Annotated in this window: 64 protein-coding genes and 2 tRNA genes (1 of these 66 only partly in view); 24 read left to right on the forward strand and 42 right to left on the reverse strand. The window is 72.5% G+C overall.

Features of this window, described 5'->3' with window-relative positions; translation table 11 throughout:
• Positions 1-359: 359 nt before the first annotated feature.
• From IMZ35_RS17925 to IMZ35_RS17940, 4 genes are all read right to left on the reverse strand, one after another.
• Positions 360-1,436: an LppP/LprE family lipoprotein gene (locus tag IMZ35_RS17925; protein ID WP_199442273.1), complete on the reverse strand. Its 1,077-nt coding sequence runs from the start codon at positions 1,434-1,436 to the stop codon at positions 360-362.
• Positions 1,437-1,616: 180 nt separating this feature from the next.
• The gene (locus tag IMZ35_RS17930; RefSeq protein ID WP_199442274.1) at positions 1,617-1,901 is read right to left on the reverse strand and encodes a DUF8836 family protein; all 285 of its coding nucleotides are present in this window, start codon (positions 1,899-1,901) and stop codon (positions 1,617-1,619) included.
• A gap of 137 nt (positions 1,902-2,038) precedes the next feature.
• A tRNA-Ile gene (locus IMZ35_RS17935) sits at positions 2,039-2,113 on the reverse strand.
• Positions 2,114-2,367: 254 nt separating this feature from the next.
• Positions 2,368-2,439, reverse strand: a tRNA-Asn gene (locus IMZ35_RS17940).
• 144 nt (positions 2,440-2,583) lie between these two features.
• Here IMZ35_RS17940 and IMZ35_RS17945 point away from each other — a divergent pair.
• Positions 2,584-2,823 (forward strand): hypothetical protein, encoded by a 240-nt coding sequence (locus IMZ35_RS17945; RefSeq protein ID WP_199442275.1) that lies wholly within the window; start codon positions 2,584-2,586, stop codon positions 2,821-2,823.
• Positions 2,824-2,869: 46 nt separating this feature from the next.
• Here IMZ35_RS17945 and IMZ35_RS17950 read toward each other — a convergent pair whose 3' ends face one another.
• The gene (locus IMZ35_RS17950; RefSeq protein ID WP_199442276.1) at positions 2,870-3,301 is read right to left on the reverse strand and encodes a MarR family winged helix-turn-helix transcriptional regulator; all 432 of its coding nucleotides are present in this window, start codon (positions 3,299-3,301) and stop codon (positions 2,870-2,872) included.
• A gap of 62 nt (positions 3,302-3,363) precedes the next feature.
• Here IMZ35_RS17950 and IMZ35_RS17955 point away from each other — a divergent pair, with 62 nt between their 5' ends.
• On the forward strand, positions 3,364-4,176 hold the full coding sequence (locus IMZ35_RS17955; RefSeq protein WP_307868323.1) for an SDR family NAD(P)-dependent oxidoreductase: 813 nt from the start codon (positions 3,364-3,366) through the stop codon (positions 4,174-4,176).
• 25 nt (positions 4,177-4,201) lie between these two features.
• Here the strand turns inward: IMZ35_RS17955 and IMZ35_RS17960 are convergent, their stop codons facing one another.
• From IMZ35_RS17960 to dnaG, 3 genes are read right to left on the reverse strand one after another with little or no spacing between them, the layout of a single operon-like run.
• Entirely contained in the window at positions 4,202-4,969 is a 768-nt protein-coding gene (locus tag IMZ35_RS17960) for a trans-aconitate 2-methyltransferase (protein ID WP_199442277.1), read from the reverse strand.
• A gap of 43 nt (positions 4,970-5,012) precedes the next feature.
• The gene (locus IMZ35_RS17965; protein ID WP_199442278.1) at positions 5,013-5,537 is read right to left on the reverse strand and encodes a hypothetical protein; all 525 of its coding nucleotides are present in this window, start codon (positions 5,535-5,537) and stop codon (positions 5,013-5,015) included.
• Positions 5,538-7,430, reverse strand: a complete 1,893-nt coding sequence (gene dnaG / locus IMZ35_RS17970) for a DNA primase (protein WP_199442279.1) — start codon at positions 7,428-7,430, stop codon at positions 5,538-5,540.
• A gap of 25 nt (positions 7,431-7,455) precedes the next feature.
• Here dnaG and IMZ35_RS17975 point away from each other — a divergent pair, with 25 nt between their 5' ends.
• Together IMZ35_RS17975 and IMZ35_RS17980 are read left to right on the forward strand one after the other, a co-directional pair.
• On the forward strand, positions 7,456-8,373 hold the full coding sequence (locus tag IMZ35_RS17975) for a sigma-70 family RNA polymerase sigma factor (RefSeq protein ID WP_229372546.1): 918 nt from the start codon (positions 7,456-7,458) through the stop codon (positions 8,371-8,373).
• A 63-nt stretch (positions 8,374-8,436) separates the two neighbouring features.
• On the forward strand, positions 8,437-8,625 hold the full coding sequence (locus tag IMZ35_RS17980; RefSeq protein ID WP_199442281.1) for a hypothetical protein: 189 nt from the start codon (positions 8,437-8,439) through the stop codon (positions 8,623-8,625).
• 4 nt (positions 8,626-8,629) lie between these two features.
• Here the strand turns inward: IMZ35_RS17980 and IMZ35_RS17985 are convergent, their stop codons facing one another.
• The 5 genes from IMZ35_RS17985 to IMZ35_RS18005 all read right to left on the reverse strand — a co-directional run bounded on the left by IMZ35_RS17985 (position 8,630) and on the right by IMZ35_RS18005 (position 12,831).
• Positions 8,630-9,481, reverse strand: a complete 852-nt coding sequence (locus IMZ35_RS17985; protein WP_199442282.1) for a helix-turn-helix domain-containing protein — start codon at positions 9,479-9,481, stop codon at positions 8,630-8,632.
• A gap of 119 nt (positions 9,482-9,600) precedes the next feature.
• Positions 9,601-10,671 (reverse strand): serpin family protein, encoded by a 1,071-nt coding sequence (locus tag IMZ35_RS17990; protein ID WP_199442283.1) that lies wholly within the window; start codon positions 10,669-10,671, stop codon positions 9,601-9,603.
• Positions 10,672-10,699: 28 nt separating this feature from the next.
• Complete coding sequence (locus IMZ35_RS17995) at positions 10,700-10,942, reverse strand: hypothetical protein (protein WP_199442284.1); 243 nt, start codon at positions 10,940-10,942, stop codon at positions 10,700-10,702.
• 52 nt (positions 10,943-10,994) lie between these two features.
• Positions 10,995-12,230, reverse strand: coding sequence for a deoxyguanosinetriphosphate triphosphohydrolase (locus IMZ35_RS18000; protein ID WP_199442285.1), 1,236 nt, complete (start codon positions 12,228-12,230; stop codon positions 10,995-10,997).
• Between the two features lie 22 nt (positions 12,231-12,252).
• A complete protein-coding gene (locus tag IMZ35_RS18005; protein WP_229372550.1) occupies positions 12,253-12,831 on the reverse strand; it encodes a YdcF family protein in 579 nt (192 codons plus the stop codon).
• Between the two features lie 183 nt (positions 12,832-13,014).
• On the opposite strand from IMZ35_RS18005, the gene IMZ35_RS18010 reads away from it, so the two are divergent.
• Entirely contained in the window at positions 13,015-13,752 is a 738-nt protein-coding gene (locus IMZ35_RS18010) for a Type 1 glutamine amidotransferase-like domain-containing protein (protein WP_307868325.1), read from the forward strand.
• A 112-nt stretch (positions 13,753-13,864) separates the two neighbouring features.
• On the opposite strand, the gene IMZ35_RS18015 is transcribed toward IMZ35_RS18010, so the two are convergent.
• Together IMZ35_RS18015 and IMZ35_RS18020 are read right to left on the reverse strand one after the other, a co-directional pair.
• A complete protein-coding gene (locus tag IMZ35_RS18015; protein ID WP_199442287.1) occupies positions 13,865-15,250 on the reverse strand; it encodes a glycine--tRNA ligase in 1,386 nt (461 codons plus the stop codon).
• A gap of 79 nt (positions 15,251-15,329) precedes the next feature.
• Complete coding sequence (locus tag IMZ35_RS18020; RefSeq protein WP_199442288.1) at positions 15,330-15,710, reverse strand: antibiotic biosynthesis monooxygenase family protein; 381 nt, start codon at positions 15,708-15,710, stop codon at positions 15,330-15,332.
• Positions 15,711-15,858: 148 nt separating this feature from the next.
• On the opposite strand from IMZ35_RS18020, the gene IMZ35_RS18025 reads away from it, so the two are divergent.
• Complete coding sequence (locus IMZ35_RS18025; RefSeq protein ID WP_438816882.1) at positions 15,859-16,308, forward strand: ArsR/SmtB family transcription factor; 450 nt, start codon at positions 15,859-15,861, stop codon at positions 16,306-16,308.
• Complete coding sequence (locus IMZ35_RS18030) at positions 16,305-16,733, forward strand: Fur family transcriptional regulator (protein WP_199442289.1); 429 nt, start codon at positions 16,305-16,307, stop codon at positions 16,731-16,733. The genes IMZ35_RS18025 and IMZ35_RS18030 overlap by 4 nt, the downstream gene beginning before the upstream one ends.
• Here IMZ35_RS18030 and IMZ35_RS18035 read toward each other — a convergent pair.
• From IMZ35_RS18035 to hemW, 17 genes are all read right to left on the reverse strand, one after another.
• Positions 16,730-17,470, reverse strand: a complete 741-nt coding sequence (locus IMZ35_RS18035) for a TIGR03943 family putative permease subunit (protein ID WP_199442290.1) — start codon at positions 17,468-17,470, stop codon at positions 16,730-16,732. The two genes, IMZ35_RS18030 and IMZ35_RS18035, sit on opposite strands and share 4 nt — an antisense overlap.
• Positions 17,467-18,495: a permease gene (locus tag IMZ35_RS18040; protein ID WP_199442291.1), complete on the reverse strand. Its 1,029-nt coding sequence runs from the start codon at positions 18,493-18,495 to the stop codon at positions 17,467-17,469. The genes IMZ35_RS18035 and IMZ35_RS18040 overlap by 4 nt, the downstream gene beginning before the upstream one ends.
• 73 nt (positions 18,496-18,568) lie before the next feature.
• On the reverse strand, positions 18,569-18,988 hold the full coding sequence (locus IMZ35_RS18045) for a hypothetical protein (protein ID WP_199442292.1): 420 nt from the start codon (positions 18,986-18,988) through the stop codon (positions 18,569-18,571).
• A gap of 15 nt (positions 18,989-19,003) precedes the next feature.
• Positions 19,004-19,432 (reverse strand): hypothetical protein, encoded by a 429-nt coding sequence (locus IMZ35_RS18050; RefSeq protein WP_199442293.1) that lies wholly within the window; start codon positions 19,430-19,432, stop codon positions 19,004-19,006.
• A complete protein-coding gene (locus IMZ35_RS18055) occupies positions 19,429-20,250 on the reverse strand; it encodes an isoprenyl transferase (protein WP_199442294.1) in 822 nt (273 codons plus the stop codon). The genes IMZ35_RS18050 and IMZ35_RS18055 overlap by 4 nt, the downstream gene beginning before the upstream one ends.
• A gap of 42 nt (positions 20,251-20,292) precedes the next feature.
• A complete protein-coding gene (recO, locus tag IMZ35_RS18060; RefSeq protein WP_199442295.1) occupies positions 20,293-21,045 on the reverse strand; it encodes a DNA repair protein RecO in 753 nt (250 codons plus the stop codon).
• 9 nt (positions 21,046-21,054) lie between these two features.
• Positions 21,055-21,951 carry a GTPase Era gene (gene era, locus IMZ35_RS18065; RefSeq protein ID WP_199442296.1) on the reverse strand — a complete coding sequence of 299 codons (897 nt, stop codon included), beginning with the start codon at positions 21,949-21,951 and terminating at the stop codon, positions 21,055-21,057.
• Positions 21,952-22,037: 86 nt separating this feature from the next.
• Positions 22,038-22,388: a cytidine deaminase-like protein gene (locus IMZ35_RS18070; protein WP_307868329.1), complete on the reverse strand. Its 351-nt coding sequence runs from the start codon at positions 22,386-22,388 to the stop codon at positions 22,038-22,040.
• On the reverse strand, positions 22,381-23,709 hold the full coding sequence (locus IMZ35_RS18075) for a hemolysin family protein (protein ID WP_199442297.1): 1,329 nt from the start codon (positions 23,707-23,709) through the stop codon (positions 22,381-22,383). Before IMZ35_RS18075 ends, IMZ35_RS18070 begins: the two co-directional genes overlap by 8 nt.
• A 10-nt stretch (positions 23,710-23,719) precedes the next feature.
• On the reverse strand, positions 23,720-24,289 hold the full coding sequence (gene ybeY, locus IMZ35_RS18080) for an rRNA maturation RNase YbeY (protein ID WP_199442298.1): 570 nt from the start codon (positions 24,287-24,289) through the stop codon (positions 23,720-23,722).
• A 4-nt stretch (positions 24,290-24,293) separates the two neighbouring features.
• Positions 24,294-25,322 carry a PhoH family protein gene (locus IMZ35_RS18085; protein WP_229372563.1) on the reverse strand — a complete coding sequence of 343 codons (1,029 nt, stop codon included), beginning with the start codon at positions 25,320-25,322 and terminating at the stop codon, positions 24,294-24,296.
• A 213-nt stretch (positions 25,323-25,535) separates the two neighbouring features.
• Positions 25,536-25,904, reverse strand: coding sequence for an HIT domain-containing protein (locus tag IMZ35_RS18090; protein WP_199442299.1), 369 nt, complete (start codon positions 25,902-25,904; stop codon positions 25,536-25,538).
• 10 nt (positions 25,905-25,914) lie between these two features.
• A complete protein-coding gene (locus IMZ35_RS18095; RefSeq protein ID WP_307868330.1) occupies positions 25,915-26,643 on the reverse strand; it encodes an alpha/beta hydrolase family protein in 729 nt (242 codons plus the stop codon).
• Positions 26,644-27,013: 370 nt separating this feature from the next.
• On the reverse strand, positions 27,014-27,748 hold the full coding sequence (locus tag IMZ35_RS18100) for a 16S rRNA (uracil(1498)-N(3))-methyltransferase (RefSeq protein WP_199442301.1): 735 nt from the start codon (positions 27,746-27,748) through the stop codon (positions 27,014-27,016).
• The gene (gene dnaJ / locus IMZ35_RS18105) at positions 27,745-28,902 is read right to left on the reverse strand and encodes a molecular chaperone DnaJ (RefSeq protein ID WP_199442302.1); all 1,158 of its coding nucleotides are present in this window, start codon (positions 28,900-28,902) and stop codon (positions 27,745-27,747) included. The genes IMZ35_RS18100 and dnaJ overlap by 4 nt, the downstream gene beginning before the upstream one ends.
• 99 nt (positions 28,903-29,001) lie before the next feature.
• A complete protein-coding gene (hrcA, locus tag IMZ35_RS18110) occupies positions 29,002-30,024 on the reverse strand; it encodes a heat-inducible transcriptional repressor HrcA (protein ID WP_199442303.1) in 1,023 nt (340 codons plus the stop codon).
• Positions 30,025-30,064: 40 nt separating this feature from the next.
• Positions 30,065-31,282 (reverse strand): radical SAM family heme chaperone HemW, encoded by a 1,218-nt coding sequence (gene hemW / locus IMZ35_RS18115; protein WP_199442304.1) that lies wholly within the window; start codon positions 31,280-31,282, stop codon positions 30,065-30,067.
• Positions 31,283-31,418: 136 nt separating this feature from the next.
• On the opposite strand from hemW, the gene IMZ35_RS32105 reads away from it, so the two are divergent.
• From IMZ35_RS32105 to IMZ35_RS18165, 11 genes are all read left to right on the forward strand, one after another.
• Entirely contained in the window at positions 31,419-31,505 is an 87-nt protein-coding gene (locus tag IMZ35_RS32105) for a putative leader peptide (protein WP_368857019.1), read from the forward strand.
• Positions 31,506-31,623: 118 nt separating this feature from the next.
• Positions 31,624-33,306 (forward strand): nitrite/sulfite reductase, encoded by a 1,683-nt coding sequence (locus tag IMZ35_RS18120; RefSeq protein WP_199442305.1) that lies wholly within the window; start codon positions 31,624-31,626, stop codon positions 33,304-33,306.
• Positions 33,303-33,464: an Insertion element protein gene (locus tag IMZ35_RS18125; RefSeq protein ID WP_199442306.1), complete on the forward strand. Its 162-nt coding sequence runs from the start codon at positions 33,303-33,305 to the stop codon at positions 33,462-33,464. Before IMZ35_RS18120 ends, IMZ35_RS18125 begins: the two co-directional genes overlap by 4 nt.
• Positions 33,461-34,162: a phosphoadenylyl-sulfate reductase gene (locus tag IMZ35_RS18130; protein ID WP_199442307.1), complete on the forward strand. Its 702-nt coding sequence runs from the start codon at positions 33,461-33,463 to the stop codon at positions 34,160-34,162. Before IMZ35_RS18125 ends, IMZ35_RS18130 begins: the two co-directional genes overlap by 4 nt.
• A gap of 5 nt (positions 34,163-34,167) precedes the next feature.
• Positions 34,168-35,067, forward strand: coding sequence for a sulfate adenylyltransferase subunit CysD (gene cysD / locus IMZ35_RS18135; RefSeq protein WP_199442308.1), 900 nt, complete (start codon positions 34,168-34,170; stop codon positions 35,065-35,067).
• Positions 35,068-36,435 carry a sulfate adenylyltransferase subunit 1 gene (locus IMZ35_RS18140; protein ID WP_199442309.1) on the forward strand — a complete coding sequence of 456 codons (1,368 nt, stop codon included), beginning with the start codon at positions 35,068-35,070 and terminating at the stop codon, positions 36,433-36,435.
• A gap of 19 nt (positions 36,436-36,454) precedes the next feature.
• The gene (locus IMZ35_RS18145; protein ID WP_199442310.1) at positions 36,455-37,528 is read left to right on the forward strand and encodes an ABC transporter substrate-binding protein; all 1,074 of its coding nucleotides are present in this window, start codon (positions 36,455-36,457) and stop codon (positions 37,526-37,528) included.
• Positions 37,529-37,559: 31 nt separating this feature from the next.
• Positions 37,560-38,354 (forward strand): ABC transporter ATP-binding protein, encoded by a 795-nt coding sequence (locus IMZ35_RS18150; RefSeq protein ID WP_199442311.1) that lies wholly within the window; start codon positions 37,560-37,562, stop codon positions 38,352-38,354.
• Entirely contained in the window at positions 38,341-39,240 is a 900-nt protein-coding gene (locus IMZ35_RS18155) for an ABC transporter permease (protein ID WP_199442312.1), read from the forward strand. Before IMZ35_RS18150 ends, IMZ35_RS18155 begins: the two co-directional genes overlap by 14 nt.
• Complete coding sequence (locus IMZ35_RS18160; RefSeq protein WP_307868334.1) at positions 39,237-39,995, forward strand: sirohydrochlorin chelatase; 759 nt, start codon at positions 39,237-39,239, stop codon at positions 39,993-39,995. The genes IMZ35_RS18155 and IMZ35_RS18160 overlap by 4 nt, the downstream gene beginning before the upstream one ends.
• A 10-nt stretch (positions 39,996-40,005) precedes the next feature.
• Entirely contained in the window at positions 40,006-40,779 is a 774-nt protein-coding gene (locus IMZ35_RS18165; protein ID WP_199442313.1) for an enoyl-CoA hydratase-related protein, read from the forward strand.
• Here the strand turns inward: IMZ35_RS18165 and IMZ35_RS18170 are convergent.
• The 3 genes from IMZ35_RS18170 to IMZ35_RS18180 are packed head-to-tail and all read right to left on the reverse strand — an operon-like array spanning position 40,770 to position 41,809.
• On the reverse strand, positions 40,770-41,111 hold the full coding sequence (locus tag IMZ35_RS18170) for a barstar family protein (RefSeq protein WP_199442314.1): 342 nt from the start codon (positions 41,109-41,111) through the stop codon (positions 40,770-40,772). The genes IMZ35_RS18165 and IMZ35_RS18170 overlap by 10 nt on opposite strands.
• On the reverse strand, positions 41,108-41,557 hold the full coding sequence (locus IMZ35_RS18175) for a guanyl-specific ribonuclease (RefSeq protein ID WP_199442315.1): 450 nt from the start codon (positions 41,555-41,557) through the stop codon (positions 41,108-41,110). Before IMZ35_RS18175 ends, IMZ35_RS18170 begins: the two co-directional genes overlap by 4 nt.
• A gap of 9 nt (positions 41,558-41,566) precedes the next feature.
• Positions 41,567-41,809 carry a hypothetical protein gene (locus IMZ35_RS18180; RefSeq protein ID WP_199442316.1) on the reverse strand — a complete coding sequence of 81 codons (243 nt, stop codon included), beginning with the start codon at positions 41,807-41,809 and terminating at the stop codon, positions 41,567-41,569.
• 67 nt (positions 41,810-41,876) lie between these two features.
• Here IMZ35_RS18180 and IMZ35_RS18185 point away from each other — a divergent pair, with 67 nt between their 5' ends.
• Positions 41,877-42,842 (forward strand): quinone oxidoreductase family protein, encoded by a 966-nt coding sequence (locus IMZ35_RS18185; RefSeq protein ID WP_199442317.1) that lies wholly within the window; start codon positions 41,877-41,879, stop codon positions 42,840-42,842.
• Between the two features lie 7 nt (positions 42,843-42,849).
• Here IMZ35_RS18185 and IMZ35_RS18190 read toward each other — a convergent pair whose 3' ends face one another.
• From IMZ35_RS18190 to IMZ35_RS18205, 4 genes are all read right to left on the reverse strand, one after another.
• Complete coding sequence (locus IMZ35_RS18190) at positions 42,850-43,455, reverse strand: DsbA family oxidoreductase (RefSeq protein WP_199442318.1); 606 nt, start codon at positions 43,453-43,455, stop codon at positions 42,850-42,852.
• A 50-nt stretch (positions 43,456-43,505) separates the two neighbouring features.
• Positions 43,506-45,152: a DUF885 domain-containing protein gene (locus IMZ35_RS18195; protein WP_199442319.1), complete on the reverse strand. Its 1,647-nt coding sequence runs from the start codon at positions 45,150-45,152 to the stop codon at positions 43,506-43,508.
• A 9-nt stretch (positions 45,153-45,161) separates the two neighbouring features.
• Positions 45,162-46,208 carry an NAD(P)H-dependent flavin oxidoreductase gene (locus tag IMZ35_RS18200; RefSeq protein WP_199442320.1) on the reverse strand — a complete coding sequence of 349 codons (1,047 nt, stop codon included), beginning with the start codon at positions 46,206-46,208 and terminating at the stop codon, positions 45,162-45,164.
• A 160-nt stretch (positions 46,209-46,368) separates the two neighbouring features.
• On the reverse strand, positions 46,369-47,859 hold the full coding sequence (locus tag IMZ35_RS18205; RefSeq protein ID WP_307868337.1) for a chitinase: 1,491 nt from the start codon (positions 47,857-47,859) through the stop codon (positions 46,369-46,371).
• Positions 47,860-48,115: 256 nt separating this feature from the next.
• On the opposite strand from IMZ35_RS18205, the gene IMZ35_RS18210 reads away from it, so the two are divergent.
• Both IMZ35_RS18210 and IMZ35_RS18215 read left to right on the forward strand, forming a co-directional pair.
• Positions 48,116-48,559 carry an HD domain-containing protein gene (locus IMZ35_RS18210; protein WP_199442321.1) on the forward strand — a complete coding sequence of 148 codons (444 nt, stop codon included), beginning with the start codon at positions 48,116-48,118 and terminating at the stop codon, positions 48,557-48,559.
• A 130-nt stretch (positions 48,560-48,689) separates the two neighbouring features.
• Positions 48,690-48,920 (forward strand): hypothetical protein, encoded by a 231-nt coding sequence (locus IMZ35_RS18215; protein WP_199442322.1) that lies wholly within the window; start codon positions 48,690-48,692, stop codon positions 48,918-48,920.
• A gap of 114 nt (positions 48,921-49,034) precedes the next feature.
• Here the strand turns inward: IMZ35_RS18215 and lepA are convergent, their stop codons facing one another.
• A complete protein-coding gene (gene lepA / locus IMZ35_RS18220; protein WP_199442323.1) occupies positions 49,035-50,882 on the reverse strand; it encodes a translation elongation factor 4 in 1,848 nt (615 codons plus the stop codon).
• An 84-nt stretch (positions 50,883-50,966) separates the two neighbouring features.
• Between lepA and IMZ35_RS18225 the strand changes: the two genes are divergently transcribed.
• Positions 50,967-51,404, forward strand: coding sequence for a type II toxin-antitoxin system PemK/MazF family toxin (locus IMZ35_RS18225; protein WP_199442324.1), 438 nt, complete (start codon positions 50,967-50,969; stop codon positions 51,402-51,404).
• A gap of 28 nt (positions 51,405-51,432) precedes the next feature.
• Here IMZ35_RS18225 and IMZ35_RS18230 read toward each other — a convergent pair whose 3' ends face one another.
• Positions 51,433-51,681: a hypothetical protein gene (locus tag IMZ35_RS18230; protein WP_199442325.1), complete on the reverse strand. Its 249-nt coding sequence runs from the start codon at positions 51,679-51,681 to the stop codon at positions 51,433-51,435.
• The gene (locus tag IMZ35_RS31785; RefSeq protein ID WP_199442326.1) at positions 51,681-52,325 is read right to left on the reverse strand and encodes a TNT domain-containing protein; all 645 of its coding nucleotides are present in this window, start codon (positions 52,323-52,325) and stop codon (positions 51,681-51,683) included. Before IMZ35_RS31785 ends, IMZ35_RS18230 begins: the two co-directional genes overlap by 1 nt.
• A 280-nt stretch (positions 52,326-52,605) precedes the next feature.
• On the opposite strand from IMZ35_RS31785, the gene IMZ35_RS18240 reads away from it, so the two are divergent.
• Positions 52,606-53,178, forward strand: coding sequence for a YdeI/OmpD-associated family protein (locus tag IMZ35_RS18240; RefSeq protein ID WP_199442327.1), 573 nt, complete (start codon positions 52,606-52,608; stop codon positions 53,176-53,178).
• A 15-nt stretch (positions 53,179-53,193) separates the two neighbouring features.
• On the forward strand, positions 53,194-54,339 hold the 5' end (the start) of the coding sequence (locus IMZ35_RS18245; RefSeq protein ID WP_199442328.1) for a P-loop NTPase fold protein. The gene runs 1,899 nt beyond the window's last position; the window shows 1,146 of its 3,045 coding nt (coding positions 1-1,146); its start codon is at positions 53,194-53,196; its stop codon lies off the right edge, out of view.

Raw genomic sequence — 54,339 nt, forward strand, 5'->3', positions numbered from 1 at the left:
CAGTTTTTGTTCGTTCCAGACGCTATCCGAACCGCTTTTTCCCTGTCAAATCGGCGTCGTTTCCGACTCCGGGCAGCAAGGAACGCTGTTCATGTAGTTCTGGAGGTTGTTGCGACCACGAACTCTAGCACCCTTTTAGGAGTGAACTAGCGAGGGGGTCTGCCGCACTCCGTTCCCTTCCGGGCCCGTTCCGCGCTGGCTCGAAGAAAGTTACACCCCGCTCCCGGCAGAGGCAAATCCGGGGTCGCGCTCTCGCCGAAGTCGGTGAAACCGCAGGTCGTCGGGCCCGCCGGGGTGCTCGACGGCTCCGGCTCGCCGCGCGCAGTGATCGGGACCACACGTCACGGGGCGCACCGCGACTACCTCCGACTGCCGTCCGCCGACGGGTCGTCCGTCGGGATCGGGTCCAGCGGGGCGAGTGCCGTCCCGGTCCAGCGGTAGCGCACGGTCGCCGATCCCCGCGTCGGGCAGCAGACCGGATCGGCGGCGGCGTAGAGCTGGTAGGACAGCACGATCGTGTCGCGCTCCGCCCGCACCAGGTCGATGCGCGCGCTCGTGGTCGCCGTGTCGGTTCCCAGGTAGTCGCCGTCGTGGAAGAAGAAGGCGAGCTGCGACGCCGAGTCCGCCGCTCCCGCGCGACCGGCCAGCACGACGTTGAGCGCGGACGGGTCGGACCAGGTCCCCGGAGCGGGGGTGAAGCCCTTCGACCGGACGAGGTCCTCGGCGGCCGTGCGACTCGGGCCGGTGCCGGCGGACGACGGCCGAGCGGAGACGGTGGTCGTGGACGGCACGACCACGCCGGTCGTCGCGGACGGCACGGCGGCGGCCGCGGTGAAGGCGGGCGCGGGCGCCCCCGCCAAGGGCCGCTGCGACGGTGCCTCCTCCGCCAGCCCGGCGGCACCCGCGCCGATCACGACGAGAGCGACGGTGGCCCCGGCGATCCCCCGGTGGAGTCGCTCCTGCGAGGTGCTCGGCCCCGGCCAGAACGGCACGGCCGCGGCCACGAGGAGCGTGAGCGCTCCGGCGAGTCCGACCCACGGACCGGCGCCGACGGACAGGGACTCCACGTCCCGCACGCTCAGCAGGAGGCGCACGACCAGGACGCAGGTCAGCAGGGCCAGCACCCCGGTCGCGATCCGAGCCGTCGTCCGGGGAGCGCCCACGACGGCGACCACGACCGCGGCGACGGCGATCACGGCGAAGATCAACGGGAACGCCGCTCCCCGCTGGGCGGTGTAGAGCTGGTGCAGGTCGAGGTCGCCGATCGGCCCGACCCGTGCCCAGGGCAGCAGCGGAGCGAGTCCGACGACGGCGCCGGCGATCAGCACGACGACGGGCCCCAGCGCGTCGTGGTGCGCACCGGCGTCGTCGGCGCACCACTGGCGGTGCTCCACGGCGTCCTGGACCGGCTCGCCGCAGAACTGGCAGCTCGTCATCGTCGCGCCCCTGAATCTCGTACCGGCGGTTCCGCTGCGCCGACTGTCCCACCCCGGCGACGATCGGGGCGGTTCCGCCGTCGGCGTGGCACGAACGAGCCGCGGACAAAACCGCGGCACGTCACAACCGGCGGCCGGTGTCCCGGCCGCCGGTGCCGTGCGACTGCCGGGAGCAGGCGCTCACCGGGAAACGGACATCGCTTCGAGCGGGCGCGGCGCGTCGGCGGCCTCGCGCTCCTCGTCGAGCACCGGCCGGGGCGCGGGGTGCTCCACCAGTGCGAGCACCCGGCTGGCCATGAACCGCGCGGTCCGCACGACCGTGCCGGAGCGGGTCACCTCGACCACTTCCGCCACGCCTCGCCCGATCCGCGTCTCGACGCGCCGCCCGGCCCGCGACGCGACGATCTCGTAGGTACGCGTGCTGTCGCCCGCGTCGACCACAACCTCGACCCTGTCACCCTTCATACAAGCATCAACGCAGGTCAGGCCGCTTTTACTCCCCGATCTGGGACAAATCGGGCAGGCGAACCGAGCACGTTCACCAGCCGCTGAGCGGGTGCGGGAGACGCGGCGGGGCGCTCGCGCCGCGCCCGGCTGAACCGTGGGGCGGGTGGGGCTCGAACCCACGACCTGACGGATTATGAGTCCGCTGCTCTGACCAGCTGAGCTACCGCCCCTCACGTGGCGCAGCCCACGACCCCGTGGGTTGCGCCGTCGCGGCACAGAGAGTACCGATCATCGTTCCCGGCGTCCGAAGAACCCTGCATCTGTCCAGCGCGGTGGGAGAAGGCACCCGACGACGATCCCGAGAGGGCTCGGCGGTGAGCCGGAGTCCTCACACCGAGCTTCACCTGATGGTGTGAAGAAAGCAGGACGCGGCCCAACAGAAGAGGCCCGGTCCTCAATGGACCGGGCCTCACCTGCGGCAACGCTCCCCCAACTGGATTCGAACCAGTAACCCTTCGATTAACAGTCGAATGCTCTGCCGTTGAGCTATGGGGGAATGTTCTGTTGTGCTCGCCGTCGGGCGGACACGCTCTCCGTCCGACGTGGAGAACTCTAGCGCATCGGGACCAGCACTCGCACACACCCCCCCGTTGTGCGGCAGTATGGGCCGTGAGCAGCCACGACACGAGAGGGGACGACCTTGAAGGGCATCGTGTTCGGAGTGGCCGTCGGCTACGTCCTCGGCGCACGCGCGGGCCGGGGGAGGTACGACCAGATCGTGCGGACGTACCGCGCGCTGGCCGATCACCCGGCGGTTCAGGGCGCGGCGGGGATCGCGCGGGCCAAGATCGGCGAGAGGACCGGGTTCGGCCACCGGCCGCGGTCCTCCACCAACGGTCAGCACCGGTCTCCGGAGCCGTCCACCCCGCGCACCAACTAGTGGTGCTCCCGCGCGCGCCGTCACCGCCGCCGGTGCGCGCGGGTGCTCATTCCGCCCGGATCGCCTTCACGCAGCGTCCCAGCAGCGCGCGCAGCGCCTCCCGCTCCTCGGGGGCGAACTCGTCGGCGATCCGCTGTTCGATCCGCGCCACCTCGGCGTCGGCCGCGCGCAGGGCGCGCAGACCGGAGTCGGTCAGCCTGGCCTCCACGACGTTGCGGTGCCACTCGTGCGGAGTCCGCTCGACCAGCCCCCGTTCGTCGAGGTTGCGCAGCACGACGGCCATGTTCTGCGGGGTGACCTGGCACAGCCTCGCCAGCGCGGCCCCCGAGATGCCGGGGTTGTCCGCCAGCCCGAGCAGCGCGGCGTACTGGGGGACGGTCAGCTTCGCACTGCGCACGGCCGCGCTCTTCGCCGTCATCAGCGCCTGCTCGGCGCGCTTGACGTCCAGGCCGAGACGTTCCTGAGCTGGGATGACCACGTTCAGAGGATACTCGCGATCAACGCTGGATCGATCGTCAAAGCTTTGATACACATCAATGCGTGGACAACATCGTGATGATCACCGGAGCGACCGGTGGCCTGGGTCGCGCACTCGCCCTCGACCTCGCCGCGCACGGCGCGACGCTGCTGCTGCACGGCCGCGACCACGAGCGGCTGGAGGCCGTCGCCGAGGAGGCTCGCCGGGCGTCGGAGGCGTGCACCGTGCGCACCCACGTCGCCGACCTGGCCGACCTGCGGGAGGTGGTCGACCTGGCGGAGCGGGTCAGGGCGGACGAGTCGCGGCTGGACGTGCTGGTGAACAACGCCGCGGTGGGCGGCGGCGAGGACCCGAGCCAGCGGCAGCTCAGCGCGCAGGGGCACGAGCTGAGACTCGCGGTGAACCACCTGGCCCCGCACCTGCTGACCAGACGCCTGACACCGCTGCTGACCGGGGCGGCACCGGCCAGGGTGGTGAACGTGACCTCGGCCGGGCAGGCGCCGATCGACTTCGACGACCCGATGATGGAGAGCGCCTACGAGGGCGTGCGGGCCTACTGCCGCAGCAAGCTCGCACTGGTCATGTCGACGTTCGACCTGGCCGAGGAGCTGGACGGATCGGGGGTCGCGGTCAACGCGGTGCACCCCGCGCACCTGATGGACACGCCGATGACGCAGCAGGGCGGGTTCCACCCGCTGGCCGCGGTCGACGAGGGTGTCGGCCCGGTGATGCGGTTGATCGCCGCGCCGGGGGTCGAGGGGGTGACGGGACGGTACTTCGACCGGTTCGCGGATCGGCGGGCGCACGAGCAGGCGTACGACGAGGAAGCACGCCTGCGGCTGCGCAAGCTCACGGAAGAACTCGTCGGGTCCTGAGGGGCGGCGGGGCCCGCTCTGCGGTTCAGGCGGACGGAGCGGTCCTGGCCACCACGAAGACGCGACGGAAGGGGAACCACGTGGTGCCGTCGGCGCGCTCCGGGTAGGCCTCGCGCAGCAGGGGCGCGAGGTCGGCGCGGAAGGCCGCCCAGCGGTCGTCGTCCAGGGCCGCGCGGATCGGCCGCAGGGCCGTGCCGCTGATCCACTCCAGCACGGCGTCCGGCCCCTCCAGGCGCTGCACGTAGGTGGTCTCCCAGGCGTCGACCTCGCACCCGGCGCCCGCGAGCAGTTCGGCGTAGCCGACGGGGTCGAGCACGGGCGCCGGGTCGCGCAGGACGTGGGCGAGTTCGTCGCGCCAGGCCGAGGCGACCAGGTCCCGCACGAGGGAGTGCGACGGTCCGGCGAAGTTGCCGGGGACCTGCACGGCGAGCCACGCCCCCGCGGGCAGTTCGCCGCACCAGCGGACCAGCAGTTCGGGGTGGCCGGGCACCCAGTGCAGGACGGCGTTGCTGATCACGACGTCGGTGTCGGGTGCCGGGGCCCAGGTGGCGACGTCGGCCAGCGACGCGTCCAGGCCGCGCTCACGGGCCGCGGCGACCATCTCGGGAGAGGAGTCGAAGGCTTCCAGCTCGGTGCCGGGCCAGCGCTCGGCCAGCGTCGCGGTCAGGTTTCCCGGCCCGCAGCCCAGGTCGGCGACCCGGCGCGGCGCGTCGGCGCCGATGCGGGCGACGAGGTCGTGGAACGGCCTGGACCTGTGGTCGGCGAAGGACAGGTACTTCACGGGGTCCCACATGACACACCTCCAAGCAGTACGTACGTACTGTATACCCGAGGAGTCAGGAGTCCACCGGTCGGGCTTCCGCGATCTTCGCCGCCACGTCGGAGGCGATGGTCACCACGAGCGCGGGGTCCGTTCCCTCGTCGGCGCGCACCTGGAGCACCACACCGTCCTGGCCGGGCACCTTGCGCTGCACGAACCACGCGCCTCCGCCGGGCAGATCGCGGTGGTGCCGGGACCTGATGGACCCGGTCACCCTGGCCTGCACGGCCTCGGGGAGCTTCGCGGGCTCCTCCACGACGAACCTGCGCGGTGGCAGGTCGCGGATGAGCACCGCCCCACCGGCCGCACCGGTCTCCTCGGCCTCGACGACGACCAGCGCGCCCGAGTTCCAGCTGGCCTTGCTGATCAGGTGCCAGCCGATGCGGCGCGCACCGGGAACCCAGAGCCCCAGGGAGGTGGCCACCAGGTGACCACCGCCGCGCACGGCGGCGTGGGCGAGCACGTTCTCGTCGGGCTCCAGCGTGCCCTCGAACCCCGCGGGCACACCGCGTCCCGTCAGCCTGCGCCACCAGCCGAGCATCTAGAGACCTCCAGCAGCCTGTTCGCGGAGTGCCTTGTGGTACTCCTCCAACGCCACCAGGTCTCCGAAGAGCGCCCGGTAGTCGTCGGGTTCCTGCACCGGCGAGATGCGGTGCAGCCGGGACTTGATGTCGGCGATCTGACCCGCCACGAGGAGCTGCTGCAACCGCGCCAGCACGCTGGAGACGTAGCGGAACTGGTCCACCACCTTGACCTGCAACGGCTCCACGGCCAGCTCGGTCAGCACCGAGCGCACCGACTGGTGCTGGCACGCCTGCTTCACCGCGTCGACGAACGCGGGACCGGACAGTCCGCTGGACGCGCCGCCCGCCTCGCGGATCGCCTGGTGCAGAGCCACGTACGCGGGGTGGGTGAAGGCCTCGTCGGGCAGGGCGTCGTAGTAGGGACCGGCCATCTCCGGCAGTTGCAGCGCGGCTTTGAGCGCCTCGCGCTGCACCGACAGGTTGGGGTCGCGCGGGTTCGGGCGGGGCGGCCCGTCCACGTCGACCGGGAGCGCGCCCTGGTTCGGGTCGGCGGCGGCACGGCGCTGCTTGGGCGCGGTCCCCCCGGCGCTCTCCCGCACCCGGCGCACCACGGTCAGCGTGTCCTCCCAGCCGACCCAGCCGGCGAGCTGGCGCGCGTACTCGTCGCGCAGCGACACGTCCTTGATCTGCGCCACGAGCGGCACGGTCCGCTGCAACGCCGCGACGCGGCCCTCCGCCGTGTCGAGGTCGTGCTCCAGCAGCAGCGTCTTCACCGCGAAGGTGAACAGCGGCACCCGGCGGGCGACCAGGTCGCGGACGGCCACGTCGCCCTTGGCCTGACGCAGCTCGCACGGGTCCATGCCGTCGGGGGCGACGGCGATGAACGTCTGCGCCGCGAAGCGCTGCTCGTCGTCGAACGCCTTGATCGCGGCCTTCTGCCCAGCCGCGTCGCCGTCGAAGGTGAAGATCACCTCACCGCGGAAGGAGTTGTCGTCGATCAGCAGTCGCCTCAGCACCGAGATGTGCTCGGAACCGAAGGCCGTGCCGCAGGAGGCCACGGCGGTGGGGACGCCGGCGAGGTGCATGGCCATGACGTCGGTGTAGCCCTCGACGACCACGACCTGGTGGCGCTTGGCGATCTCCCTCTTCGCGACGTCCAGGCCGAACAGCACCTGCGACTTCTTGTAGATGACGCTCTCGCTGGTGTTGAGGTACTTGGCCTGGATCGGGTCGTCGTCGAAGATCCGGCGGGCGCCGAAGCCCACGACGTCACCGCCGAGGTCCTTGATGGGCCACAGCAGGCGGCGGTGGAACCGGTCGATCGGCCCCTGCCTGCCCTCCTTGGTCAGCTGCGCCTTGATCAGCTCGGTCAGGTCGAAGCCGCGGCCGAGGAGGTGCTTGGTCAGCCGGTCCCAGCCGCCGGGGGCGAACCCGCAGCCGAACTGCCGGGCCGCGGCCTCGTCGAACCCGCGCTCGGCCAGGAACTCCCGCGCCTTCACCGCCTCGGGGGAGGCGAGCTGCTCGGCGTAGTACTCGGCCGCCGCGCGGTGCGCCTCGATCAGCCGGGTGCGGGTGCCGCGGTCGCGCTGCACGCTCGCGCCGCCGCCCTCGTAGGTGAGCTGGAAGCCGATGCGGTCGGCGAGCCGCTCCACCGCCTCCACGAAGCCCAGGTGCTCGATCTTCATGACGAAGGCGATCACGTCGCCGCCCTCGCCGCAGCCGAAGCAGTGGAACGTTCCGTGCGAGGGGCGGACGTTGAACGACGGCGACTTCTCGTCGTGGAAGGGACAGAGCCCCTTCAGCGCGCCCCCACCGGCCCGGCGCAGGGAGACGTGCTCCTCGACGACCTGATCGATGCGGCTGCGATCGCGGATCAACGCGATGTCGCTTTCCCTGATCCGTCCTGCCACAGCGGACGAGTCTAGTGCTGGCAGACTGGGACCCGTGACCGCCGCCGAGCAGACGCTGGCCGTGGAGTTCAGCGAGCACCGATCGCATCTGATCGGTGTGGCGTACCGGCTGACCAGCAGCGTCGCCGACGCCGAGGACGCCGTGCAGGAGTCCTGGCTGCGCGTGACCGGGCTGAGCGCCTCGGCGCGGGCGGAGATCCGCGACCTGCGGGCGTGGCTGACGACGGTGGTCAGCCGGATCTGCCTCGACCGGCTGCGGTCCGCGGTCGTGCAGCGGGAGCGGTACGTGGGCCCGTGGCTGCCGGAGCCGCTGATCACCGGCCCGGACGACCCGCTCGACGCGGTGGTGCGGGACGACGGCGTGCGGATGGCGGCGCTCGTCGTGCTCGACCGGCTCTCCCCCGAGCAGCGGGTGGCGTTCGTGCTGCACGACGCGTTCGGGGTGCCGTTCACCGACATCGCCGGCGCCCTGGGCGTCTCGGTCGCCGCGGCCCGGCAGCACGCCTCGCGCGGGCGCAGGGCGGCCGCGGCCGCCGATCCGCCGCCCCGGGTGGCGATGAGCGAGCAGCGCGACGTGCTGGAGCGCTTCCTCACCGCGCTCGCGTCGGGCGACGTGAACGCGGTGGCCCGCCTGCTGCACCCCGACGTCGTGGCGATCGGCGACGGCGGCGGCAGGGTCAGCACGGCGCTCAACGTCATCAGCGGCGCGGACAAGGTGGCGCGCTTCCTGGTGGGCCTGGCCCGGAAGTACGGCGGCGCGCGCCAGCTCGCGGGCCGGGAGGCGCTCGTCAACGGCGACCTCGGACTGCTGCTGCCGGGATCGTCGGGGCCGGGCAGCACGCCGCGCGCACCGCGGGTGAACGCCTTCGCGATCCGCGACGGCCTGGTCGTCGCCCTCTACGACGTGGCGAACCCCGACAAGCTGACCGGCGTGGACTTCTAGCTCCGGAACGTGACACCTTCGGGGACTCCGGTTGCCCGTGGGGCAACAGATACGTTCCGGTGCATGACCCAGTCCCACGCCCTGACGCTCGACCTCGACCACCACTCCGCGGGGATGCTCGCGGGCACCCTGCTGTCGGGCGAGTCGTGCGCGGTGCCGGTGCGCAACGGCCCGACCCGGCTCCTGCTCTCGGCGCTGCCCGCCGAGGGAGGGATGCGGTTGCACCTGCGGCTGTCCGACACCGGCCGCTGACCGCTCAGCACGGCTTGTCGTACTCCCCCACCCAGTCGATCAGCAGGTTGCGCGACCCCTCGTCGTCCAGGGCGAACTCGTCGAGCCGCTCGAACACCAGGCGGCAGCGGGCGATGACCTTGGCATCGCTGGTGAGCGTGCGCACCAGGTCGGACTTCACGCACGCCACCGGGGTCTCCTGCTCGTACTGCATGAGCGAGCACGACGCGGCGAACGCGCCGACGGCACCGCGGGAGGAGGGCACGACCCGCACCGCGCAGCGCGGGCTCGCCGCGTGGAAGACCAGCCGCAGGATCTGGTCCTCCATGATCCGGTCGTCGCCGACGCGCAGCCGCAGCACGTTCTCGTGGACGAAGAACGTGCACTCGGGGCCGAGGTGGGTGCGCATGATCGCCTGTCGCTCGGTCAGCGCGCGCACGGCCGGGGCGACCTCGGTCCGTCCCGTGAGGCCGAGCCCCGAGATCAACGCCTCGGAGTACTCCGGGGTCTGCAGCAGGCAGGGAACGGCCACCGCGTCGAAGCTCGTGATCACCGCCGCACCGGTCTCCGCGAGCACCAGGGCGCGCAGGTCGGCCGGCAGCTGCTCGCAGCCCGCCTGGTGCAGGTACGGCGCGCAGGCGTGGCGGTAGCGCGAGACGAACCGGTCGATCTCGCAGTGCGACAGGCCGCAGCGGGAGAGGAACACGAGAAGATCGAGTTCACTCGCCCGGTGCCGGCCCTGCTCGACCATCGACAGCTTCGACAGGTCCCACCCGACCTGCTCCGCCATGCGCGCCGCGTCAAGTCCCGCCATGCCCACCCGCAGTCGCCGGAGTTCGTCGCCGAGCTCTCGTCCGAACGCGGTGCTGTCCCTCATGGACACCAACCGTAGGTGTTCTGAGCTGGGACTACAGGCGTGAAGCCAACAAATCCCCCGTTAGAATCACCCGGGAGCGACGGTCACGCCGCGTGATCGAAAACGAGATCAACTCGCGATCAGCCGGGCCGGACCACGCGGGCGAGGAAGTAGACGGCACCGGTGCGCGCGTGCCGGACGAGCAGCAGGTGCGGCCGGTCCACGTGGATCTCCACGGGGTCGCTCTCCACCACCAGCGACACGGCCCTGATCATCACCGCGGTCGCCGCGGCGCCCTCGAAGCCCTGCTCGTCGACGCGGAGCACGGCCTCGTGCAGCACGTCGTCCACCAGCAGGTCGGAGTCGGGGCTCAGGCCCGACAGGTCGGCGGCGCTGGTGAACACCGTCCGCACGCCCAGTTCCGCGAGCGCGTCCTTCAGCGCGAACCTCGCCCGCAGTGCGAGAGCGGGGGTGAACAGCGCGATGTGGCTGATCGCGCGGGCGTCGAGCAGCGCGGTGAGCCGGTCGGCGTCGAGGGTGGACTCGTCGAGGTCCCCGTCGGGCAGCAGCACCACGGCCTCGACACCGCCCAGCGCGGGCAGCGTGATCGCCTGCCAGCCGTCGGCGGCGGCGTGGAACAGCCGCGCGGTCAGCGTCATGGTGGGCACGTCCACCGTGCCGGCCGGCGCGTGGAACGGCCGGGGCTCGGTGCCGCCGTCGGCGAAGGCGTTGAGCCAGCCCGCCTTGAGGTAGACGGCGTTGACGACGCTCGCGACGGTGTCGGGCGAGACGGAGCCCGGTTCCAGGAGCTCGGGGATCAGGTCGTAGGTGGTCTCCGCCACGTCGGCGTTGACGAGCGTGCGCGCGCCCTCCGGGTCGGCGGCGAACGGCGCGGCGCGCACCTTCGCGCCGGGCCAGCGGCCGAGGGCGTCGAGGAACTCGGCCTCGACCTCCAGCCCCTCGCGCGTCCAGAGCGTGTTGGCCACGGCGAAACTCGCGTCGTCGGTGACGGTCGACGCGCGCAGCAGCTCGTCACCGCCCTCGCCGAGCAGTCGCACGATCTCCTCGCGCGTCCGACCCCCAGCCGCCTGCGCGGCGACGCCGAGCGCGCTCGCCACCGAGTACGGCGACCAGCACGCGTTCACCTCCGGATCGGGCGCTGCGGCGCGGTGCAGGGACAGGGCGAACGCCAGGTGCGCGCGATCGGTCACGGGGCTCCTCGGAAGCGGGGGTGAGCGGTCAGGGTCGACGCGGGTCGGGCAGGACGGCGACCAGCGGGTCTTCGGGGATCGGCCGCTCAGCGGCGCCCGACACGGGTCCGGACGGGCGCGGGTGGCGGGGTTCGCGGACGCCGGCCGAACCGTCGTCGCCCTCGTCGTCCCACCCGTCCGGGTGGGGGACCTCGCGGGCCACGAGCAGCTCGGCGCCGGGTCTGCGCCACGGCCGCCGTCGGCCCGGCGGTTTCCTCGACTCCTCGGCCACGTCGTCGAGTGTGCCACTCGCGGGTGACCGGTGGTGGGCGAGCGACGAGCGCTCAGGTCAGCTCCGCGTGCCGCGCGACGGCCTGCGCGTCGGTCATCAGGGCCACGTGGTCCACGACGACCCGCAGCCGTGCCGCGTCGTCGGCGGCGTCCCGCCAGGCCGGGGTGAACGCGGGGTCGAGCTCCTCCGGCCTGCCCAGCAGTGCGGTCACCAGCTCCGCGACGACCTGTCGCTGCCGCTCCTGCATCGCGAGCCGGTCGGGGTCGCTCATCACGTAGCGCACCGCCACGGCCTTGAGCAGCGCGACCTCCGCGGCCACCAGCCGGGGCACCACGAGGTCGGCGGCGTAGCGGGACAGCGGCCCGTCGCCGTGCACGTCGCGGGTCGCGCTGATCGCGGCGGAGGCGAAGCGGCCGACCAGTTCGCTGGTCAGCCGCTTCAGCGCGACCTGGGCTCGCAGCGTCCCGTCGTACTCGGCGCGGGCGAGGTCCGCGACGGCGGGCAGCCCGAGCAGCTCCGCGGCGGCGGCCTCCAGTGCGGACACCGGTTCGTCGGAGAAGTGCTTCGCGGCGAGTTCGGCGACGGTGGCGCGCTCGGCGGGATCGCCCAGCGCGGCGAGGGAGATGCGGTGCGACACGACGCCGTCCTCCACGTCGTGCACGGAGTAGGCGACGTCGTCCGCCCAGTCCATGACCTGGGCCTCCAGGCACTTGCGGCGCTCCGGGGCACCGGCGCGCACCCAGGTGAACACCTCCAGGTCGTCGTCGTAGACGCCGAACTTCGCCACTCCCGCGGAGCGCCGCCAGGGGTACTTGGTGGCGGCGTCCAGGCAGGCGCGGGTGAGGTTCAGCCCGCGCAGCGTCTTCGGCTCCAGCCGGGTCAGGATGCGCAGCGTCTGCGCGTTGCCCTCGAACCCGCCGCACGGTCCGGCGAGCGCGTTCAGCGCACGTTCCCCGTTGTGCCCGAACGGGGGATGCCCGATGTCGTGGGCGAGACCGGCGGTGTCCACCACGTCCGGGTCGCAGCCCAGCTCCTCGCCGATGCCGCGGCCGATCTGCGCGACCTCCAGCGAGTGGGTGAGCCGGGTGCGCGGCACGCCGGAGCCCTCACCCGGCCCCACCACCTGCGTCTTGCCCGCGAGGCGGCGCAGCGCGGCGGAGTGCAGCACGCGGGCGCGGTCGCGGGAGAACGGGGTGCGCCGCTCGGTGCGCGCGCCGGGCAGGACGGCGCCCTTGGCCTCCTCGGCCAGCAGGCGCTCGGCGTCGTGGTCGGTGTAGCCGGGCGTCATCGCACGAGGATACGGAGAGCGGTCAGATGTCGAGCTGGTCCAGGGCCGCCGCGGGGGCCCTGGTGAGCCGGTAGTACAGCAGCGCGCCGGTCTCCCGGCGGATGTAGAACCACTGCGTCTCCCTGGTCTGCACGTTCGGCCCGCTGCGGGTGGGCGAGGTCCACGCGTCGAGCCCGGCGTCCTCGGCCATCGTGCGGGCGCGCAGCGAGTGCCACGGATCGCTGACGATGATCGCGGTGCGCAGGCCCAGCTCGCTCGTGCGGTCGGCGAGCGCGCGCATGCTTCCGAGGGTGTCGTTGCCCTCCCCCACCTCGATGATCGCGTCCTCCGGCACGTCGTGCTCCACCAGCCAGATCTTCCCGGCCTGGCCCTCGGTGTAGGCGTCGCCGTCCTGACGGCCGCCGGTGGTCGCGATGTGGCGCACGACGCCCTGGTCGTAGAGGCCCTTGGCGTGCTCCAGGCGTGCCTCCAGCACCTCGGAGGGCACGCCGTTGTACTGGGCGGCGCCGAGGACGACCGCCACGTCGGCAGGGGTCCAGTCGTCGACGCGTGCGACCTGCCACACGCGGAAGGCGGTGCCTCCCACGACGAGCGCGGTCATCACCAGCGCGCCGAGCACGACGCGCAGCACTAGCCGCCTGATCCAGGCGAACACGGACAGGGGTGACGTGGACACGGCACGCATGGTTCCAGAACTCGCGGAGTGACGTCGGCGCGCCCCGTCGACGCCTTCGCACGGCAGCCGTTCGGCGCGTTCCGTCGTCGGCGCTGGCGTGGTTCGATCGTGCTCGTGCCAGCAGAGCAGCCCACGATCCTCGCGACCTCCGGAGCCTGGCGGCGGGGCAGGCGCACCGACCTGGAGATGGGTCCGCTGATCCGCCTCGCCCTCGACCTGTCCGGGGTGGACGGCCGCCGTCCGCGGCTGTGCCACGTGGGCACCGCGGCCGGCGATCAGCGCTGGTACCAGGCGCTGGTCGACGAGGCGTGCCGCTCGGCCGGGGTCGACGTGGCGCACCTGAACCTGTTCCCGATGCCGCCGACCGACGACCTGGAGGACTTCGTGCTGTCCAGCGACGCCGTCTGGGTGGGCGGGGGTTCGGTGGTGAACCTGCTGGCGCTGTGGCGGGTGCACGGCCTCGACGCGGTGATGCGGCGGGCCTGGGAGTCAGGGGTCGTGCTGTCCGGGGTGTCGGCCGGGTCGATCTGCTGGCACGTCGGTGGCACGACCGACTCGTTCGGGCCCGAGTTGCGCGTGGTGACCGACGGGCTGGCGCTGCTCCCCCACGCCAACGGCGTGCACCACGACTCCGAACCCGCTCGCCACCCCGCCGCGCTCGCGGCCGTGGAGTCGGGCGAACTGCCGGTGATGCACTGCACCGACGAGGGGGCCGGCCTGCTCTACCGGGGCACCGAACTGGTGGAGGTCGTCTCCGACCGGTCCACCGGTGGCGGGTGGCGCGTGGAACTGGACCCGTCTTCGGGAAAGGTGCAGGAGGTCTTCCTCGACACGAGGCGGTTGTAGCGCGTCGTGTCGCCTGTACGGGTGAAGTTCACGGACGGTCGGTCGCGCGAGGGGCGCGGCGGCGCCGACGCGGTCGTCGGCGGCCTCCGCGGCTCCTCCTGACCCCGGCCGGTCAGCAGCCGATCAGCCTGGCCGCCAGGTAGCCCTCGATCTGGTCGAGCGACACGCGCTCCTGCGACATGGTGTCCCGCTCGCGCACGGTCACGGCGAGATCGGTGAGCGTGTCGAAGTCGACGGTCACGCAGAACGGCGTGCCGATCTCGTCCTGCCGCCGGTAGCGGCGGCCGATGGCACCGGCGTCGTCGAAGTCGACGTTCCAGTTCCGGCGCAGCGCGGCGGCCAGGTCGCGGGCCTTGGGCGACAGGTCGGCGTTGCGCGACAGCGGCAGCACGGCGACCTTCACCGGCGCGAGGCGGCGGTCGAGCTTCAGCACGACCCGCTTGTCCACGCCGCCCTTCGCGTTGGGCGCCTCGTCCTCGGTGTAGGCCTCCAGCAGGAACGCCATCATCGGACGGCCGACGCCCGCCGCCGGCTCGATGACGAACGGCCGGTAGCGCGAGTTCGTGGCCTGGTCGAAGTACGACAGGTCCACGCCGGAGTGGTTCGAGTGCGTCGTGAGGTCGTAGTCGGCGCGGTTGGCGATGCCCTCCAGCTCACCCCACTCCTGGCCGCCGAACTGGAAGCGGTACTCCAGGTCGACGGTGCGCTTCGAGTAGTGCGACAGCTTCTCCGCCGGGTGCTCGTAGCGGCGCAGGTTGTCCTCGGAGATGCCCAGGTCGGTGTACCAGCGGGCCCGCTCGTCGATCCAGTACTGGTGCCACTCCTCGTCGGTGCCGGGCTCGACGAAGAACTCCATCTCCATCTGCTCGAACTCGCGGGTGCGGAAGATGAAGTTGCCCGGCGTGATCTCGTTGCGGAACGACTTGCCGATCTGGCCGATGCCGAACGGCGGCTTGCGGCGCGACGTCGTCTGCACGTTGAGGAAGTTCGTGAAGATGCCCTGCGCGGTCTCCGGACGCAGGTAGTGCAGGCCCTCGTCGGTCTCCACCGGCCCGAGGTGGGTCTTGAGCAGGCCGTTGAACATCCTCGGCTCGGTGTAGCTGCCGCGGGTGCCGCAGTTCGGGCACGGCACGTCGGACAGGTCGCCCTCGGCGACCTCCTTGCCGGTGCGCTCCGCGTACTCCTCGGACAGCGTGTCGGCCCGGAAGCGCTTGTGGCAGGAGTTGCACTCGACCAGCGGGTCGACGAACGCCTCCACGTGGCCCGAGGCCGCCCACACGTCGCGCGGCAGGATCACCGACGAGTCCAGGCCCACGACGTCCTCGCGGCCCTGCACCACGGACTTCCACCACTGGCGCTTGACGTTGTCCTTGAGCTCCACGCCGAGGGGGCCGTAGTCCCACGCCGACCGCGTGCCGCCGTAGATCTCACCGCACGGGTAGACGAAGCCGCGGCGCTTGCAGAGGCTGACAACGGTCTCGATGCGATCGGCGGGCACGGACTCTCCCAAGCACGAAGAAACAGGGGGGCCGAGCGTAGCCGTCCCGTTCCGCCCACCATCGGGCGACCGCAGCCGATCAACGCGGAGTGGCCGGTCCCGCCGCCTCGCCGAGCCGGACGGTGCCCGCGTCGCTCGCCAGCAGGCTGGTGCGGGTGGCCACGTCCCCGGCGGCCGCGTCGAGCACCGGTTCGTAGGCCGCGGGTTCGTCGGCCAGCGCTTGCGACAGCAGCGGAACGACGTGCTCGCGGACCTCGAACGGCGACAGCGCGCGCCGGTAGGCCGTCACCGACTCGAACTCGACCGTCAGCACCCAGCGGTCGTCGCTGTCGGTGGAGCGGCTCAGCACGCCGCGCAGGCAGCCGCGCTGCGCGGTCAGCAGTTCCAGCGCGCGCCGCGCCCGCGCCGTGAAGTCGGCGGTGTCGGCGACCGCCACCCGGAACCGGCAGACGAGCAGCACGGCGGTGTCCCTTCGCAGGAGGTTCGGTGCGAGGATGCCACGGTCCCCCGCGAGGGCGCCTTCCGGTGGTCCTCGTGCTCGGGACGCTCCCGGTCCTGCGCGACTGAGTAGAATCGGAAGTGAAATCCATACCGAGAACCGGAGGGGGGTGCGCACCGTGGCCCAGGACGCCGCGACGGCACCCGTCGGAGCCGGGCAGCTGCACTCCCCCGAGCGCTGCGCCGCCGGTCCCTCCCCCACGAGGTCGCCGCGAACGCTGTCCGCCGCGGGCGACCTGCTGCGCGCACTGGCCGCGCCGGTGCGGATCGCGATCGTGCTCCAGCTCCAGCAGGGGGACCGCTGCGTGCACGAACTGGTCGACGCGCTCGGCGTCGCCCAGCCGCTGATCAGCCAGCACCTGCGGGTGCTGAAGTCCGCCGGCGTCGTGCACGGCGAGCGCCACGGGCGCGAGGTCGTCTACCGGCTGGTGGACGAGCACCTCGCGCACATCGTGGTCGACGCCGTCGTCCACGCCGAGGAGAGCGGGGGGCCGGACGCCCGACGCGCCCTCACTGGTATCAACGACACCGACCGGGCCGGCCGGACGGAGGAACTGTGACGACGGGTGAACGCTCTACCAACGCGGTACCGGGGCTGAGGTCCACCAAGCAGCGCACAGCGGTGTCGCACCTCCTCGACCAGCTCGACGAGTTCCGCTCGGCGCAGGAGCTGCACGAGGAACTGCGCCACCGCGGCGAGGGCATCGGCCTGACCACGGTGTACCGCACGCTCCAGTCGCTGGCGGACGCCGGCGAGGTCGACGTGCTGCGCACCGACTCGGGCGAGGCGATCTACCGGCGCTGCTCGGCGCACCACCACCACCTGGTGTGCCGCCACTGCGGCCGCACCGTCGAGGTCGAGGGTCCCGCCGTGGAGAAGTGGGCGGACCGGGTGGCGGCGGAGAACGGGTTCTCGCAGGTCAGTCACACCGTGGAGATCTTCGGGACCTGCGCGGACTGCACGAAGAAGCTCGCGTCCCGCTAGAACTCGTAGGGGGTCTCCGGGGCGGCGGTCGGCACGACCCGCTCGACCCGGAACGTCGGCACGTAGCCGGTCTCCTCCGTCGCCGAGCCGGGCACGGCCTCGCCGGTCACCTCGATCCACTCGTCGACGACCAGCGCGTCCACCCCGGCGCCGTCCAGACGGACCTTGACCGGCGAGGCGTCGGCGGCGCAGCAGGCGATCACCAGCCGCGCCACGTGGGTGACGCCGTCCTGGCGGACCACGAACCCGACGAGGCGCACGGTCCGGCCGTCCAGCGAGCCCGAGTCGTCCCACGCCGTGCGCGTGACGAAGTCCGTCACGGTCATCGGCACGACGTCCCCGCCGGGCAGCGGGGCGAACCGGGCCGCCGCGCCCTCGGAACGGTTCGTGTTGCTGTCGGCGGACCGGCTCACGGTGTCCGCGCCGAGCGCGGGCGGGCTGATCAGGAAGACCGCGAGCACGGGCAGCAGCAACAGCCACGGGCTGCGTGATCCGCCGTGACCGCCGTGATCACCGTGGTCGTCGTGGTCACCGGCGGGCGGCGCGGCGCCCGTGCGGCTGGTGACCAGGTCTCGGCCGATCGCCACGACCGCGAGCAGCACCATCACGACGCCGGTGAGGACCAGCCACGGCTGGAGCGCGGGCTTGACGTAGCGCAGGTAGGTGCCGGTCAGCGCGAGCTTCAGCAGGGCTCCGCCGAACAGGACGAGCAGGATGTTCTGCGTCTCGCGCCTCATGCCGCGCCTCCCAGGAAGACCAGTCCGGACCCGACCGCGCACAGCACCGCCACGACGAAGGTCGCCGGGACGAACCGCGCCGCGAACGACCGGCCGAACGCGCCGGCCTGGAGTGCGATGAGCTTGACGTCGACGGCTGGCCCGACGACGAGGAACACCAGGCGCGGCAGCAGCGGCAGCGCCGTCATGGACACCGCGACGAACGCGTCGGCCTCGCTGCACAGCGCGAGGATCACGGCCAGCAGCGCCATGACCACGACCGCGAGCACGATCTGCCCGCTCAGCGTCTCCAGCCACGACACCGGCACGAGCACGCCGAACGCGGCGGCGACCACACCGCCGAGCACGAGGAAGCCGCCCGCCTGCACGAGGTCGTGCCGCGCGGTCTCGGCGAACACGGCCCAGCGGGACTCGCCGGTGCGCTCGGGCAGTGCGCGCAGGGCGCGTTCGGCGATCCACCCGGCGTGCCCGAAGCGCGTCCACAGCCAGCCCATCACGACCGCGGTGAGCAGCGATCCGACGAAGCGCGCGGGCATCATCATCGGCGCGTCGCGGAACGCCACGGCCGTGGAGACCAGCACGATCGGGTTCACGGCCGGTGCGGCGAGCAGGAACGACAGCGCCGCGGCGGGCGCAACGCCCTGCTGCATCAGGCGCTTCGCGACCGGCACGGACGCGCACTCGCAGCCGGGGAGGGCGACACCGGCGATCCCGGCGACGGGCACCGCGAGCGCGGTGTTGCCCGGCAGGAGCCTGCGCAGCACGTTCGGCGAGACGAACGCGGCGATGGCCCCGCTGACCAGGGTGCCGAGGACGAGGAACGGCATCGCCTGCACGCAGACGGCCACGAACACGGTGGACGCGGTGCGCAGCTGGGGGACGTCCAGCAGCCGCACGAGCCGGTCCTGGAAGACCAGTGCCAGGAGGAGCACCGCGCAGAGCACCTCCAGGGAGGTGATGCGCCAGCGGCGGGCCGGGCCGCGCGGCGGGCGGTCCGGCCCCCGGATCTCACCGGTGATGGTCACGCAGTCATGGTGCCAGGCCCGGCGGGAGTGGTGGCCACCGACACGGTGATGACAACCACTCCCGACCAGGGCGTCAGCTGTTGTCGGCCAGCAGGCGGCGGAACGTGCGCTCCATGCCCGCCTTGACCTCCTCGGGCGTCGGCGGCTCGAACTCCGCGTCCTCCTCGACGAACTCGGTCTCGCCGAGCTCCAGCGAGGTGCCGTTGACGTGGTCGGACTCCTCGTCCTCCTCGTCCTCGGCCTCGCGCAGCTCCTCGATGGTGGCCAGCACCTCCTCGGCGCTGAGCACGGGCATGAGCGGTTCGACGACCGCAAGCATGCCCTCCTCCTCCAGCGCCACGGCCTCGGCCAGCGCGATGGCGTGGTCCCGCTCGTAGGGTCCGCAGACGAACGACTCCCACTCCTCGCCCCCGGAGGGCTCGAAGTTCACCACCCAGGGGAACCCCATGACCGGGGAGTCGGCGTCCGGCTCGTAGATGATCACGCCACCCATGACGGGTCCTCTTTCCTAGTTGCCCGGCTCGACGCTGGCGAGCAGCTCGCCGCGCAGCTGGGACGCGGTGGAGACGACGAGCATCAGCAGGGTGCTGAGCGGCTCGGGCCGGATTCCCTCTGCCGGGAAGGCGTACCGCAGCGTGACGTCCATGCCGCGGTCGGTGTGCACGACGCCGAGCGTGCCGAACAGGCCCTGACCGGCACGTTCCGCCGCCGACACGGCCAGGTTCCGGTCCTGGGGCAGGTCCCAGGCCACGACGCAGGTCAGGCTCAGCACGGTCAGGCCCTCGGCGAGCTGGAGCGCCTGCACCGCGCACGGCACCTCTGCGTGCAGGAAGCTCAGCGCGCCGTCGTCGTCGACGTGCACGTCGTGGAACATCTCCAGCGCCGCGCGGGCGCTGGTGAGCAGCGCGGCGGTGGTGGTCGCCTCGTCGGTGGTCATGCGCTCTCCTCGGGATCGGGCTTGTCCACGGCACCACCGAAGCGGCGATCCCGCTCGGCGAACTGCTCGCACGCGCGCCACAGGTCCCGCCGGTCGAAGTCGGGCCAGAGGATGTCCTGGAAGACCAGTTCCGCGTACGCGGACTGCCACAGCATGAAGTTCGACGTGCGCTGCTCGCCCGACGGGCGGATGAACAGGTCCACGTCCGGCATGTCCGGCTGGTACATGTACTTGGCGAGGGTGCGCTCGTCGACCTTGTCCGGGTTGATCCGGCCCTCGGCGGCGAGCTTCGCGATCTGCCGGGCGGCGTCGCCGATCTCGGCGCGGCCACCGTAGTTGATGCACATCGCCAGGTTGAGCAGCTCGTTGTCCTTCGTGCGCTCCTCGGCGACCTCCAGCGCCTTGATGACGCTGCGCCACAGCTTCGGCCGGCGTCCCGCCCAGCGCACCCGCACGCCCAGCTCGTCGAGCTCGTCGGTGCGGTGGTGGATGACGTCGCGGCTGAAGCCCATGAGGAAGCGGACCTCCTCGGGGCTGCGGCGCCAGTTCTCCGTGGAGAACGCGTAGAGCGAGATCCACTTCACGCCCATCTCGATCGCACCCTTGGCGACCTCGACGACGACGGCCTCTCCTCGCTTGTGACCCTCGACCCTGGACAGGCCGCGCTGGTTGGCCCAGCGGCCGTTGCCGTCCATGACGATGGCGATGTGCTTCGGCACGAACTCGGCCGGGATGGCGGGCGGGCGGGCGCCGGAGGGGTGCGGATCCGGGGGCCGCAGGACGCGTTCGACGCGTTCGGACCGCCGACGACGCAGCATGCTGGTGAACTCGCTTTCCGAGGCGTGGGGGAGCGCCTGATGCTAGTCGTCCGCGACCCGCGCCCTGCGTTCGACCAGTGGCAGGGACCGGAGCTGCCGCTCCAGGTGCCACTGGAGGTGCGCGGCCACCAGACCGCTCGCCTCGCGGCGCGCGGAGGGCGAGACGCCGTCCACGACCGCCCACCTGCCGTGCAGCAGGGCGGCGAGCAGGCGCAGGGTGTCCGACGCCGGTGACGACGAGCCCGGCGGGCGGCACCCGTCGCACATCACACCGCCGCCCTGCACGCTGAACGCCCGGTGCGGCCCGGCCTCACCGCAGCGCGCGCACTCGTCCACGGCGGGCGCCCAGCCCGCGAAGGACATCGCGCGCAGGAGGAACGCGTCGAGCACCAGCGACGGGTCCCGGTCGGTCGTGGCCAGCGCCCGGAGCGCCCCCGTGACCAGCAGGTACAGCCGCAGCGCCGGTTCGCCCTCCTCGGCGGCCAGCCGGTCGGCCGTCTCCAGGACCGCGCAGCCGGCCGTGTAGCGCTGGTAGTCGCTCACCAGGCCCACGCCGAACGCGTCGAGGGTCTGCACCTGCGTCACGATGTCGAGCGTGCGGCCGGGGTAGAACTGCGCGTCCACGTGCCCGAAGGGCTCCAGCCTCGCGCCGAACTTCGACGTCGTGCGGCGCACGCCCTTGGCGACGGCGCGGAGCTTGCCGTGCCGCTGGGTGAGCAGCGTGATGATCCGGTCCGCCTCGCCGAGCTTCTGCACGCGCAGGACCACGCCCGTGTCGCGGTACAGGTTCGCCACTGCTCGTCCCTAGAAGCCCAGGCGGCGGAGCTGCTTGGGGTCGCGCTGCCAGTCCTTGGCGATCTTGATGTGCAGGTCGAGGTACACCCGTGTGCCCAGCAGCGCCTCGATGTGCTTGCGGGCCGTGATGCCCACCTGCTTGAGCCGCTCGCCGCGGTGCCCGAGGATGATCGCCTTCTGGCTGGTGCGCTCGACGTAGACGAACGCGTGCACGTCCATCAGGTCGTCGCGACCCTCGCGCAGCGCCATCTCCTCCACGACGACGGCGATGGAGTGCGGCAGCTCGTCGCGCACGCCCTCCAGCGCGGCCTCGCGGATCAGCTCGGCGACCAGCGTGGCCTCCGGCTCGTCGGTCAGCTCGCCGTCCGGGTACAGCGGCGGCCCCTCCGGCAACCGGTCCACCAGCAGGTCGGCCAGCGCGCCCACCTGGTAGCCGTCCACGGCGGACACCGGGATCAGCTCGGCGAAGTCCGCGACCTCCTGGAGGGCGAGCAGCTGCTCGGCGACCTGCTGCTGCGAGACGAGGTCGGTCTTGGTGACGATGCCGACGATCGGCGTGCGCTTGGCGATCTTCTGCAGCTCGGCGGCGATGAACTTGTCACCGGGACCGACCTTCTGGTCGGCGGGCACGCAGAAGCCGACGACGTCGACCTCCGACCACGTCTCGCGCACCAGGTCGTTGAGGCGCTGGCCGAGCAGGGTGCGCGGCCGGTGCAGGCCGGGGGTGTCCACGAGGATCAGCTGGGCGTCGTCGCGGTGCACGATGCCCCGGATGGTGTGCCGGGTGGTCTGCGGCTTGCTGGACGTGATCGCCACCTTGGTGCCGACCAGCGCGTTGGTCAGCGTGGACTTGCCGGCGTTGGGCCGGCCGACGAAGCAGGCGAAGCCCGAGCGATAACCATCCATCCGGCCATTGTCCCTGTTCGGTCCGACGGCGCCGCGCGGGTGGGGTGCTGCGGCCCGCGAGACGACCGCCGGACCGTGCGGCGCGGTCAGCGCAGCACGTCGAGCACGGTGCCCGCCGGGTCGGCGCGCAGCACGGGGCCGTCCGCCGTCAGGTCGCGCACGGCGGCCAGCGAACCGGGGTCCACGGCGTCGGCCGGCGTCACCACGGCGGCGGCCTCCAGGCCCTCGGCGCCGCTCGCGACGGCGGCGGCGACGGCCGCCTGGAGCGCGGTGAGCGTCAGCGACGGCAGCGCGACGGTGCACGCCGCGTAGGTCCGGCCGTCGGTGTCGCGCACCGCCGCGCCCTCGGCCGCGCCGGTCCTGGCGCGGGCCGACCGGGCCAGCACCACGATCTTGGCGTCCTCCTGGCCGATCTCCGGCGCGATGGGATCAGGCACGGTCCGAGCTCCCTTCGTGTTCCCTGTCCTCGGCGTCGTCCTCGTTCTTGACGCCCTTGACCCAGCGCACGAGCACCGTGCTGATGCGCATCCGGCCGCGCTCGTCCTTGCCGCCCTCCGCGCGCATCCGCAGGCCGGCGATCTCGGCCTCGGTGCCCGGCAGCGGAACCCGGCCGAGGCGCTGCGCGAGCAGGCCGCCGACGGTCTCCACGTCGTGCTGGTCGAGCTCGGTGCCGAACAGGGCGTCCAGGTCGTCGACCGGCAGGCGGGCGCTGACCCGCACCGACCCGTCCTCCAGGTGCTCGATCGGCGGCCGGTCGTCGGTGTCGGACTCGTCGGTGATCTCGCCGACGATCTCCTCGATGATGTCCTCGATCGTGAGCAGACCGGCCGTGCCGCCGTACTCGTCGATGACGATCGCCATGTGGTTGCGCGACAGCTGCATCTCCCGCAGCAGGTCGGCGAGCGGCTTGGAGTCCGGGATGAACGTGGCGGGCTTCATCAGCTCCGCGACGGTCGTGCCGTTGGGCTCGTCGGACAGCGCGCGGCGGGTCAGGTCCTTGAGGTTGACCACGCCCACCACGTCGTCGACGCTCTCGCCGATCACGGGCACGCGGGTGTAGCCGGTGCGCAGGGACAGCGCGAGCGCCTGGCGCAGCGACTTGGTCTGCTCGATCCACACGATCTCGGTGCGCGGCACCATGACCTCGCGGGCGATGGTGTCGCCCAGCTCGAACACCGAGTGGATCATCTCGCGCTCGCCCTCGTCGACGACGCCGCGCTCCTGCGCCATGTCGACCAGCTCGCGCAGCTCCACCTCGGAGGAGAACGGACCCTCGCGGAAGCCCCGGCCCGGCGTGATCGCGTTGCCGACGAGGATCAGCAGCCTGCTCAGCGGGCCGAGCACGCGCCCGAGCACCCGCACCGGTCCCGCGACGACCAGGCCGACGGCGTAGGGGTGCTGGCGGCCGATGGTGCGCGGGCCGACGCCGACCAGGACGTAGGACACGACGAGCATCCCGACCCCGGCGGCCAGCACCGCGACCCAGCCCTCGTCGATGAGCCGCTGGCACACCACGGTGACGAGCACCGTGGCGGCCAGTTCACAGCCCAGCCGCAGGAGGAGCAGGAGGTTGACGTGGCGCGGCCGGTCGCTCAGCACCTGGATGAGCTGGCGCGTCCCGGCCCTGCCCTGCCGCTGCAACGCCTCGACGCGCGCCCTGGACACCGTGCCCAGCGCCGCGTCGGCGCAGGCGAACACACCGGCCGCGAGCACCAGGGCCACGGCCGTCAGCAGCAGGGTGGTGGTACCGCTGGTCACCGGGGCCGCCTCAGGTCGTCGGCTCGGGGTGGCCCTGGTCCTGCGGCCCGGAGTCCTCCAGGCCGACGGCGCCGAGCACCTTGGAATCGGCGTCCCGCTGGACCGCGAGGCGCTCGGCCTCGGCGGTCGCCGTGCGGAAGTCGCCGAGAATCCGGTTCTGGAGCGTGAACATCTCGCGCTCCTCGGCCGGTTCGGCGTGGTCGTAGCCGAGCAGGTGCAGCACGCCGTGCACGGTCAGCAGGTGCAGTTCGTCCAGCAGACCGTGACCGGCCTTGCGGGCCTGGTCCTTGGCGAAGGCCGGGCACAGCACGATGTCGCCCAGCAGCGCGGGGCCCAGCCCGGCCGCGTCGGGGCGGCGGGCCGAGTCCAGCTCGTCCATGGGGAAGGCCATGACGTCGGTCGGTCCGGGCAGGTCCATCCAGCGCTCGTGCAGGTCTGCCATCACGTCCAGCTCGACCAGCAGCACGGACAGCTCGGCCAGGGGGCTGACGCCCATCCGGTCGAGGGCGAACCGTGCCGCGGACACGATGGACGTCTCGTCCACGCCGACACCGGACTCGTTGGCGATCTCGATGCTCACGGTGTCATCGTCCCCGGCGCTGGTTTCCCCGCTGCGCACCGGGTCCTCGTCCGTGCCCGTGCTGGTCGGCCTCGTCCTGGTCGTCCTGCCAGCGCTCGTAGGCCGTGACGATGTCGCCGACCAGGCTGTGACGCACCACGTCGTTGCTGGTCAGGATGGAGAAGTTGACGTCGTCGACACCCTGGAGGATGTCGCGGACGACCTTCAGACCGCTGCGCTGGCCGCCGGGGAGGTCGACCTGGGTGATGTCGCCGGTCACCACGATCTTGGAGCCGAAGCCCAGCCGGGTGAGGAACATCTTCATCTGCTCGGGCGTCGTGTTCTGCGCCTCGTCGAGGATGATGAACGCGTCGTTGAGCGTGCGGCCGCGCATGTAGGCCAGCGGCGCGACCTCGATCGTGCCCGCCTGGGTCAGCCGCGGGATCGCCTCGGGGTCCATCATGTCGTGCAGCGCGTCGTACAGCGGGCGCAGGTACGGGTCGATCTTCTCGTTCAGCGTGCCCGGCAGGTAGCCGAGCCGCTCGCCCGCCTCGACGGCCGGGCGGGTGAGGATGATCCGGTTGACCTGCTTGGCCTGGAGCGCCTGCACGGCCTTGGCCATCGCCAGGTAGGTCTTGCCGGTGCCGGCGGGACCGATGCCGAACACGACGGTGTTCTCGTCGATCGCGTCGACGTAGTGCTTCTGGTTCAGGGTCTTGGGGCGGATCGTGCGACCGCGCCGCGAGACGATGTCCAGGCTCAGCACGTCGGCGGGGGACTCGCTGGTGCCCGCGGACAGCATCGCCACGGTGCGGCGCACGGTGTCCTGGCCGACCTGCTGGCCCCGGCTCGCGAGCTGCACCAGCTCGGTGAACACGCGTTCGGCGAAGGCCACGTCGGCCGGTTCACCGGACAGCGTGATCTCGTTGCCGCGCACGTGCACGTCGGCGACCAGGAGTTCCTCCGCGAGACGGAGGTTCTCGTCCCGCGAGCCGAGGAGCGCCAGCACCGCGTTGCCGGGGACGGCGAACTTGGACCGCCCGCTGCTGCTCAGCGGAACGTCCGTGGACTGGGGGTCTACCGCGGCCTGACCGGCCTGCGGGGAGTTCTTCGCCCCGTGCGGGGCTGCGGTACCGGCCACGTGGCCTCTGGCCTGCTTCCTGCGCGTGTCGCGCCCGACTCGTCTGCTCGCCCACTGGTGTGCGCGCTGCTCCTCGATGCTAGTCGCTGGCACCGACGAAGTGCATCGGAGTAAGTGCGCGCGGTGTCAGCGGAGCGGTTCCGGCCGTGCCCCGGCGAGAGCGCCGAGCGGGCCGCCGCCCAGCAGGTGCAGGTGCGCGTGGAACACCGTCTGACCCGCGTTCTCCCCGGTGTTGAACAGCAGCCGGTAGCCGCTGTCGGCGACGCCCTCGGCCTTCGCCACGTCTCCCGCCGCGGTGAACAGGTCGGCCAGCACGTCGGGGGCCGCCGCGGCGAGCGCGACGGCGTGGGGCTCGTGCTCCCTGGGCACGAGCACGACGTGCGTGGGCGCCTGCGGCGCGATGTCGTAGAACGCGACCACCGTGTCGGTGGAGAGCACCACGGTGGCGGGGATCTCACCGGCCACGATCCGGCAGAACAGGCAGTCGGCTGACATGGGGCGGAGATTACTCGGGCCCGGTGGCGCCCACCAGCCTCAGCACCGCGTCGCGGCTGGCCTCCCAGCCCGGCGTGCCGAGTTCGACCAGGTCCATGTGCCCCGCGCCGGGCACGCGCACGAGGTCCACCGGATCGCCCGCGGCCCTGGCTGCGCGCTGGAAGGACTCGCTCTGCGCGAGGGGGACGGTGGAGTCGGCGTCGCCGTGCACGCAGACGACGGGCCTGCCGATGGGGACGAGTTCCGCGGGAGAGCTGAGCCGGTAGCGGTCGGGCACCTGCTCGGGGTCGCCGCCGAGCAGCTCCGCGGCGCGGCGGGTGATCTCCGGGTCGAGCCGGAAGTCCAGCACCCCGGCCTGCGCGACGGCCCCGGTGACGGCGTCGTGCCGTGCGGCGGCCCACACCGCGAGGTGCCCACCGGCGGAGTGGCCGAGGGTGACGAGCCGGGTGAGGTCGAGCCGGGGGTCCTCCAGGCGCACGAGCGCGTCCAGTGCCCCGGAGACGTCGAGGAGCGTCGCGGGCCAGCCGCCGCCCCCGCCGATCCGGCGGTACTCGACGTTCCAGGCGGCCACGCCGTGACGCGTCAGGTCCTCCGCGAGCGGACGGCCCAGGCCGAGGTCGTAGCGCTGCTGCCAGAACCCGCCGTGGACGACGACCACCACCGGCACGGGAGAGGCCGAGTCGGGCAGGTGCAGTTCGGCGAACTGGCTGGGGTGATCTCCGTAAGAGATGCGCTTCACGTTCCAGATCATCCCAACCGGGAGAAGCGCCACCAGGGCCACCCGGGGACACCGACGCACAACGCGACCGATCAGTCCCGAACGCTCAACTCGCACTCCCCGAACGCTCAACTCGCGGTGCCCGAACGCTCAACTCGCGCACGGCGGCGTCGCGGCGGGGCCTGGGGGTCGCCCCACCGCGACGCGTGACGCCGGACCGAGGGGGGAGGTGTCCGGCGAGATCTGGCCTGCCAAGTCGTGCGACACCGCGAGTGCGGCTGAACCAATGACCCCTCTCGGCCTCCGAGAGTAGCCCCGTCACCACCGTGTTCGCCAGAAGTGACGCCGAGCCAATCCGACCGGTTCGGGGAAGGAGGTGATTCGCCTCACCTCACGCCCAGCGGTCGGTGAGCACCCCGAGCGCGCCGAGGGCCACGGCCGCCGCGGTGGAGGCGCGCAGCACGGTGGGGCCCAGGCGCACGGCGTGCGCGCCGGCCGACACGAGCGCGCCGATCTCGTCGGGCGTGATGCCGCCCTCCGGCCCGACCACGAGGAGCACGTCCCCGCTCGCGGGCTGGGTGAGCGCGGTGAGGCGGGTGGTGGCCGACTCGTGCAGCACGAGGGTGGCGGCCGCGTCGGCGGCGAGCCGGGCGAGCTGCGCGGTGCTCACGGGTTCGGCGACGTGCGGGACGCGGGCGCGGCGGGCCTGCTTGGCGGCTTCGCGGGCGGTGCTGCGCCAGCGGGCGAGGGCCTTGGCCCCGCGCGGGCCGTCGTCCCACTTCGCGACGCACCGGGACGCGCGCCAGGGCACGACGGCGTCGACACCGGCCTCGGTGGCCAGCTCCACGGCGAGCTCACCGCGGTCGCCCTTGACGAGCGCCTGGGCGAGGACGACGCGCGGCGCCGGTTCGGGCTCCGTCCAGCGCCGCACGACGGTCAGGGCGAGCGAGTCCTTCGCGACCGACTCGATCACGCAGCGGACCTGCTCGCCGGAGCCGTCGGCGAGCACGACCTCCTCACCGGCGCGCAGCCGCCGCACGGTGGCGGCGTGCCTGCCCTCCGGGCCGTCCAATACCGCGGACGACCCGGAGGGCAGCGCGTCGATCAGGAAGACGGGCAGCGTCACCGGTGGCCGCGCCCGGAGCGGAGCCGGGAGAACAGTCCGCCACCGCCCTTGCCGTTGTGGGCCAGCGTCGGCTCCTCCTCGCCGCGCGCCGCGGCGAGGTCGCGCAGGATCTCGGTCTGCCGCGCGTCGAGCTTGGTCGGCACGACGACGTCGAGGTGGACGTGCAGGTCACCGCGCCCGTCGATGCGGCCGGAGGAGCGCAGCTTCGGCATCCCGCGGCCGGGGAGGAGGAGTTCGGTGCCCGGCTGCGTGCCGGGCTCGATCTCCAGCTCCTCGTCGCCGTCGAGCGTGGCGAGCGGGAGCACCGCGCCGAGCGCGGCCGTGGTCATGGGGATGCGCACCGAGCAGTGCAGTTCGGCGCCGTCGCGCTCGAACACCTCGTGCGGCTGCTCCTCGACCTCGACGTACAGGTCGCCCGCGGGGCCGCCGCCGGGACCGACCTCGCCCTGACCGGCGAGGCGGACGCGCATGCCCTCGGCCACTCCGGCGGGGATCTGCACGGAGATCGTGCGGCGCGAGCGGACCCGGCCGTCGCCGCCGCACTGCTGGCACGGGTCGGGGACGACCTCGCCGTAGCCGCGGCACACCGGGCACGGCCGGGCCGTGACGACCTGGCCGAGGAACGAGCGCTGCACGGACTGCACCTCGCCGCGGCCACCGCAGGTGTCGCAGGTCGCGGGCGAGGTGCCCTCGCGGCAGCCGGAGCCGCGGCAGAGGTCGCACAGCACCGCGGTGTCGACGGTCAGCTCGCGGGTGGCCCCGGCGGCGCACTCCTCCAGGGTCATGTCGAGCCGGATCAGCGCGTCGGAACCCGGCTGCACGCGGCTGCGCGGGCCGCGCCCGCTGCCACCACCGGCCGAGGCGCCGAAGAACGCGTCCATGATGTCGCCGAGACCGAAGCCGGCGAACGGGTCGCCACCGCGGCCGCCACCACCGCCACCGGGCTCCAGCGGATCACCGCCGAGGTCGACGACCTGCCGCTTCTTGGGATCGGACAGCACCTCGTAGGCGGCCGTCACCTCCTTGAACTCGGCCTCCGCCCCCGGGTTGACGTCCGGGTGCAGCTGCCGCGCGAGCTTGCGGTAGGCACGCTTGATCTCCTCGGACGTCGCATCCTTCGCAACGCCGAGCGTGCCGTAGTAGTCCCTCGCCACCGTGTGTCCTCCTGCGGACGCGCAGGTGCTGCGCGGCCGCGTACGTGTTTCGTCGCTCGCGGGTGAAAACGTCCTGTGAACCGGGGGTGTTCCTCGGCGTCATCGGCCGGTGAGGATCTCCCCCACGTAGGTGGCGACCGCTCGCACGGCCGCCATGCTCCCGGCGTAGTCCATCCGGGTCGGACCGACCACGCCCATGCCCCCCAGCAGGTAGTCGTGCGTTCCGTAGCCGATCGAGACGACGGACGTGCTGCGCATCTCCGCGGCCTCGTTCTCCTCGCCGATGCGCACGAGGAAGGTACCGGGGTCCCTGACCGCGGCCAGCAGCTTGAGGACGACGACCTGCTCCTCCAGCGCCTCCAGCACCTGGCGCAGGGAACCGGGGAAGTCTGCCACGTTGCGGGTGAGGTTCGCCGTGCCGCCGAGCACCATGCGCTCCTCGGGGTGCTCCACGAGGGACTCGATGAGCACGGTGCTGATGCGCGTCATGGCGTCGCGCAGCTCGTTCGGCGCCTGCTCGGGCAGATCGGCGACCTGCGCGGAGGCGTCGGCGAGCCGTCTGCCGACCATCGCGGCGTTGAGCGTGGAGCGCAACCGCGCCACGTTCTCCTCGGTGATGACGTCGCCGAGGTCGACCGAGCGCTGGTCGACGCGGCCGGTGTCGGTGATCAGGACCAGCATCAGCCTGGCCGGTGTGATGGGCAGCACCTCCAGGTGCCGCACCGTGGACCGGCTGAGCGTCGGGTACTGCACGACCGCGACCTGCCGGGTGAGCTGGGCGAGCAGCCGGACGCTGCGGCGCAGCACGTCGTCCAGGTCGAGCGCGTCCTCCAGGAAGCTGTGGATGGCCCTGCGCTCGGCGCCCGACAGGGGCTTGACCTCGCTCAACTTGTCCACGAACAGCCGGTAGCCCTTGTCGGTGGGCACGCGGCCCGCGCTGGTGTGCGGCTGCGTGATGTAGCCGTCCTCCTCCAGCGAGGCCATGTCGTTGCGGACCGTGGCGCTGGACACGCCCAGGTTGTGCCGTTCGACCAGCGCCTTCGACCCGACCGGTTCGTGGTTGGAGACGTAGTCGGCGACGATCGCGCGCAGCACCTCGAACCTGCGCTCATCCGCGTTCAACTCGCGTCACCTCCACCAGCGGTCGTGTCCCACCGGTAGTTTACGGAAGGAGTCGGCGGACGACGGCGTCGGCGAGCAATCGTCCTCGGTCCGTGAGCACGCAGCGGCCCGCGTCCAGCGCGGAGTGCTCCAGCAGGCCGTCGTCGGCCGCGGTCTTCGCCTCGGCCGCACCCTCCTCGTCGAGGACCGTCAGCTCGATCCCCTCGGCCAGCCGCAGCTCCAGCAGAACGCGTTCCACGCGCCGGTCCTCGTCGCCGAGCACCTCGCGGCCCACCGCGGGCGAGAGCCCTCCGGCGAGCAGTTCGGCGTAGCGGGCGGGGTGCTTGACGTTCCACCAGCGCACACCGCCGACGTGGCTGTGCGCGCCGGGACCGGCTCCCCACCAGTCGGCGCCCTTCCAGTACAGCACGTTGTGGCGGCAGCGGGCCTCCTCGGAGGACGCCCAGTTGGACACCTCGTACCACCGCATCCCGCGCGCGCGGACGGTCTCGTCGATCAGCTCGTACTTGGCGGCGAGCACGTCGTCGTCGGGCATCGGCAGGTCACCGCGCCGGACCTGCCGGGCGAGCGCGGTGCCCTCCTCGACGATGAGCGCGTAGGCCGACAGGTGGTCCACCCCGGCGGAGTCCACGGCGTCGAGGGACGCGCGCAGGTCGTCGGTGGTCTCGCCGGGCGTGCCGTAGATGAGGTCGAGGTTGACGTGCGCGAAGCCCGCCGCACGGGCCTCGCGCGCGGCGGCGACGGGACGGCCGGGGGTGTGCCTGCGGTCGAGCAGGGCCAGGACGTGCCGGGCGGCGGACTGCATGCCCAGCGACACGCGGGTGTACCCGGCCTCCCGGATGCCGGTGAAGAACTCCGGCGACGTGGACTCCGGGTTGGACTCGGTGGTGACCTCGGCGTCCGGGGCGAGCCCGAAGGAGGAGCGCACGGCGTCGAGCACGTCGGTCAGGCCGGACGCGCCGAGCAGCGACGGCGTGCCGCCGCCGACGAACACGGTCTCCGCGGGCGGGGCGGAGCCCAGCACGCCCGCGGCGAGGTCCAGCTCGCGGCGCAGCCCGTCGAGCCACGACTCGGGAGAGGCGGACGTGCCCAGCTCACCGGCGGTGTAGGTGTTGAAGTCGCAGTAGCCGCAGCGGGTCGCGCAGAACGGCACGTGGACGTAGACGCCGAAGGGCCGGTGGCCGAGACCGGTCAGGGCGGAGGGCGGGAGAGAGCCGTCGGCGGGGGCCGGTTCGCCGTCGGGCAGAGCACTGGGCACACCCCAGTGTGTCACCTCCGCCGAGTGCCGCTCCCGGTCCGGAGCGGGGCCCGCGCACCTCTAGCACACGCCTGGCCTGCGTCTCAGCATCCGGATGGAGGTGGACCACGGGGTGGACGCGTGTCACTCTTGAGCCGTGCCCACGACCGGAGTCCGCCTGGTGGCCCGCCGCCACGTCGACCTCCGTCGTGTCTCCAGCGCGATGTGCCGTCGTTCGACGTAGCTCGCGCCGCACGTGATGTTCCCGTCGGCGCCGGGCGCGCCGACGAGACCCCCACCACAGCTCTTCCGGGACTCGCACGGTGCGCGCCAGCGCCCCGATCCCCGGAGGACGACGAGTCATGGTCCCCCCGACGACGACGCCGAAGCGCGCCAAGCAGCGCCGAGGTGAGGGACAGTGGGCGCTCGGCTACCGCGAACCGCTCAACCCGAACGAGCGGAGCAAGAAGGACGACAACCCGCTGAACGTGCGGGCGCGCATCGAGAACGTCTACGCCCCCGGCGGCTTCTCCTCGATCGACCCCGCCGACCTGCGCGGACGTTTCCGCTGGTACGGCCTCTACACGCAGCGCAAGCCCGGCATCGACGGCGGTCGCACGGCGACGCTGGAGCCGGAGGAGCTGGACGACGAGTACTTCATGCTGCGCGTCCGGCTGGACGGCGGCCGGTTGACGACCGAGCAGCTCGCCGTCGTGGGTGAGCTGTCGCAGACCTACGGGCGCGACACCGCCGACATCACCGACCGGCAGAACGTGCAGTACCACTGGATCCGCATCGAGGACGTCCCCGCCATCTGGGAGAAGCTGGAGAGCGTCGGTCTCAGCACGATGGAGGCGTGCGGCGACAGCCCGCGCGTCATCCTCGGCTCGCCGGTGGCCGGCATCGCGGTGGACGAGGTGATCGACGGCAGCCCGGCGATCGACGAGATCCACGACCGCTACATCGGCGACCCGCGGTACTCGAACCTGCCGCGCAAGTTCAAGACCGCCGTCTCCGGCCTCCAGGACGTGGCCCACGAGATCCACGACGTGGCGTTCGTCGGCGTGCACCACCCCGAACACGGCCCCGGCTTCGACCTGTGGGTCGGCGGTGGCCTGTCCACCAACCCCATGATCGGCAAGCGGCTCGGCGCGTGGGTGCCCCGCGACGAGGTGCCGGACGTGTGGGAGGGCGTGATCAGCGTCTTCCGCGACTACGGCTACCGCAGGCTGCGCCACCGCGCGCGGATCAAGTTCCTCGTCGCGGACTGGGGTCCGGAGAGGTTCCGCGAGGTCCTGGAGACCGAGTACCTGAAGCGGCCCCTGCTCGACGGCCCCGCACCGCAGGCCCTGCCGCAGGTGCGCGACCACGTCGGGGTGCACCCGCAGAAGGACGGCCTGTTCTACGTGGGCGCCGCGCCGATCGCCGGCCGCGTGTCCGGGTCGACGCTGGTGGAGGTCGCGAAGGCGGCGGACCGCGCCGGGTCCGGCCGGGTGCGGCTGACGCCGCAGCAGAAGCTCGTGGTGCTCGACGTCGCCGCGACCGAGGTGGCCGGACTCCAGGCGGACCTCGCGGAGCTGGGGCTCCAGACGGAGCCCTCGCCGTGGCGGCGCGGTGTGATGGCCTGCACCGGCATCGAGTTCTGCAAGCTCGCGATCGTCGAGACCAAGGCCCGCGCCGTGGACCTGGTGGAACGGCTGGAGGAGCGGCTCGCCGACGTGGTGGCCGGGGTGACCGAGCCGATCAGCGTGCACATCAACGGCTGCCCCAACTCGTGCGCGCGCATCCAGACCGCCGACATCGGCTTGAAGGGCCAGATCGTCACCGACGCCGACGGCGGCCAGGTCGAGGGCTTCCAGGTGCACCTGGGCGGCGGTCTGGGCCTGGACGCCGGGTTCGGCCGGAAGCTGCGCGGGCACAAGGTGACGGCCGCCGAGCTGTCGGACTACGTCGAGCGCGTCGTGCGCGCGTTCGTGGAGCAGCGGACCGACGGCGAGCGCTTCGCCCAGTGGGTCGCCCGCGCCGACGAGGAGGACCTGAAGTGACCGGAGAGCGTGCCACCCCCTTCTACTGCCCCTACTGCGGCGACGAGGACCTGCGGCCGCAGGAGGAGCCCGCCGGCGCGTGGTCGTGCTCCGCGTGCCGCCGGGTGTTCGCGGTGACGTTCGTGGGCCTGAACCTTCCTCAGGAGGTGTCGAGATGACCGCTCCGGCCAGGGCCGAGGAGCTGAGGGTGATCGCGGAGGCGGCGTCGGTCGAACTGGCCGACGCGACCGCGCTGGAAGCGCTGGAGTGGACGGCGCGCACGTTCGGGGACAGCTTCGTCGTCGCCTCCAACATGCAGGACGCGGTGCTGATCGACCTCGCGACGAAGGTCAAGCCGGACGTCGACGTGCTGTTCCTGCAGACCGGCTACCACTTCGCCGAGACCATCGGCACGCGCGACGCGGTCGACCTGGTCTACCGGGACGTGCGCATCGTCGAGGCGGAGGCCGAGCAGTCGGTCGCCGACCAGGAGGCGCGGTTCGGCCCGCTGAACAGGACCGATCCGGCGAGGTGCTGCGAGCTGCGCAAGGTCGTGCCGCTGCGGCGCACCCTCGCGAACTACGACGCGTGGGTCACCGGCGTGCGCCGGGTCGACGCGCCGACCAGGGCGAACACGCCGATCGTGCAGTGGGACGACCGCAACGGCCTGGTGAAGGTCAACCCGATCGCGCCGTGGACGGACGACGAGTTCCACGCCTACGTCGCCGAGCACGGAGTGCTGGAGAACCCGCTGGTGAGCGCCGGGTACCCGTCGATCGGCTGCGCGCCGTGCACCGCCAAGCCCCTGCCGGGCGCCGATCCGCGCAGCGGCCGGTGGGCCGGGACCTCCAAGACCGAGTGCGGACTGCACGGGTGAGGACGATGACGACTTCTCTCGACACGCTGGACCGCCTGGAGTCCGAGGCGATCCACGTCTTCCGCGAGGTGGCCGGCGAGTTCGACCGCCCGGTGATCCTCTTCTCCGGCGGCAAGGACTCCACGCTGCTGGTGCACCTGGCGATCAAGGCGTTCTGGCCCGCGCCGGTGCCGTTCCCGCTGCTGCACGTCGACACGGGCCACAACTTCGACGAGGTGATCGAGTTCCGCGACCACGTCGTCGCGCGGCACGGCCTGCGCCTGGAGGTGGCGCGCGTGCAGGACTACATCGACGACGGCAGGCTCGCCGAGCGGCCGGACGGCACGCGCAACCCGTTGCAGACGGTGCCGCTGCTCGACGCGATCACCTCGCACCGGTACGACGCCGTGTTCGGCGGCGGGCGGCGCGACGAGGAGCGGGCGCGGGCGAAGGAACGGATCTTCAGCCTGCGCAACTCCTTCGGCCAGTGGGACCCGCGCCGGCAGCGCCCGGAGCTGTGGAACCTCTACAACGGCAGGCACCGGCCGGGCGAGCACGTCCGCGTGTTCCCCCTGTCGAACTGGACCGAGCTCGACGTGTGGAACTACGTCGAGCGCGAGGGCGTCGAGCTGCCCTCGATCTACTACGCGCACCAGCGCGAGGTGTACCTGCGCGACGGGATGCTGCTCGCCGAGGGCCCGTGGGGCACCGCGCGCGACGGCGAGGTGCTCCAGCGCAGGACGGTCCGCTACCGCACGGTCGGCGACGGGTCGTGCACGGGCGCGGTGGAGTCGGACGCCTCCGACATCACGCAGGTCATCGCCGAGGTCGCCGCGTCCAGGCTCACCGAGCGGGGCGCGACGCGCGCGGACGACCGGCTGTCCGAGGCCGCCATGGAGGACCGCAAGCGGGAGGGCTACTTCTAGATGAGCGACCTGTTGAGACTCGCCACGGCGGGCAGCGTGGACGACGGCAAGTCGACGCTGGTCGGCAGGCTGCTCTACGACACCAAGTCCGTGCTGGCGGACACGCTCGACGCGGTGACCCGCGCGAGCACCGACCGCGGACTGTCCACCCCGGACCTCTCGCTGCTCGTGGACGGCCTGCGCTCGGAGCGCGAGCAGGGCATCACGATCGACGTGGCGTACCGGTACTTCGCCACGCCGAAGCGGTCCTTCGTGCTGGCCGACACCCCCGGTCACGTGCAGTACACCCGCAACACCGTCACCGGCGCGTCCACGGCGCAGCTGGCGATCCTGCTGGTGGACGCCCGCAAGGGCGTGATCGAGCAGACCCGCCGGCACGCCGCGGTGCTCGCCCTGCTAGGCGTGCCGCGCCTGGTGCTGGCGGTCAACAAGATCGACCTCGTGGGGTACGACGAGGCGGTGTTCACCCGGATCGCCGCCGAGTTCACCGAGCACGCCCTCGCCCTGGGCCACTCGCCGGACTCCGTCGTGACGATCCCCGTCTCCGCGCTGGCGGGTGACAACGTGGTGGAGAAGTCGGCCAGGACGCCCTGGTACGACGGCCCGACCCTGCTGGACCACCTGGAGCAGGTGCCGGTGGAGCCGGACCCGCACGACGCGCCGTTCCGCTTCCCGGTGCAGTACGTCATCCGGCCCCGCACGCCCGAGTTCCCCGACTACCGCGGTTACGCCGGTCTCGTGGCCTCGGGCACGGTCCGGGTGGGCGACGAGGTCCTGGTGCTGCCGTCGGGGCTGCGCACGACGGTCGAGAGGATCGACACCCGCGACGGCGAGCTGCCGGAGGCGGTGGCCGGGCAGTCGGTGACGCTGCTGCTGGCCGACGACGTGGACGTCTCGCGCGGTGACCTCGTCGCCTCCGCGGCGCTGCCGCCGCGCGTCGTGGACGAGTTCGACGCCACCGTGTGCTGGCTGGCGGAGAAGCCCCTGTCGCCGGGGGCCAGGGTGCTCGTCAAGTACGGCGCGCGCACCGTGCAGGCGATCGTGACGGAGCTGCGCGCCCGCTTCGACGAGCAGCGACTGTCCAGTGTGGACGATCCGGGATCGCTGCGCCTCAACGAGATCGGCCGGGTCGTGGTGCGCACCGCGGAGCCGGTCCCGCTGGACGACTACTCCAGCAGCAGGCGCACCGGGGCGTTCCTGGTGATCGACGCGGCGGACGGCAGCACGCTCGCCGCCGGGCTCGTGGGCGCTCCGCTGCCGGTGCTGGACGGCGTGCCGAGCTGTACGGAGGGCGGGAGCACCGCCCCCACCGGCACCTCCCCGGTCGCCGACACCGACGACCGCGCCCTCGTCTCCCCCGGCCCCTGAGCCCCGAAAGGCCCCGCCCGTGAGCACCAGACGCAGACTCCTGACCTCAGCACTCGCCGCACTCGCCGTCGTCGGTGGTCTCACCGGCTGCTCGCGGGCCGACCGGAACGAGGCCACCGCCACCGAGCAGGGTCCGGCAGCGGAGGTGCGGCTCGGCTACTTCCCCAACGTCACCCACGCCGCCGCGCTCATCGGCGTCGACAAGGGCTTCTTCGCCGGCGAACTGGGCGACACGAAGCTGACGACGCAGACGTTCAACGCCGGTCCGGACGAGGTGAACGCGCTGCTCGGCGGATCGCTCGACATCGCGTTCATCGGCTCCGGCCCGGCGATCAACGCCCACGCCAAGTCCAACGGCGAGGCGGTGCGGCTCGTCGCGGGCGCCACGTCCGGCGGCGCGCAGCTCGTCGTGGCCGACGGCATCGCCTCCCCGCAGGACCTCAGGGGCAGGACGATCACCACGCCGCAGCTCGCCAACACGCAGGACGTGGCGCTCAAGAAGTGGCTGGCCGGGCAGAACCTGGAGATCGGCAGCGGTCCCGACCAGGTCAACGTCACCAACACGGAGAACTCGCAGAGCCTCGACCTGTTCCGCAAGGGCGAGATCCAGGGCGCGTGGGCACCCGAGCCGTGGGCGTCGCGACTGGTGGTCGACGCGGGGGCGAAGGTCCTGCTGGACGAGAAGGAGCTGTGGGAGGGCGGCGCGTTCCCGACCACGGTGATCATCGTGCGCACCGCGTTCCTTCAGGAGCACCCGCAGACGGTGCAGGCCGTGCTGAGGGGCGAGGTCGCCGCGATCGACTGGGCCCTGGCCAACGAGGCCGAGGCCAAGACCGTCGTCAACTCCTCGCTGGAGAAGCTCACCGGCAAGGCGCTGGGCGAGGCCGTGCTGGACCGGGCGTTCTCCGGCATCGAGCTGACCACCGACCCGCAGGCCGGTTCGTTCCCGCAGCTCGCTCAGGACGCGGTCACCGCGAAGGTCGCCGAGTCGGCGGCCGACGTGACCGGGTTCGCCGACTTCACGCTCCTGAACGAGGTGCTCACCGCGGCGGGCCGTCCCGCGGTCGACGCCGGTGGGCTGGACCAGAAGTAGCCGAGGCAGGACACCCGAGGAAGGCAGGCCCATGACCGCCACGCTGGAGACCTCCGCCGAGAACACCGCCACCGCCGCCGTCACCCTCAGCGGTGTGCGCAAGGTGTTCGGCCACGGCCCGTCGTCCGTGCTCGCCCTGGACGGCGTCGACCTGCGGGTCGCGCCGGGCGAGTTCGTGTGCCTGCTGGGCGCGTCCGGCTGCGGCAAGAGCACCCTGCTCAACGTCGTCGCCGGGCTGGACGCGCCCACCTCGGGCGACATCGCCCTCACCACCACCCGACCCGCCGTGATGTTCCAGGAGGCCGCGCTGATGCCGTGGCTCACCGCGGTGCGCAACGTCGAGCTGCCGCTGCGGCTGGCCGGGCACAAGCGCTCGTCGCGCCGGGCGAAGGCCAACGAGCTGCTGGACCTGGTGCGGCTCGGCGACGCGGGCGGCAAGCGCCCGCACGAGCTGTCCGGTGGCATGCGGCAGCGCGTGGCGCTGGCCCGCGCGCTCGCCTCCACGCTGGGCAGCGCCGAGGACGGCACCCCCGGCCTGCTGCTGATGGACGAGCCGTTCGCGGCGCTCGACGCCATCACCCGCGACGTGCTCCAGGCGGAGCTGCTGCGGGTGTGGCGCGAGACCGACACGGCGATCCTGTTCGTCACCCACGACGTGCGCGAGGCCGTGCGCCTCGGGCAGCGCGTGGTGCTGCTGTCGTCGCGGCCCGGCCGGGTCGTGCGGGAGTGGTCCGTCGACGGTCTGACCGGCGAGGACGAGGTCGCGACGATCGAGGACGTCACGGCACGCCTGCGGGAGGTGATCAGCGGTCATGCCGCAGCCTGACGAAGCCGTCCTGGAGACCGACCGCACCGGCGACCTGGCCGCGGTCGGCGCAGGTCTGGACGCTCTCGACGCACCGCCGCAGCAGCAGCGCACCCCGCTGTGGCAGCGGTTCGTCAGCACGGCGCTGCCGCCGCTGGTCGCGTTCGCGCTGCTGATCGGCGTGTGGCAGGCGCTGTGGGCGTCGGCGATCTGGCCGGAGTTCCAGCTGCCCGCGCCGGGCGACGTCTGGGCGAAGGTGACCGAGACCGTGGCCTCCGGCGACGCCGCGGAGATCCTGTGGACGTCGGTGTCGCGCGCGGTCCTCGGGTTCCTGGCCGCCGTGGTCATCGCGACGCCGCTGGGCCTGCTGGTGGCGAAGGTCCGCGTGGTGCGGGCCGCCATCGGCTCGCTGCTGACGGGCTTGCAGAGCCTGCCGTCGGTGGCGTGGGTCCCGGCGGCGATCCTGTGGTTCGGGCTGACGCCCTCGGCGATCTACTTCGTGGTCCTGATGGGGTCCGTGCCGTCCATCGCGAACGGCCTCGTGTCGGGCATCGACCAGATCCCGCCGCTGCTGCCGCGCGTCGGTCAGGCGCTCGGCGCAGGCAAGCTCCAGGCGGCGCGGCACGTGCTGCTGCCCGCCGCGCTGCCCGGCTACCTCGCCGGGCTCAAGCAGGGCTGGGCGTTCTCCTGGCGCTCGCTGATGGCGGCGGAGATCATCGCCACGTCGCCGCAGCTCGGCCTCGGTCTGGGACAGTTCCTGCACAACGGCCAGTCGCTGAACGACATTTCGATGGTGATCGCGGCGATCTTCCTGATCCTGCTGGTCGGCATCGGCATCGAACTGCTGCTCTTCCGGCCGCTGGAGCGGGCCGTGCTGCGGGCCCGCGGTCTGACGGGCGCGCTGTGAACCACCGCGACGTCCCGCTGATCGCGGTGGCCCACGGGAGCCGCGATCCGCGCTCGGCCGCGACCGTGCGCGAACTGCTGGACGTGCTGCGCGCGCTGCGGCCCGAGCTGGACGTGCGGACCGCGTTCCTCGACCTGGCCGAACCGGCGCTGGGCGACGTGCTGCGGGCCGTGCACGCCGACGGGCACCGGCGGGCCGTGGTGGTGCCGCTGCTGCTGGGCAGCGCGTTCCACGCGCGGGTCGACGTGCCGGGCGCGGTCGCCGAGGTGCGGCGCTGGTGCCCGCAGCTCGACGTGCGCGTCGCCGACGTGCTGGGGCCCGATCCGCTGCTGGAGTCGGCCGCGCTGCGCAGGCTCGCCGAGACGGGGGCGCGCTCGGGAGACGGCTCGCTGGGCGTGGTGCTCGCGGGCGCCGGGTCGTCGCACGCACCGGCCAACGAGGCCGTGGCGGCCGTGGCGCGGCGCTGGGCCTCGCGCGCGGGCTGGGCGGGCGTGGAGCCCGCCTTCGCCTCGGTGGCGTCCCCGACCGCGCCGCAGGCCGTGGCGGCCCTGCGGGCGCGCGGCGCGGAGCGGATCGCCGTGGCGTCGTGGTTCCTGGCGCCGGGGCGGCTGCCCGACCGGATCGGGGCGCAGGTGCTCGCCGAAGCGCCGTCCGCCCTGCTGGCCGCTCCCCTGGGCGCGGACACCGAGGTGGCCGAGCTGATCGGTGTCCGGTACGCGGCCGCACTCCCGGAGAGTCTGTCGATCACGGCCTAGAGTGCCCGGCATGGCAGACGAACTGGTGCACGGCGAGGTGCGGCGTGGCGTCGCGACGATCACGCTGGACTCCCCGCACAACCGCAACGCCCTGTCCGCGCGGCTGCGCGCCGAGCTGAGCGCGCGCCTGGAGGCGGCCGTCGCCGACGACGCCGTCCGGGTGATCGTGCTGAGCCACACCGGCCGGGTGTTCTGCTCCGGCATGGACCTCAAGGAGGCCGGGGGCGCGAGCGCGGAGAAGCAGGGCGTCAACGAGTTCCCCGCGATCCTGGAGCGGATCTGGACCAGCCCGAAGCCCGTCGTGGCGCGGGTGGCCGGTCCGGCGCGCGCCGGCGGGGTGGGGATCGTGGCCGCCTGCGACGTCGCGGTGGCCGCGGAGGACGCCACGTTCGCGTTCAGCGAGGTCCGGATCGGCGTCGTGCCCGCCGTGATCTCGGCGACCGTGCTGCCCCGGCTGCTCCCCCGCGCGGCGCACGAGCTCTTCCTGACCGGCGAGACGTTCGACGGCCGCCGCGCGCTCGCCGTCGGACTGGTCAACTCCGCCGTGCCGGACGACCGGCTCGACGCCGAGGTCGCCCGGTACACCGACATGCTCGCGCTGGGCGCACCGGACGCGCTGGCCGCCACGAAGCGGATGCTCCAGCAGCCCCGCCCGGCGGCGCCGGGGGACGCGTTCGCCGAGCTGCTCGCCCTGTCCGCGCGGCACTTCGGCGGTCCGGAGGGTCAGGAGGGCATCGCCGCGTTCCTGGAGAAGCGCCCGCCGTCCTGGGTGCCTCAGGACTGAGGGCGCACCACCGTCAGCGGCCGGACGCCCAGCTCCGCCGTGCGGAGCCGAGCGTCCCGCAGCACCGACTCCACGGCGGCGGCCCCGCGCGGATCGCGCTCGGCGAGCACGCCGTCGTCGGGCCACACGAGGACGTGCTCCCCCTCCGGCAGCCACGACAGGTCGGTCAGCGCGTCGTACAGGGCGTCGAGGTTGCGCCCCGTCCAGGCGGGGAACGCCAGCGCGTCGGCGATGGCGTCGACGACGGCCCGCCTGCTGGTCAGGCCACCGGGCAGCGGGTGCGGGTGCGCGCCGCGAGCGGCGGCGCGGCGCACCGCGTCGTCGGTGCTCACCGTTCGACGTCCACGACGACGAACGAGTCGTAGTGGTCGGCGGTGTAGTAGACCTCGTCCTCGGAGCCGATCACGAGCCGGCGAGCGCCGCGGTCCGGGCTTCCCGGCGTGGGCACGGTGAACTCGGCGTAGTGCCCCCGCGACGTGACGGGCAGGATCTCCTCGCGGTTCTGGAAGGGCGCCCCGTCGTGGCCGGGGTGCGGGAACGGCCCGCCGCGCTCGATCAGCTCCCACGTCTGCGCCACCTGCTCGGGCAGCTCGGACATCGGCCGCACCGGCAGGCCGGACGACGCGCCGGGGACGGCCCGCTCAGCGGGCGAGCTGGCGGCCGGAGCACCGGTGGGCGGCGGAGCGGTCTGCCCGCCGACGTCGCGGGCGAACCAGCCGACCACCACCAGGACGATCAGGCCGACGAGGGTGACGGTGAGCCGTCGTGCGGGGGTCACGCGGTCAGCCTACGAAGTGCGGGAACGCCTGGCCTCTCCGAGGTCCTCCGGGAGTGCTCCGACGGGAGGTTCGGCGGCGTCGTCGGAGGTCACCTCGGAGGTGCCCCAGTCCACGGCGCGGTCGATGAGCCAGGCGACGCTGCGGCACAGCGGCAGCAGCACGACCATCACCATCGGGAACTGGAGCGCGAAGGGCAGCTGGGTGAGCCACAGCTCGACGCCGTCCCACCACTGCGCGATTGCGTCCGGCACGGGTCGAGACTAGCCCGGGTGACGTCCCTCACTGCGGCGCGCACGTCCCCCGGGTAGGTTGCGGTGCATGTTCGCCGTCTACGCAGCCGAGCCGAGCCCGCAGGACCCCCTGGCCTCGCTGAGGTCGGGTGAGCGTCCCGACCCGGAGGTGCCGGACGGCTGGGTGCGGGTGGCGGTCCGCGCGGCGAGCGTGAACCTGCACGACCTGTGGACGCTGCGCGGCGTCGGCATCAAGCCGGAGCGGTTCCCGATGGTCCTGGGCTGCGACGGCGCCGGTGTCCTGGACGACGGCACCGAGGTCGTGCTGCACTCCGTCATCGGCGACCCGACCTGGTTCGGGGACGAGACGCTCGACCCGAAGCGCACGCTGCTGACCGAGAAGCACCAGGGCACGTTCGCCGACTGGGCCGTCGTGCCCGCGCGCAACGCCCTGCCCAAGCCCGCCGCCCTGTCCTTCGCCGAGGCGGCGGTCATGGGCACGGCGTGGCTCACCGCCTACCGGATGCTGTTCGTGAAGTCGGGGCTGCGGCCGGGGCAGACGATGCTGGTGCAGGGCGCGTCGGGCGGCGTGTCCACGGCGCTGGTGCAGCTCGGGCGCGCGGCGGGGTTCCGGGTGTGGGTGACCGGGCGCAGCGAGGAGAAGCGCGCGCTGGCCGAGCGGCTGGGCGCGCACGCGACGTTCGAGTCGGGCGCGCGGCTGCCGGAGCGGGTCGACGCGGTGTTCGAGACGGTCGGCGGGGCCACCTGGTCGCACTCGATGAAGGCGCTCAAGCCGGGCGGGATCGTGGTGGTCTCCGGCGCGACGAGCGGTGACGCGACGGCGGCCGAGCTCCAGCGGCTGTTCTTCCTCCAGCTCCGCGTGGTCGGCTCGACCATGGGCACGCGTCAGGAGCTGGCGGACCTGCTGGAGTTCTGCGTCCTGCACGACATCCGGCCCCAGATCGGCGCGGAGCTCCCCCTCGAACAGGCCGAGCACGGGCTGCGCTCGCTGCTCGACGGGGAGACCGCCGGGAAGATCGTCCTGACGCGCTGAGGACCGATCAGGCCGAGCGCAGGAGGTCGAGGATCACCTCGGGGTCCTGCGCCCCGGCCACGCCGCGGTTGCCGACGACGAACGTCGGCACCGAGCGCACGCCGAGTGCGACGCCGAGCGCCAGCTCCTCGCGCAGGCGCTGCCCCAGCGCCTCGTCGTCGAGCGCCTGCGCGGCGCCGACGACACCGACCTCGGCCGCCAGCTCCTCCAGCACCGCGCGGTCGCCGACGTGCCGGTTCTCCACGAAGTTGGCGTGGAAGAGACGCTCCTGCACCTGGCCCTGGAGTCCCTGGCCGGACGCGAAGGCCACGAGCTTGTGCGCGTCGAAGGTGTTGGCGCGCAGGGTTCCCGCCAGCGCGTAGTCCAGGCCCACCGAGGCCGCGACACCGCCGACGTGGGCGTGCATCTCGGCCACGCGCTCGGCTCCGCCGAACCTCTCGGCCAGCGCTTCGCTCATCAGCGCGCCGTCGTTCGGGGTGGAGGCGTCGAGCTGGTACGGGCGCCAGCGCACCTCGACCGGGTCGCCGTCCCACTTCTCCAGCGCCAGTTCCATCTTCCGCTTGCCGATGTAGCACCAGGGGCACACGACGTCGGACCACACATCCAGTTGCACGCAGACCACCAACACGTCGCCGTGCCGATTTGTTCCCCCGCGCGGCGGGTCTAGAGCGAGCGCGCCCAGCTCTCCACGACGCCCGCGAGGACCGTCATGGGCAGCGGACCGCCGCCGAGCAGCAGGTCGTGGAAGCCGCGCAGGTCGAACCGCTCCCCCGCGATCTCCGCGGCCAGGGCGCGCAGCCGCTGGATCTCCGCCCGCCCCACCGTGTAGGACAACGCCTGCGCGGGGTCTTCGACGTACCGGTCGGTCTCGGACTGGATCTCCACCTCCGACATGACCGTGTTCTCCCGCAGGTGGTCCACGACCTGCTGACGGGTCCAGCCGAACGCGTGCAGTCCGGTGTCGACCACCAACCGGGCCGCGCGCATCGAGTCCTCGGCGAGCATCCCCAGCCGGGCGAGGTCGTCGCTGAACAACCCCATCTCGTCGGCGAGCCGCTCGGCGTACAGCGCCCAGCCCTCGGTGTAGGCGTTGACCAGGGCGAAGCGGCGCAGGAGCGGCAGGTGGCCGAGCTCTTGGGCGATCGTGAGCTGGAAGTGGTGGCCGGGAACGGCCTCGTGGAACGCGACCGACTCGGCGATGAAGCGGTCGCGGCCACGCACCTCGTGGGTGTTGGTGAAGTAGGTGCCCGGCCGCGAGCCGTCCAGGGTCGGTTCGGCGTAGTAGGCGCCGGCGGTGTTGGGCGCCTCGGCCTCCGGCACCGGCTCGACGACGCAGCGGCTGCGGGGCAGCCGGCCGAACCAGTTCGGCGCCTCCCGCTCGGCGCGCTCGATCGTGGCCCGCGCGGCGTCGAGCATCTCCTGAGCGCTGGTCCACTTCATGGCCGGGTCGGTGCGCAACCGCTGGCGCACCTCCGCCGCGGTGCCGGGACCGAAGACGCGCGCCCCGATCTCCTCGTACTCCCGGTCCAGCGCCGCGGTCAGCTCCAGGCCGGTGCGGTGCAGCTCCTCCGGCGTGCGGTCGGTCGTGGTGTGCACCCGCACCAGGGCGGCGTAGCGGTCGGGGCCGCCGGGCAGCCAGGACAGGCCGGGGTGGTCGGCGTCGCGCCCGTGCGGGGCGATGTCGGTGCGCAGCACGTCCCGGTAGCGCGCGAACGCGGGGCGCACGACGTCGGCGAGCAGCGCGTCGCGCTCCTCGGCCAGGTCGGCGTCGAGTTCGGGGATGCGCAGCGGGTCGGCGTCCGGGTCGGCGAGGTACCGGTCGACGAGCGCCGCCCCCTCCTCCACCAGGTGCGCGAGCGGGAACCTGCCCTCCCGCACGGCGGCGAGGTGGCGCTGCGCGGCCTGCTCCAGGTAGCGGGGGATCGCGGCGAGCCGGACGAGGAGGTCGCGCTGCGCCTGCTCGTGCACCGGGCGGATCAGCGCCACGTGCGACAGCAGCGAGCCGACCGGCGACGCGAAGCCGTAGGCCACGGCGTGGTCGAGCGTGGCGGCGTCGAGGGTGTCGATCAGCGAGCGCGCCTGCTGCACGGCGACCGCGCGGGTCACCTCGTCCTCGTCGGACTCCGCGGTGGCGGCCGGAGCGCGGCGCACGACGTCCTCCGCTCGGGCCCGCAGCGCGGCGGACGCCTCCGCGCTCAGGTCCCGCAACCGGTCGTCCCGGCCGGGGATGCCGAGCAGCGTCGCGAACAGCGGCTCGTGGTCGAGCAGCAGTTCCCAGGTCTCGTCGGCGAGCTCGCGCACCGTGGTCACAGAACAGTTCTACGTGGGTGCGCCCCTCAGGGCCACCGAGTTGACGGCGTGCCGCGCCTGCTCGTGCAGCCGCCGCACGATCTCCGCAGCCGGGGCCGCCTCGGCGAGCGGGTACGTCTGGCCCGCCCACAGCGACATCAGCTCGGGGTCGCCGGTGGCGCGCAGCGGCTTGGTGAGGTGGTGCACGTCCGGGTAGGCGGCCGGCGCGTGCGGCGTGTTCTCCGTCAGGAACCGGTTGGCCAGGCCGCGTGCGGGCCGCCCGCTGAACGCCCTGGTGAGGGCGGTGTGCGTGCCGCCCTGCGCGAGAGCGGCCCGGTGCGCCTGCGCGGTGCCGGCCTCGGGGCAGGCGAGGAACGCGGTGCCGAGCTGCGCGGCGACGGCGCCCGCGACGAGGACCGCGGCGACGTCGGCGCCGTGCACGAGGCCACCGGTCGCGATCAGCGGGAGGTCCACGGCCGCGGAGACGAGCCGCAGCGCGGCGAGCGTCCCGTACAGCTCGCCGCCGCCCGGCGACACGCCGTCGTCGACGAACGTGCCGCGGTGACCGCCGGCCTCGCAGCCCTGCACGCACAGCACGTCCGCGCCGATCCGCTCGGCCTGCCGCGCCTCCGCGGGCGTGGTGACGGTGACGACCACCGTCGCCCCGGCGGCGTGCAACCGCTCCACGTCGGCGTGGTCGGGCGCGCCGAAGGTGAACGACACGACCGGGACGCGCAGCGCCAGCACCAGTTCCAGCTTCGCCGAGTAGTGGTCGTCGTCCCAGCGCGGCTCACCGGGCTCGACACCGGCTACGGCGGCCGCTCGCGCGACCCGGCGACGGTGCTCGGTCAGGTCTGCCGACGAGCGCGAACCGGGCACGAAGAGGTTCACGCCGAAGGGCCGGTCGGTGAGCTCGGCCGTGCGGGTGATCTGGGCCGCCAGCGCTTCGACGGACAGGTAGCCGGCGGCCAGGAACCCCAGCCCTCCGGCGCGGCCGACCTCGGCCACCAGTTCGGGTGTGGACACCCCTCCCGCCATCGGAGCCGCGATCACGGGGACGTCGAGTCGGTCCAGCATGGGCACAACCTAGTTCTACTCGCACCGCAGTGGCGCAACGCCTTCGAGGTCGGGTGCGTTGCGCCACCGCGGACGGGTGACCAGGCGGTGTTCCGGGAGTCCGTGTCCGGCACCAGCCGCGCCGGGGCGCTCCTGGCGGCACGGGCCCCCGAAACGCGTTCTAGGGCAGCGTGTCGAGGTGGGCGCCCACGGTGTTGGCGAACGCCCAGTTGTTGGAGGCGTCCCAGTTGATCGACCACGTCATCGCGCCGCGGATGCCGGGGTAGGTGGTGGAGGGCGTGAAGCTGCCGCAGTTCACGCCCCTGGCGAGGCAGTCGAGGGCGGCGTTGACGTTCGCCGGGGACTGGTGGCCGCCACCGGCGCCCGAGGGCGACGCGGGCAGGCCGAGCCCGACCTGGTCGGGCCGCAGCCCGCCCTGGATCTGGATGCAGGCCAGCGCGGTGAGGAAGTCCACCGAGCCCTGGCTGTGGACCTTGCCGTCGCAGCCGAGCATCGAGCCGGAGTTGTAGTACTGCATGTTGACGATCGTCAGGATGTCCTTGACGGCCAGCGCGAGCTGGAAGTAGCCGCCCTGCGTGGACTGCATGTCGATCGTCTGCGGGGCCATCGTGATGACCTTGCCGCCCGCCGCGTGGATCGCACGCAGCGCCGAGGCCATGTGGGTGGCGTTGATGCCGTTCTCCAGGTCGATGTCGACGCCGTCGAAGCCGTACTGCGCGATCAGCGCGGAGACGCTGGCCGCGAAGTTGTTCGACGCGGTGGCGTCGGCGACGGTGATCGTGCCCTTCTCACCGCCGACGGAGAGGATCACCTTCTGGCCGCGGCTCTGCAGCGTCTTCACGTCCGCCCTGAACTGCGCGTCGGTGTAGCCGCCGACCTGGGAGGACAGGCCGGGGTCGAGGGTGAAGGTCACCGCGCCGGGCGTGCCGGGGACGGCGTCGGCGAAGGACACGGCCACGATGTCGTAGGACGCGGGGACGTCGGCCAGCCGGAGCGCCCTGGCCCCGTTGTAGAAGTTCTGCCAGTACCCGGTGAGCACGTGCTTCGGCAGGTTCGTCGCGGGCGGCCGGGTGGTCGTCGTGGTGGTCGTGGTCGTGGTGGTCGTGGTCGTGGTGGTCGTCGGCTTCGTGGTCGTGGTCGTGGTGGTCGTCGGCGGGGTGCCGGGACCGTCGAGGCTCACGTCGTCGGCGAAGTACGCGGGCTGGCCGTACCAGCCGTGCAGGTGGATCGTCACCGAGGTGGACGAGCCGCTGGTGAAGTTCACCACGAGCTGCTGCCACGCGGTCGCGCTGGGCGTCCACGTGCCGACCTCGCCGGTGCTCGTGCCCGTCGCGCCCAGGTGGACGTACGAGCCCTGGACCCACGCGCTCAGCGCGTAGGCCGTGTTCGGCCGCACGGTGACGGTCTGCGAGCACCGCGCGTTGTCCTGACCGGCGGGGACGCCGGTCAGCGCCTTGCTCCCCGAGCGCGCGGGGCTGGTCACCACGCTCGCGGCGGAACACGTCCAGCCGCTGGTGCTCCCCGACTCGAAGCCGGGGTTCGCCAGCAGGTTCGCCGCGGATGCGCTGCTGGACATCGCCAGCACCAGCCCGGTGCACGCCAGCACACCGGACAGCAGGGCGCCCAGTGCTCGTCTCGTCCTCGTCGCCACGTCAACCTCCACGATCAAGCGGCCGTGCGCCCACGTGGCAGGGGTGACGTGGGCCACTTCGAAAAATGGACTAGACCACTGCTCGTGTCAAGGGCGGAGCACCGCGTTGGGCCGTCCGCCCCAGCGTCTGCTGCGCCAAGAGTGGTAAAGGGTTTCATTTTTGCGAAAGAGGAGAAATCACTCTGGTGGAGGAATGAATCCCAGCGGTCAACTCGACGTAGCAGGGGTTGGCGCAGCGAACTTCCCGGAGGCTCTCATGACGTTCACGCTCGCCGATGCCGTCAACATCGCCCGCAAGGCCCACGAGGGACAGGTCGACAAGGCCGGTCAGCCCTACGTGGACCACCCGCTCAGAGTGATGGCGAGCCTGGAGGGCGCCGGACTCGCCGAGCAGATGGCCGCCGTGCTGCACGACGTCGTCGAGGACACCACCGTGACCCTGGCGGAGCTGGAGCAGATGGGCTGCCCGTCGCTGGTGCTCAACGCCGTCTCGGCACTGACCCACTGGCCCGACGAGCCGCAGGCGACCTACTACGCGAAGGTCGCGTCGAACCCCGTCGCCCTCGTGGTCAAGCGCGCCGACATCGCCGACAACCTGTCCCCCGACCGCGCGTCGCTGCTCGACCCCACCACGCGCGAGCGGTTGCGCGAGAAGTACGAGACCGCGCTCCGCCTGCTGGAGTACTACGAGAACGGCTGATCGACTCGGCTGTGATCCAGATCCTGCAACGCAGATCACCTGCTCAACGGTTCTGAATCGCTCCAGAAGAGAGCACAATGGGTGGTGTCGGCGCGACCGCGTTGACACCAGCGGAGAGCAGAGGACGGCAATGAGTCGCCGCACCACGGCAGTCGAGTTCGTGCGCAACTACCTGGAGGCCCGCCGGGCGATCCGCCGGGATCGCCTGAACCTGGAGCGGGAGCTGGCCAGCTACGACACGCCTTCCGCCCGTCTCGACCTGGACGCGATCCTCGCCCGCCACACGGACGAGGACACCAGGGAGATCCAGGCGATCCTGAACCGTCAGGACGTCAACCGGATCACGACGCGCGTGGGCTGACGCCCGCGCCGGACGACAGCACGCAGCAGGACCGTTCAGCGCTGAACGAGTCCCCGTGCTCCCCCACCACAGAGGCCACCCCGACCGGGGTGGCCTTCCGCGTCTCCCGCTCCGCTACTTGGACTTCTTGCCCTTGTCGGAGCCCTCGTCGGTCGACAGGGCAGCCACGAACGCCTCCTGGGGGACCTCGACGCGGCCCACCATCTTCATCCGCTTCTTGCCCTCCTTCTGCTTCTCCAGCAGCTTGCGCTTGCGGGTGATGTCACCGCCGTAGCACTTGGCGAGCACGTCCTTGCGGATCGCGCGGATCGTCTCGCGGGCGATGACCCGCGCGCCCACGGCCGCCTGGATCGGCACCTCGAACTGCTGGCGGGGGATCAGCTCGCGCAGCTTCGACGCCATCCTCGTGCCGTAGCCGTAGGCGGAGTCCTTGTGCACGATCGCGCTGAACGCGTCGACCGGCTCGCCCTGGAGCAGGATGTCGACCTTGACGAGCTCCGCGTCCTGCTCGCCCGACTCCTCGTAGTCCAGCGACGCGTAGCCGCGGGTGCGGGACTTCAGCGCGTCGAAGAAGTCGAAGATGATCTCGCCGAGCGGCATCGTGTAGCGCAGCTCGACGCGGTCCTCGGACAGGTAGTCCATACCGCCGAGCTGTCCGCGCTTGCTCTGGCACAGCTCCATGATCGCGCCGATGTAGTCGCTCGGCGCGATGACGGTGCACTTCGTGACGGGCTCGTAGACCTCGGCGCGCTTGCCGTCCGGCCAGTCCGACGGGTTGGTCACGACGTGCTCGGTGCCGTCCTCCATGACCACGCGGTAGACCACGTTGGGCGCGGTGGAGATCAGGTCGAGCCCGAACTCGCGCTCCAGCCGGTCACGGGTGATCTCCAGGTGCAGCAGGCCGAGGAAGCCGCAGCGGAAGCCGAAGCCGAGCGCGGCGGAGGTCTCCGGCTCGTAGGTGAGCGCCGCGTCGTTGAGCTGGAGCTTGTCCAGCGCCTCGCGCAGGACCGGGTAGTCCGAGCCGTCCACCGGGTACAGGCCGGAGTAGACCATCGGCCGCGGCTCGCGGTACCCGGCCAGCGCCTCGGTCGCGCCCTTGCGCTCGGAGGTGACGGTGTCGCCGACCTTCGACTGGCGGACGTCCTTCACGCCGGTGATCAGGTAGCCGACCTCGCCGACGCCGAGCCCGGAGCTGGGCTTCGGCTCCGGGGAGATGATGCCCACCTCCAGCAGCTCGTGGGTGGCGCCGGTGGACATCATCTTGATCCGCTCGCGCGGGGTGATCTTGCCGTCGACCACGCGGATGTAGGTGACGACGCCGCGGTAGGTGTCGTACACCGAGTCGAAGATCATCGCGCGGGCGGGGGCGTCGGCGTCGCCGACCGGGGCCGGGGTCTTGCGCACGACCTCGTCCAGCAGCTCCCGGACGCCGACACCGGTCTTGGCGGAGACGCGCAGCACCTCGTCGGGCTCGCAGCCGATGATGTGCGCCAGCTCGGCGGCGTACTTGTCCGGGTCGGCCGCCGGCAGGTCGATCTTGTTGAGGACCGGGATGACCGTGAGGTCCTTCTCCAGCGCCAGGTAGAGGTTCGCCAGCGTCTGCGCCTCGATGCCCTGCGCCGCGTCGACCAGCAGGATCGCGCCCTCGCACGCCTCCAGGGCGCGGGAGACCTCGTAGGTGAAGTCGACGTGCCCCGGCGTGTCGATCATGTGCAGGACGTGCTCGGTCCCGTCGAGCTGCCACGGCAGGCGCACGTTCTGCGCCTTGATGGTGATGCCGCGCTCTCGTTCGATGTCCATGCGGTCGAGGTACTGCGCGCGCATCGCCCGCTCCTCGACGACGCCGGTGAGCTGCAACATCCGGTCGGCCAGGGTCGACTTGCCGTGGTCGATGTGCGCGATGATGCAGAAGTTCCGGATCAGCTCCGGCGGCGTGAACGTCTTGTCGGCGAACGTGCTCACTCAAAAGTCCTCTGGCATGCGGACGGGGGTCACCTCAATGGTCCCACGACCAGCGGAGTGCTCCACACCCAATAGGGTGCGGACGTGCGGAACAACGGTGATGACGCCCGCCCGGCGCGGGGCGCGGTGCGCGAGGTCCACTCCGCGGCGAGGGCCGCGACGCTGGAGTACTCCCCCGATCTGGACGGATCGGCGGACCCCGGGGAGATCGTCTGGGCGTGGGTGCCCTACGAGGAGGACCCCGAGCGCGGCAAGGACCGGCCGCTGCTCGTCGTGGGACGGCACCGCTCCGCGCTGCTCGCCCTGATGCTGTCGAGCAAGGAGCCCGAGGACCACGAGGCCGAGGACTGGGTGGACGTGGGCACCGGCCGGTGGGACCGCGACGGCCGTCGCTCGCACGTGCGGCTGGACCGCGTGTTCGAACTGGCCGAGGACGGCCTGCGTCGCGAGGGCTCGGTGCTGGAGCCGGAGCGCTTCGGCCTGGTCGTCGACGCCCTGCGCGGCCGGCACGGCTGGCGCTGACGCTCCGGGCGGTCGGTGGCCGCTCGGGTCACCGGCCAGCGGGTCGGCGGACCAGGTGCCGGTAGAAGCTGGCGCACGCGTCGCCCTCGTCGGCGAGACGGTCGATCACCTCGTACCGGCCGCGCTCGTAGACCCCGACCTCCCAGCCCGGTCCCCCCGGACGCAGGAAGTAGAAGTCCGGCGGCACGGGCACCTGCTCGTGCACGCCCTCGACCACGTAGAGCCGGTCGGCCACCCCCGCCGCGCGCAGGGCGCCCACGACGGAGCGGCGATCCATCAGTCGATTCTGTCGAGGTATCCGTTGTCGATCAACCACGCCACGTTCAGGTAGCCGTCTCCGGGCAGCAGCGAGCGGTCGAGCTTGATCTGCGTGCCACCGCCGGGCTGGGCGAACCACGCGGCGATCGGCCCCTCCCAGACGTCGAACGACCTCGTCACCCGGTACAGGTGGTAGTTGCAGGGGTACGCGGGGTCGAACGTCGTCAGGTTCTGCGGCGGCAGCGCACGCTCCGGGTAGAGGTCGCCGCTCGGGGCGAGGAACGTGCCGCCCTCACCGCCGAACCGGTCGAGCTCGTCCCCCGCCTCCAGCTCCTCGACCTGCTTGACCGGGTGGCCGGAGGCGTCGAGGCGGAAGCCGTCCTGCGGCGGGTAGATCCAGCTCCCCGCCCCGGAGTTCGCCGCGGGGTCCCAGTAGCGGTCGAGGAAGTCCTCGGCGCTGAGGCCACCGGTGCGCAGGTAGGTGACGAGCAGCGGACCCACCGGCCGCTGCGCCGGCCCCGGCAGGTCCTCGGGTCCGAGCCTCGGGTCGCCGTCGTGGGCCCCGCTGCACAGCTCCACCGCGACGGCGGTGGGTGCCGACACCCCGAACAGGGTGACGAGGGCGGTGACGAGGACGAGCAGGAATCGTCTGCTGGTGCGCACTGGTTCCTCCTCCGGGAACGACGACGCCCCATCGTCTTCCCGCCGACGGCGCTTCAGCGGGCGCGCCGGGGAGGTCCACCGGAACGTGCGCGCACTCCACCCGAGCGGGCGCGGGCGAACCCGCGCCGTGATCAGGACCTCGCGTCGGCGCGGAGCGGGTGGGCGTCGAGCGCCCGGACGAACACGAGGCGCGGTCCGTCCGGATCGGCGACCCGCACCTCCTACAGCCCCGAGGGCCCGACGCGCACCACAGCCACCCGCCCCGGCCTAGGATCGCCACGTGGAACCGACCTTCTTCGCCACCCCCGACGAGTTCCGCGCGTGGCTGGAGCAGCACCACGCCACGGAGTCCGAGCTGCACGTGGGGTTCTACAAGAAGGGTTCGGGCAGGCCGAGCACCACCTGGGCCGAGTCCGTGGACCAGGCGCTGTGCTTCGGCTGGATCGACGGCGTGACCCGCCGGCTCGACGACGAGAGCTACACGATCCGCTTCACGCCCCGCAGGCCGCGCAGCCACTGGAGCAACGTCAACATCGCGCGGATGGGCGAGCTGATCGAGCGCGGGCTCGCGCGTCCCGCCGGGATCGCGGCGTTCGAGGCGCGTACCGCCGAGCGGTCCGGGCAGGCGTCGTTCGAGCAGGAGACGGTGGAGTTCGCCGCGGAGCACCGCGCCGAGTTCGAGGCGCACGCAGACGCGTGGGCGTGGTTCTGCGCGCAGCCGCCCGGCTACCGCAAGACGGCCACGTGGTGGGTGATCAGCGCGAAGCGCGAGGAGACCCGGCGCACGCGCCTGGCGACTCTGATCCGCGACTCGGCCGATGGGCTGAAGATCGCGTCGCAGCGCCGCTCCTGACACCAGGATGGCCGGATGCGCCTGGCTCTCGCCACCCCCGGCTCCCGCGTGCTCGTCGCGATCAGCTCCGAGACGACGGGGAGGAGCCTGGCCGCGGCGCTGCGCGTGCAGAGCAGGGCGCGTCGGGTGGACGTGCGGGACCCCTCCGCCGACGACCTGCTCCACCCGGTGGACGGCGTGCTGTTCGCCTGCGTCAGCACCACCGGCCGCGTCACCGGGCGGCTCGTCGACCGGCTGGTGAACGAGGTCCCGGCGCAGGCGGTGGTCCTCTTCGCGGACACCCCCGAGCCGCTGGACGTGACGGTGCGCGAGTCCGGCCGCCCGGTGTTCGTCGCCTGGTCGGTCAACACCGGGCACCAGCTCGCGCGCGAGCTGGTGCGGCTGCTGACCAACGGCTCCGGCGTGTGGGACGGCGGCTGGACACCGGCGGGCCTGGTGCACGCGGTCCGCGCCGGGATCGAGGTGCGGACCCGGCAGCAGGCGGGCGGGGGGTCGCTGTTCCTGGCCCCGAACGTGGGGCAGCGGTCAGCCGGTCTCGAGTTCGCGATGGCCGTGGAGCGGACGGCGGACCTCGGCACCGCGGTCGAGCACCTGGCCGCGCTGCGCCGGGGAGAGCGCACCCTGCTCGTCGCGGTGCTCGGGAACGGCGAGGTCGTGGTCGCCGACGCCCACGACGACGAACCCGTGGCGCGGGCGACGGGGCTCGGAGTGCGGACGGTGGAGGTCGCCGACGAGGAGCTGCTGCTCGTCGGGGACGAGCTCTGGTGGCGCTGGAACCTGACCGACGAGCCGGAGCGGATGTCCGGCCGGTTCGTCCCCCGCTTCCACCAGGAAGAGCGCTTCGACGCCGGGTCGAGCACCGTCACGGCGTCCGGTGAGCGCCCGATCGTCCGGTTCCACGGCGTGGACGAGCGCAGGATCACCGCCGAGGGCGGGCGGACCGACCTCGTGGCGTCCGCGGGAGACCTGCTGATCAGCGGGGGCGGCACGGCAGCGCTGACGCTGTGGGACGTGCCCACCGGAGACCTGGTGCAGCGGCTCGCCGGGCACGAGACGGGACTCGTCGCGCTGGACGTGCTCGTGCGCGAGGGCGGCACCGAGTGGTGGTTCGTCTCGGCCAGCCGGGGTGGCAGCGTGTGCGTGTGGGACCCGGAGTCCGGC

The sequence above is a fragment of the Umezawaea beigongshangensis genome (assembly GCF_016464305.1).
Lineage (GTDB): Bacteria > Actinomycetota > Actinomycetes > Mycobacteriales > Pseudonocardiaceae > Umezawaea_A > Umezawaea_A beigongshangensis.

What these genes read in the sequence shown, in the direction of transcription:
- IMZ35_RS17965 (WP_199442278.1), bottom strand. Translation starts at nt 5,537, where the DNA reads ATGCTCGGCTGGTGGCGCAGGCTGACGGGACGCGGTGTGCCCGCGGGG.
- IMZ35_RS17960 (WP_199442277.1), bottom strand. Translation starts at nt 4,969, where the DNA reads ATGTGGGACCCCGTGAAGTACCTGTCCTTCGCCGACCACAGGTCCAGG.
- IMZ35_RS17930 (WP_199442274.1), bottom strand. Translation starts at nt 1,901, where the DNA reads ATGAAGGGTGACAGGGTCGAGGTTGTGGTCGACGCGGGCGACAGCACG.
- IMZ35_RS18215 (WP_199442322.1), top strand. Translation starts at nt 48,690, where the DNA reads ATGAGTCGCCGCACCACGGCAGTCGAGTTCGTGCGCAACTACCTGGAG.
- IMZ35_RS18230 (WP_199442325.1), bottom strand. Translation starts at nt 51,681, where the DNA reads ATGGATCGCCGCTCCGTCGTGGGCGCCCTGCGCGCGGCGGGGGTGGCC.
- IMZ35_RS18000 (WP_199442285.1), bottom strand. Translation starts at nt 12,230, where the DNA reads ATGACGCCCGGCTACACCGACCACGACGCCGAGCGCCTGCTGGCCGAG.
- IMZ35_RS18140 (WP_199442309.1), top strand. Translation starts at nt 35,068, where the DNA reads ATGAGCGACCTGTTGAGACTCGCCACGGCGGGCAGCGTGGACGACGGC.
- IMZ35_RS18150 (WP_199442311.1), top strand. Translation starts at nt 37,560, where the DNA reads ATGACCGCCACGCTGGAGACCTCCGCCGAGAACACCGCCACCGCCGCC.
- IMZ35_RS18210 (WP_199442321.1), top strand. Translation starts at nt 48,116, where the DNA reads ATGACGTTCACGCTCGCCGATGCCGTCAACATCGCCCGCAAGGCCCAC.
- cysD (WP_199442308.1), top strand. Translation starts at nt 34,168, where the DNA reads ATGACGACTTCTCTCGACACGCTGGACCGCCTGGAGTCCGAGGCGATC.
- IMZ35_RS18005 (WP_229372550.1), bottom strand. Translation starts at nt 12,831, where the DNA reads ATGACCGCGCTCGTCGTGGGAGGCACCGCCTTCCGCGTGTGGCAGGTC.
- IMZ35_RS18055 (WP_199442294.1), bottom strand. Translation starts at nt 20,250, where the DNA reads ATGCTGCGTCGTCGGCGGTCCGAACGCGTCGAACGCGTCCTGCGGCCC.
- era (WP_199442296.1), bottom strand. Translation starts at nt 21,951, where the DNA reads ATGGATGGTTATCGCTCGGGCTTCGCCTGCTTCGTCGGCCGGCCCAAC.
- IMZ35_RS18035 (WP_199442290.1), bottom strand. Translation starts at nt 17,470, where the DNA reads ATGAGGCGCGAGACGCAGAACATCCTGCTCGTCCTGTTCGGCGGAGCC.
- IMZ35_RS18090 (WP_199442299.1), bottom strand. Translation starts at nt 25,904, where the DNA reads ATGTCAGCCGACTGCCTGTTCTGCCGGATCGTGGCCGGTGAGATCCCC.
- IMZ35_RS17985 (WP_199442282.1), bottom strand. Translation starts at nt 9,481, where the DNA reads ATGAGGGACAGCACCGCGTTCGGACGAGAGCTCGGCGACGAACTCCGG.
- IMZ35_RS18050 (WP_199442293.1), bottom strand. Translation starts at nt 19,432, where the DNA reads ATGACCACCGACGAGGCGACCACCACCGCCGCGCTGCTCACCAGCGCC.
- IMZ35_RS18155 (WP_199442312.1), top strand. Translation starts at nt 38,341, where the DNA reads ATGCCGCAGCCTGACGAAGCCGTCCTGGAGACCGACCGCACCGGCGAC.
- IMZ35_RS18120 (WP_199442305.1), top strand. Translation starts at nt 31,624, where the DNA reads ATGGTCCCCCCGACGACGACGCCGAAGCGCGCCAAGCAGCGCCGAGGT.
- IMZ35_RS18045 (WP_199442292.1), bottom strand. Translation starts at nt 18,988, where the DNA reads ATGGGTGGCGTGATCATCTACGAGCCGGACGCCGACTCCCCGGTCATG.
- IMZ35_RS17925 (WP_199442273.1), bottom strand. Translation starts at nt 1,436, where the DNA reads ATGACGAGCTGCCAGTTCTGCGGCGAGCCGGTCCAGGACGCCGTGGAG.
- IMZ35_RS18185 (WP_199442317.1), top strand. Translation starts at nt 41,877, where the DNA reads ATGTTCGCCGTCTACGCAGCCGAGCCGAGCCCGCAGGACCCCCTGGCC.
- IMZ35_RS18165 (WP_199442313.1), top strand. Translation starts at nt 40,006, where the DNA reads ATGGCAGACGAACTGGTGCACGGCGAGGTGCGGCGTGGCGTCGCGACG.
- IMZ35_RS18200 (WP_199442320.1), bottom strand. Translation starts at nt 46,208, where the DNA reads ATGCTGGACCGACTCGACGTCCCCGTGATCGCGGCTCCGATGGCGGGA.
- IMZ35_RS18130 (WP_199442307.1), top strand. Translation starts at nt 33,461, where the DNA reads ATGACCGCTCCGGCCAGGGCCGAGGAGCTGAGGGTGATCGCGGAGGCG.
- IMZ35_RS17980 (WP_199442281.1), top strand. Translation starts at nt 8,437, where the DNA reads ATGACCCAGTCCCACGCCCTGACGCTCGACCTCGACCACCACTCCGCG.